This window comes from Rhizomicrobium sp., assembly GCA_037200045.1.
Taxonomy (GTDB): domain Bacteria; phylum Pseudomonadota; class Alphaproteobacteria; order Micropepsales; family Micropepsaceae; genus Rhizomicrobium.
Map to the genome: position 1 here is coordinate 2,038,490 of JBBCHM010000001.1, position 54,971 is coordinate 2,093,460.

59 protein-coding genes and 1 pseudogene (2 of these 60 running past the window's edge) are annotated in these 54,971 nt (G+C 65.2%); 22 read left to right on the top strand and 38 right to left on the bottom strand.

Annotated features, from left to right (window positions below; all coding sequences use genetic code 11):
• Window positions 1-1,885, bottom strand: the 5' end (the start) of a protein-coding gene (locus WDM86_09655; protein MEI9990292.1) for a hypothetical protein. It extends 2,246 nt beyond the left edge of the window; the window shows 1,885 of its 4,131 coding nt (coding positions 1-1,885); its start codon is at window positions 1,883-1,885; its stop codon lies off the left edge, out of view.
• 551 nt (window positions 1,886-2,436) lie between these two features.
• Here WDM86_09655 and WDM86_09660 point away from each other — a divergent pair.
• Window positions 2,437-3,723, top strand: a complete 1,287-nt coding sequence (locus WDM86_09660) for a transposase (GenBank protein ID MEI9990293.1) — start codon at window positions 2,437-2,439, stop codon at window positions 3,721-3,723.
• Between the two features lie 292 nt (window positions 3,724-4,015).
• Here WDM86_09660 and WDM86_09665 read toward each other — a convergent pair whose 3' ends face one another.
• From WDM86_09665 to WDM86_09675, 3 genes are all read right to left on the bottom strand, one after another.
• Entirely contained in the window at window positions 4,016-5,089 is a 1,074-nt protein-coding gene (locus WDM86_09665) for an XRE family transcriptional regulator (GenBank protein MEI9990294.1), read from the bottom strand.
• Between the two features lie 5 nt (window positions 5,090-5,094).
• Window positions 5,095-5,739, bottom strand: coding sequence for a hypothetical protein (locus WDM86_09670; protein MEI9990295.1), 645 nt, complete (start codon window positions 5,737-5,739; stop codon window positions 5,095-5,097).
• 220 nt (window positions 5,740-5,959) lie between these two features.
• Window positions 5,960-6,688 (bottom strand): SprT family zinc-dependent metalloprotease, encoded by a 729-nt coding sequence (locus tag WDM86_09675; protein ID MEI9990296.1) that lies wholly within the window; start codon window positions 6,686-6,688, stop codon window positions 5,960-5,962.
• A 52-nt stretch (window positions 6,689-6,740) separates the two neighbouring features.
• On the opposite strand from WDM86_09675, the gene WDM86_09680 reads away from it, so the two are divergent.
• Genes WDM86_09680 through WDM86_09695 form a run of 4 tightly spaced genes read left to right on the top strand, consistent with a single transcriptional unit; the run spans window position 6,741 to window position 8,837 of the window.
• Entirely contained in the window at window positions 6,741-7,163 is a 423-nt protein-coding gene (locus WDM86_09680; protein ID MEI9990297.1) for a VOC family protein, read from the top strand.
• A gap of 11 nt (window positions 7,164-7,174) precedes the next feature.
• Window positions 7,175-7,657 (top strand): disulfide bond formation protein B, encoded by a 483-nt coding sequence (locus WDM86_09685; protein ID MEI9990298.1) that lies wholly within the window; start codon window positions 7,175-7,177, stop codon window positions 7,655-7,657.
• A complete protein-coding gene (locus WDM86_09690; GenBank protein MEI9990299.1) occupies window positions 7,654-8,208 on the top strand; it encodes a demethoxyubiquinone hydroxylase family protein in 555 nt (184 codons plus the stop codon). The genes WDM86_09685 and WDM86_09690 overlap by 4 nt, the downstream gene beginning before the upstream one ends.
• Entirely contained in the window at window positions 8,205-8,837 is a 633-nt protein-coding gene (locus WDM86_09695; protein ID MEI9990300.1) for a GNAT family N-acetyltransferase, read from the top strand. The genes WDM86_09690 and WDM86_09695 overlap by 4 nt, the downstream gene beginning before the upstream one ends.
• Before the next feature lie 166 nt (window positions 8,838-9,003).
• Here WDM86_09695 and WDM86_09700 read toward each other — a convergent pair whose 3' ends face one another.
• The 3 genes from WDM86_09700 to WDM86_09710 form a co-directional block, all read right to left on the bottom strand.
• The gene (locus tag WDM86_09700; GenBank protein MEI9990301.1) at window positions 9,004-9,561 is read right to left on the bottom strand and encodes an HNH endonuclease; all 558 of its coding nucleotides are present in this window, start codon (window positions 9,559-9,561) and stop codon (window positions 9,004-9,006) included.
• Between the two features lie 116 nt (window positions 9,562-9,677).
• Complete coding sequence (locus WDM86_09705) at window positions 9,678-10,388, bottom strand: phosphatase PAP2 family protein (GenBank protein MEI9990302.1); 711 nt, start codon at window positions 10,386-10,388, stop codon at window positions 9,678-9,680.
• A 57-nt stretch (window positions 10,389-10,445) separates the two neighbouring features.
• A complete protein-coding gene (locus WDM86_09710) occupies window positions 10,446-11,141 on the bottom strand; it encodes a dienelactone hydrolase family protein (GenBank protein MEI9990303.1) in 696 nt (231 codons plus the stop codon).
• A gap of 101 nt (window positions 11,142-11,242) precedes the next feature.
• Between WDM86_09710 and gluQRS the strand changes: the two genes are divergently transcribed.
• Entirely contained in the window at window positions 11,243-12,085 is an 843-nt protein-coding gene (gene gluQRS, locus WDM86_09715; protein MEI9990304.1) for a tRNA glutamyl-Q(34) synthetase GluQRS, read from the top strand.
• Window positions 12,086-12,194: 109 nt separating this feature from the next.
• Here the strand turns inward: gluQRS and WDM86_09720 are convergent, their stop codons facing one another.
• Together WDM86_09720 and WDM86_09725 are read right to left on the bottom strand one after the other, a co-directional pair.
• Window positions 12,195-12,863 (bottom strand): HAD-IA family hydrolase, encoded by a 669-nt coding sequence (locus WDM86_09720; GenBank protein ID MEI9990305.1) that lies wholly within the window; start codon window positions 12,861-12,863, stop codon window positions 12,195-12,197.
• 56 nt (window positions 12,864-12,919) lie between these two features.
• Complete coding sequence (locus WDM86_09725; protein MEI9990306.1) at window positions 12,920-13,564, bottom strand: hemolysin III family protein; 645 nt, start codon at window positions 13,562-13,564, stop codon at window positions 12,920-12,922.
• Window positions 13,565-13,647: 83 nt separating this feature from the next.
• Between WDM86_09725 and WDM86_09730 the strand changes: the two genes are divergently transcribed.
• The 5 genes from WDM86_09730 to WDM86_09750 all read left to right on the top strand — a co-directional run bounded on the left by WDM86_09730 (window position 13,648) and on the right by WDM86_09750 (window position 18,747).
• On the top strand, window positions 13,648-14,415 hold the full coding sequence (locus tag WDM86_09730) for a M15 family metallopeptidase (protein ID MEI9990307.1): 768 nt from the start codon (window positions 13,648-13,650) through the stop codon (window positions 14,413-14,415).
• Window positions 14,416-14,485: 70 nt separating this feature from the next.
• Complete coding sequence (locus WDM86_09735; GenBank protein ID MEI9990308.1) at window positions 14,486-14,650, top strand: hypothetical protein; 165 nt, start codon at window positions 14,486-14,488, stop codon at window positions 14,648-14,650.
• A gap of 92 nt (window positions 14,651-14,742) precedes the next feature.
• Window positions 14,743-15,159, top strand: coding sequence for an MAPEG family protein (locus WDM86_09740; protein MEI9990309.1), 417 nt, complete (start codon window positions 14,743-14,745; stop codon window positions 15,157-15,159).
• A gap of 28 nt (window positions 15,160-15,187) precedes the next feature.
• The gene (locus WDM86_09745) at window positions 15,188-15,832 is read left to right on the top strand and encodes a UdgX family uracil-DNA binding protein (protein ID MEI9990310.1); all 645 of its coding nucleotides are present in this window, start codon (window positions 15,188-15,190) and stop codon (window positions 15,830-15,832) included.
• Window positions 15,833-16,143: 311 nt separating this feature from the next.
• A complete protein-coding gene (locus tag WDM86_09750; GenBank protein ID MEI9990311.1) occupies window positions 16,144-18,747 on the top strand; it encodes a M1 family metallopeptidase in 2,604 nt (867 codons plus the stop codon).
• Window positions 18,748-18,813: 66 nt separating this feature from the next.
• Here WDM86_09750 and WDM86_09755 read toward each other — a convergent pair whose 3' ends face one another.
• From WDM86_09755 to WDM86_09775, 5 genes are all read right to left on the bottom strand, one after another.
• Window positions 18,814-19,098, bottom strand: coding sequence for a DUF2442 domain-containing protein (locus tag WDM86_09755; protein ID MEI9990312.1), 285 nt, complete (start codon window positions 19,096-19,098; stop codon window positions 18,814-18,816).
• Window positions 19,095-19,361, bottom strand: coding sequence for a DUF4160 domain-containing protein (locus WDM86_09760; GenBank protein ID MEI9990313.1), 267 nt, complete (start codon window positions 19,359-19,361; stop codon window positions 19,095-19,097). The genes WDM86_09755 and WDM86_09760 overlap by 4 nt, the downstream gene beginning before the upstream one ends.
• A gap of 4 nt (window positions 19,362-19,365) precedes the next feature.
• Window positions 19,366-21,690 carry an RNA polymerase sigma factor RpoD gene (rpoD, locus tag WDM86_09765; protein MEI9990314.1) on the bottom strand — a complete coding sequence of 775 codons (2,325 nt, stop codon included), beginning with the start codon at window positions 21,688-21,690 and terminating at the stop codon, window positions 19,366-19,368.
• Window positions 21,691-21,767: 77 nt separating this feature from the next.
• Window positions 21,768-23,609 (bottom strand): DNA primase, encoded by a 1,842-nt coding sequence (dnaG, locus tag WDM86_09770; GenBank protein ID MEI9990315.1) that lies wholly within the window; start codon window positions 23,607-23,609, stop codon window positions 21,768-21,770.
• Window positions 23,610-23,843: 234 nt separating this feature from the next.
• Window positions 23,844-24,308 (bottom strand): GatB/YqeY domain-containing protein, encoded by a 465-nt coding sequence (locus tag WDM86_09775; protein MEI9990316.1) that lies wholly within the window; start codon window positions 24,306-24,308, stop codon window positions 23,844-23,846.
• Between the two features lie 302 nt (window positions 24,309-24,610).
• Between WDM86_09775 and carA the strand changes: the two genes are divergently transcribed.
• On the top strand, window positions 24,611-25,768 hold the full coding sequence (gene carA, locus WDM86_09780) for a glutamine-hydrolyzing carbamoyl-phosphate synthase small subunit (protein MEI9990317.1): 1,158 nt from the start codon (window positions 24,611-24,613) through the stop codon (window positions 25,766-25,768).
• A 3-nt stretch (window positions 25,769-25,771) separates the two neighbouring features.
• The gene (locus WDM86_09785) at window positions 25,772-26,104 is read left to right on the top strand and encodes a cupin domain-containing protein (GenBank protein MEI9990318.1); all 333 of its coding nucleotides are present in this window, start codon (window positions 25,772-25,774) and stop codon (window positions 26,102-26,104) included.
• 9 nt (window positions 26,105-26,113) lie between these two features.
• Here the strand turns inward: WDM86_09785 and WDM86_09790 are convergent, their stop codons facing one another.
• The 3 genes from WDM86_09790 to WDM86_09800 are packed head-to-tail and all read right to left on the bottom strand — an operon-like array spanning window position 26,114 to window position 27,196.
• Complete coding sequence (locus WDM86_09790; GenBank protein MEI9990319.1) at window positions 26,114-26,494, bottom strand: VOC family protein; 381 nt, start codon at window positions 26,492-26,494, stop codon at window positions 26,114-26,116.
• Window positions 26,491-26,691: a hypothetical protein gene (locus WDM86_09795; GenBank protein ID MEI9990320.1), complete on the bottom strand. Its 201-nt coding sequence runs from the start codon at window positions 26,689-26,691 to the stop codon at window positions 26,491-26,493. Before WDM86_09795 ends, WDM86_09790 begins: the two co-directional genes overlap by 4 nt.
• Window positions 26,692-26,704: 13 nt before the next feature.
• Entirely contained in the window at window positions 26,705-27,196 is a 492-nt protein-coding gene (locus WDM86_09800) for a methyltransferase domain-containing protein (protein ID MEI9990321.1), read from the bottom strand.
• Window positions 27,197-27,400: 204 nt separating this feature from the next.
• Between WDM86_09800 and WDM86_09805 the strand changes: the two genes are divergently transcribed.
• On the top strand, window positions 27,401-27,658 hold the full coding sequence (locus WDM86_09805) for a hypothetical protein (GenBank protein ID MEI9990322.1): 258 nt from the start codon (window positions 27,401-27,403) through the stop codon (window positions 27,656-27,658).
• A 109-nt stretch (window positions 27,659-27,767) separates the two neighbouring features.
• Here WDM86_09805 and WDM86_09810 read toward each other — a convergent pair whose 3' ends face one another.
• From WDM86_09810 to fabA, 7 genes and pseudogenes are all read right to left on the bottom strand, one after another.
• Window positions 27,768-28,049 (bottom strand): GNAT family N-acetyltransferase, encoded by a 282-nt coding sequence (locus tag WDM86_09810; GenBank protein ID MEI9990323.1) that lies wholly within the window; start codon window positions 28,047-28,049, stop codon window positions 27,768-27,770.
• On the bottom strand, window positions 27,941-28,231 hold the full coding sequence (locus WDM86_09815) for a hypothetical protein (GenBank protein ID MEI9990324.1): 291 nt from the start codon (window positions 28,229-28,231) through the stop codon (window positions 27,941-27,943). The genes WDM86_09810 and WDM86_09815 overlap by 109 nt, the downstream gene beginning before the upstream one ends.
• A gap of 59 nt (window positions 28,232-28,290) precedes the next feature.
• On the bottom strand, window positions 28,291-28,875 hold the full coding sequence (locus tag WDM86_09820; protein MEI9990325.1) for a DUF4893 domain-containing protein: 585 nt from the start codon (window positions 28,873-28,875) through the stop codon (window positions 28,291-28,293).
• A complete protein-coding gene (locus tag WDM86_09825) occupies window positions 28,856-29,446 on the bottom strand; it encodes an SDR family oxidoreductase (protein MEI9990326.1) in 591 nt (196 codons plus the stop codon). The genes WDM86_09820 and WDM86_09825 overlap by 20 nt, the downstream gene beginning before the upstream one ends.
• A gap of 28 nt (window positions 29,447-29,474) precedes the next feature.
• Window positions 29,475-29,711, bottom strand: a pseudogene (locus WDM86_09830) (SDR family oxidoreductase).
• A 75-nt stretch (window positions 29,712-29,786) separates the two neighbouring features.
• On the bottom strand, window positions 29,787-30,770 hold the full coding sequence (locus tag WDM86_09835) for a beta-ketoacyl synthase N-terminal-like domain-containing protein (protein MEI9990327.1): 984 nt from the start codon (window positions 30,768-30,770) through the stop codon (window positions 29,787-29,789).
• A gap of 383 nt (window positions 30,771-31,153) precedes the next feature.
• Window positions 31,154-31,690, bottom strand: a complete 537-nt coding sequence (gene fabA, locus WDM86_09840) for a 3-hydroxyacyl-[acyl-carrier-protein] dehydratase FabA (GenBank protein MEI9990328.1) — start codon at window positions 31,688-31,690, stop codon at window positions 31,154-31,156.
• Window positions 31,691-31,954: 264 nt separating this feature from the next.
• Here fabA and irrA point away from each other — a divergent pair, with 264 nt between their 5' ends.
• From irrA to WDM86_09860, 4 genes are all read left to right on the top strand, one after another.
• Window positions 31,955-32,281, top strand: a complete 327-nt coding sequence (gene irrA / locus WDM86_09845) for an iron response transcriptional regulator IrrA (protein MEI9990329.1) — start codon at window positions 31,955-31,957, stop codon at window positions 32,279-32,281.
• A gap of 106 nt (window positions 32,282-32,387) precedes the next feature.
• Entirely contained in the window at window positions 32,388-32,810 is a 423-nt protein-coding gene (locus WDM86_09850) for a rubrerythrin family protein (GenBank protein MEI9990330.1), read from the top strand.
• Between the two features lie 229 nt (window positions 32,811-33,039).
• A complete protein-coding gene (locus WDM86_09855) occupies window positions 33,040-34,335 on the top strand; it encodes a hypothetical protein (GenBank protein ID MEI9990331.1) in 1,296 nt (431 codons plus the stop codon).
• The gene (locus tag WDM86_09860; GenBank protein MEI9990332.1) at window positions 34,335-34,928 is read left to right on the top strand and encodes a DUF3501 family protein; all 594 of its coding nucleotides are present in this window, start codon (window positions 34,335-34,337) and stop codon (window positions 34,926-34,928) included. The genes WDM86_09855 and WDM86_09860 overlap by 1 nt, the downstream gene beginning before the upstream one ends.
• A 4-nt stretch (window positions 34,929-34,932) precedes the next feature.
• Here the strand turns inward: WDM86_09860 and WDM86_09865 are convergent, their stop codons facing one another.
• The gene (locus tag WDM86_09865) at window positions 34,933-36,069 is read right to left on the bottom strand and encodes a serine hydrolase (GenBank protein MEI9990333.1); all 1,137 of its coding nucleotides are present in this window, start codon (window positions 36,067-36,069) and stop codon (window positions 34,933-34,935) included.
• 19 nt (window positions 36,070-36,088) lie between these two features.
• A complete protein-coding gene (locus tag WDM86_09870; protein ID MEI9990334.1) occupies window positions 36,089-36,601 on the bottom strand; it encodes a DUF1993 domain-containing protein in 513 nt (170 codons plus the stop codon).
• Window positions 36,602-36,706: 105 nt separating this feature from the next.
• Here WDM86_09870 and WDM86_09875 point away from each other — a divergent pair, with 105 nt between their 5' ends.
• Complete coding sequence (locus WDM86_09875) at window positions 36,707-37,450, top strand: glutathione S-transferase N-terminal domain-containing protein (protein MEI9990335.1); 744 nt, start codon at window positions 36,707-36,709, stop codon at window positions 37,448-37,450.
• On the opposite strand, the gene WDM86_09880 is transcribed toward WDM86_09875, so the two are convergent.
• Both WDM86_09880 and WDM86_09885 read right to left on the bottom strand, forming a co-directional pair.
• Window positions 37,410-37,988, bottom strand: coding sequence for a hypothetical protein (locus tag WDM86_09880; protein ID MEI9990336.1), 579 nt, complete (start codon window positions 37,986-37,988; stop codon window positions 37,410-37,412). The genes WDM86_09875 and WDM86_09880 overlap by 41 nt on opposite strands.
• A 44-nt stretch (window positions 37,989-38,032) precedes the next feature.
• Window positions 38,033-38,683 (bottom strand): HAD-IA family hydrolase, encoded by a 651-nt coding sequence (locus WDM86_09885; protein ID MEI9990337.1) that lies wholly within the window; start codon window positions 38,681-38,683, stop codon window positions 38,033-38,035.
• Between the two features lie 96 nt (window positions 38,684-38,779).
• Between WDM86_09885 and WDM86_09890 the strand changes: the two genes are divergently transcribed.
• The gene (locus WDM86_09890) at window positions 38,780-39,733 is read left to right on the top strand and encodes an MBL fold metallo-hydrolase (GenBank protein ID MEI9990338.1); all 954 of its coding nucleotides are present in this window, start codon (window positions 38,780-38,782) and stop codon (window positions 39,731-39,733) included.
• Between the two features lie 84 nt (window positions 39,734-39,817).
• On the opposite strand, the gene WDM86_09895 is transcribed toward WDM86_09890, so the two are convergent.
• On the bottom strand, window positions 39,818-40,303 hold the full coding sequence (locus WDM86_09895; protein ID MEI9990339.1) for a PAS domain-containing protein: 486 nt from the start codon (window positions 40,301-40,303) through the stop codon (window positions 39,818-39,820).
• Window positions 40,304-40,501: 198 nt separating this feature from the next.
• Between WDM86_09895 and WDM86_09900 the strand changes: the two genes are divergently transcribed.
• Window positions 40,502-42,013 (top strand): carboxylesterase/lipase family protein, encoded by a 1,512-nt coding sequence (locus WDM86_09900; GenBank protein MEI9990340.1) that lies wholly within the window; start codon window positions 40,502-40,504, stop codon window positions 42,011-42,013.
• 33 nt (window positions 42,014-42,046) lie between these two features.
• On the opposite strand, the gene WDM86_09905 is transcribed toward WDM86_09900, so the two are convergent.
• The gene (locus WDM86_09905; GenBank protein ID MEI9990341.1) at window positions 42,047-43,315 is read right to left on the bottom strand and encodes an alkyl sulfatase dimerization domain-containing protein; all 1,269 of its coding nucleotides are present in this window, start codon (window positions 43,313-43,315) and stop codon (window positions 42,047-42,049) included.
• Window positions 43,316-43,374: 59 nt separating this feature from the next.
• On the opposite strand from WDM86_09905, the gene WDM86_09910 reads away from it, so the two are divergent.
• Window positions 43,375-44,553: a class I SAM-dependent rRNA methyltransferase gene (locus tag WDM86_09910; GenBank protein MEI9990342.1), complete on the top strand. Its 1,179-nt coding sequence runs from the start codon at window positions 43,375-43,377 to the stop codon at window positions 44,551-44,553.
• On the opposite strand, the gene WDM86_09915 is transcribed toward WDM86_09910, so the two are convergent.
• The 8 genes from WDM86_09915 to WDM86_09950 form a co-directional block, all read right to left on the bottom strand.
• The gene (locus tag WDM86_09915; GenBank protein ID MEI9990343.1) at window positions 44,525-45,982 is read right to left on the bottom strand and encodes a carboxylesterase family protein; all 1,458 of its coding nucleotides are present in this window, start codon (window positions 45,980-45,982) and stop codon (window positions 44,525-44,527) included. The genes WDM86_09910 and WDM86_09915 overlap by 29 nt on opposite strands.
• Before the next feature lie 39 nt (window positions 45,983-46,021).
• Window positions 46,022-47,902, bottom strand: coding sequence for a potassium transporter Kup (locus WDM86_09920; protein ID MEI9990344.1), 1,881 nt, complete (start codon window positions 47,900-47,902; stop codon window positions 46,022-46,024).
• Window position 47,903: 1 nt separating this feature from the next.
• Complete coding sequence (locus tag WDM86_09925; GenBank protein ID MEI9990345.1) at window positions 47,904-49,868, bottom strand: potassium transporter Kup; 1,965 nt, start codon at window positions 49,866-49,868, stop codon at window positions 47,904-47,906.
• Between the two features lie 198 nt (window positions 49,869-50,066).
• Window positions 50,067-50,759 (bottom strand): CHAP domain-containing protein, encoded by a 693-nt coding sequence (locus WDM86_09930; protein ID MEI9990346.1) that lies wholly within the window; start codon window positions 50,757-50,759, stop codon window positions 50,067-50,069.
• A 118-nt stretch (window positions 50,760-50,877) separates the two neighbouring features.
• Window positions 50,878-52,326 (bottom strand): glycosyltransferase family 2 protein, encoded by a 1,449-nt coding sequence (locus tag WDM86_09935; protein ID MEI9990347.1) that lies wholly within the window; start codon window positions 52,324-52,326, stop codon window positions 50,878-50,880.
• A gap of 108 nt (window positions 52,327-52,434) precedes the next feature.
• A complete protein-coding gene (locus WDM86_09940; protein MEI9990348.1) occupies window positions 52,435-53,571 on the bottom strand; it encodes an ABC transporter permease in 1,137 nt (378 codons plus the stop codon).
• A 166-nt stretch (window positions 53,572-53,737) separates the two neighbouring features.
• Window positions 53,738-54,664: an ABC transporter ATP-binding protein gene (locus WDM86_09945; protein MEI9990349.1), complete on the bottom strand. Its 927-nt coding sequence runs from the start codon at window positions 54,662-54,664 to the stop codon at window positions 53,738-53,740.
• Window positions 54,661-54,971 carry the 3' end of an efflux RND transporter periplasmic adaptor subunit gene (locus WDM86_09950; protein MEI9990350.1) on the bottom strand. It continues 517 nt past the right edge of the window, so the window shows 311 of its 828 coding nt (coding positions 518-828); the start codon falls outside the window, past its right edge; it ends in the stop codon at window positions 54,661-54,663. Before WDM86_09950 ends, WDM86_09945 begins: the two co-directional genes overlap by 4 nt.

The window sequence follows — 54,971 nt, forward strand, 5'->3', positions numbered from 1 at the left end:
GGTGATGGTCGAGAAACGACAGAGGCGCGCCCACGGTAAACGTATGTAGCCAAAGAGAGACCTTCGCCAGTTCAACCGCCATTGGATTTTTATCGACGCCGTAAACTGCGCGCTTCAAGACCATGCGCCTGACGATCATGCGATCTTCAAGCTGATCAGCGCGTACGTTCCAATTGTTTGCCTCTGCTTCCTTCAAAATTCTTGTGCGAATGACATCTATGCGGTCCGCCACAGAGGACGCATACTCGCCCCAGCTAACAAACTTGGGCGCGTCCGCTAACGCCTCTATCGCTTTGTCGGCCAGATAATCGACAAGATGAACGAGAAAATGGCCGCTGCCCATCGCCGGATCACATACCTTTAGTTCGAGCAACGTGGTCGCGATATCGGCCTTTTGTAGTTCGGCAAGGCGCTCTGCGACGGGTCGTTTGCCCGCCTTCAAGGCGTCGGCCTTGGCTCGGAAGGCGTTACGGTGTTCGCTCACCAGCGGGCCGACTGTTTGGTCGATAATTAGCGCGACCAGTTCGTCGGGGGTGTAGTAGCTCCCGGAGCCTTTTCGAGCGAACGGATTGAGTCGAACTTCAATGCCACCGCCCTCGGCGTGAACCGGTTCGTATTCGAGCAGCCGTTCGTAGATGGAGCCAAGCTGCTGGACCGAGAGGTCGCGATAGTTGATAAGCTTTTTCTCGGCCTCGTGTGTGCGCGAAAGCATGTCCGCGAGCGGAGCGAATATCGCATCGGGTATCTCGATACTATCGAGAAGAACATGATCAGTCCGGTCGAATAACCCTCCATTGTAAGGAGGAAGACCAATTGCTGCGTCGCCCTCGTCGATGATGTGGAAGAGCGTGCGAGCATGGCTCCAATAATGCGCAGCCTTGGTACTAAAGGTATCGCTGTCATCGATACGTTGCGCCACTTCCAGCCTGACGCGTTTGAACAGGCCGTATTCGGCATACCGCTTGTCGCGCTTAGGCAGCAGATCGCGATCTTCGGCATATAAGATAAATAGCAACCGGTAGAGAAGTGTGAGTGCGGCCTGTCGTACGTCCGTCAACGCCGATGTCGGAGAAGCCGCAGCAATAGCCTTGATGAACCCCGGATATACGTCTTGAAAGACAAGATCACTAAGACTCTTTGCTACCCGGGCTTCCCACAGCCGCCCCTCTTCCAACGCAACATCGTGAAACGTTCGGCCTTTATCGCGCGTGGGAAGAAACGCATCGCGGCGGAACATGACAATGAACGCCGAAAGGAGATGGTCCGCCTCTGTCGCACTCGGTGCAAACAGATCGGGGTCATGCCCCACAATTCCGAGAAGCATCCCCAAATCGAACTCAACGAATTGTTCGGATCGAGATTTCGCCCGCTGCCAGTAGAGCCGCCAAACGCGCCCGTTGGTGAGGACGCCCCAAAGAATCCGACCCTCCGACATGACATCGGCACGGGTAAGATAGCGAAGCATCTGAGTGGACGGGACAATGTCGCCCTTGCCCTGATCGAGGGGCATTTCCCACTTCTTTGCCTCGCAAACCACAACGCCATGACGGAATTTTTCCGCCGCCTGCTTAGCCTTGTCTGCGAGCGTGAGCGCATCTCCGTTGGGAAGGAGAAGCGCGTCGGGAATATCGTCATGACCCTTCTTCGCCATTGTATTTTTGCGAAGAATGAGTCCTTGCCAGCCCAAAGCACTCAGGACTGGATAGATTATCCGCTCTTCGGTATCTGCCTCGTTGTGCGTCGCTCCAGAATGGAAGGGGAGAACGATTTTCTTTAGCTCGGCTTTGATCGTATCAAATTCCGACTTTGAAAATTGCTGCCAATCCGGCGTTTGCAGAATACCTTCCCGTAGGAAGTCATCCGTAAATAGTGTTCCGTTTTGCATATGCGAAGATTTGCCGGGTTAGATTCGCTGAACGCACGGTAACAGAAGGATTCGGGCTAGCGGCGATATCCGGGGCCTACCGGACGATTCCACGATTTAAGGCGTTGTCAAGAATTGCGTCGCGCGAGCCGTTGTACGGAATTCTTGACGACGCGATTTTGCTGCATATTGTGCCTGTTGCCTCGACTGTTCTCGTCGAGGCACGAAAGTATGGACGCCGGTACGCAGGGTCTATCCCACGCCCGCGCCTTCCAAATTTCGGACAATTTAGGAATGGCTCTTCTTCGCGTGCTCTTTGCGCGGGGGACGAATCTGTCTGGGTTTATCCCAGTAAGGACTTTTGCAATGCGGACATACCTTTGGCTCTTGGTCTTTTTCGCGCGGGACCCACTCGTGCCCGCAGCGCTCGCACCGATAACCCCAAATCTGGACTTTAGGCATGTCGACCGATCAGCAGCAGGAAGCCCCCTACTAATAATATACCCTAAGGTATTGACTCAACTATACCTATTAGGTATATACCTATAAGGTAATGTTGGGCAGTCACTTTCATGGATTTTCGGAAGGAAAAGGGCCGGGAAATCGCACTCTTGGGGCGCATCTCCAAGAAGGGCAATGTTTGGCTTGTTCCTTCGCAAACTCGGCCCGGCGTGAAATACAAAGTGACTATCGACTACGAAAAACCGACCTGCGAGTGCGCAGACTTCGCGACGAACAGCGGAAAGTGCAAACACATTCACGCGGCTATCCACCGGAGCGAATACCCGCAAACAATTCTGATCGATCCGCCGACTGCGCCTATCGAGAAAAAGAGAAAGACTTATCCGCAGGACTGGCCGAACTACAATCGCGGGCAGACGCAAGAAAAGGACTTGCTCATGCGCCTGCTCGGCCGGCTCTGTCAGACAATCACTGCCGAGGAGCCTAAACGGCCCGGACGGCCTCGCATCCCTCTTGCCGATGCTGCTTTCTTGGCATGCTACAAGGTGTACGAGCGTTCTTCCGCTCGGCGCTTCATGTCCGATGTCGGCATCGCGCGCCGCTCAGGGCTGATCACCTGTGAGCCGCATTTCAATTCCGTCCTCAATGCGATGAACGACTCGCGGATGACGCAGGTTTTGTTGGATTTTATCGAAATCACCAGTTCTCCACTTCGCGGGTTCGAGCAAACCTTTGCTGCGGACTCGTCGGGCTTCACGAGCTCCAAGTATGATCGCTGGATTGACATCAAAAGTCCGGCGCTCCGCGAGGAACATACGTGGACTAAGGTTCATGTAATGTGCGGCACCTATACACACGTCGTCACGGCCGTTGTGATCAAGGACAAGCACGCGAGTGATCCTAAGCAATTTCCCGCGCTGTTGAAAACGACCGCCGCGAACTTCGATATGCGCGAGGTTTATGCCGACAAGGCATACGCGTCGATTGATAATTACCAGATGTGCGCCGATCACGATGTCGCGCCATATATCGCATTCAAGTCAAATCACTCTGGCTCCGGTAAGGGTCGGTCGGGGAAGAGGCAAGCGAGCGAAGGCGGCAAACTGTGGGCGAAAATGTTTCACGCATTTCAATTCCACCGGGAAGAATTTCTGGCTCACTATCACCAGCGCAGCAATGTCGAAACGGTCTTTTCGATGATCAAGGCAAAGTTCGGTGGCGAAGTCCGCAGCCGAACTGAGATCGCTGCGCTTAATGAGGTTTTGTGCAAGATCGTCTGTCACAACATCTGCTGTCTCATTTCAGCAATGTTCGAACTTGGCCTCGATCTGGACGACCTCATTGCGCCAAAGGCGCGCAGGCCGAGCTTGCAGGTGATCCAAGGAGGCATTCAATGAAGTATCGCGCAGGACATATCGCGACGAATTTGTCTAACGTCGGAGGTTGCGCCCCTTCAAACACAAGCGGTCGGCATCACCTGAGAAGTCCGCTTGGCTTCGAAGAGACCGAAATTCTTCATTTTATGCGCGGCGCCCACCGATTTGAGATTCACAGGTGGGAGACAGAGAGCGGCGTCGGTTATGTTGGCTTTTATGATGGTAAGCCATCGGTGGCTGCGCGTGAACGCCACGTCGTTGCAAAGCTATTGTTGTCGAGACATTCGCGTTAGCGTTGTAGAGATCGACTGTTTCACTTCGTAACCAGCTTCAGATTGGAGCCACTATCGAAGCTCGCGAGCGTGACGGACTGCGAATTCGCCAAACCAAAGAGTAGGTTCTCAATTTCATGAACTGGCATATGGAGGTCGTCCGCTATATGAGACTTGGTCTTTCTTTCCGCCCATAGCGTCGTCAAGACTTTCTGCCATATGGCGGACTGCTCGCGCATCATTCCATTCGGTTCCTTATCACGGCCTAGTTCAGATAGTCGGATGCAGAACGTTCGATACTGCCAATCCGTGATCGACCCGAGTTTGTGCAAGCGATAAGTCATCGCTAGAGCGGAAACGCCCCATCGTGTCTTTAATTGGATGACTTGATTTATGGTGTGAACGCGGGGCGCTACCGCCTTAACGTCGGCAGACGGCATAAGAAACGATGATGCGAACCGGTCAGCTTGTTCCTCAGCGAGGCGTCCTTGCGGGCCTCCATGGTGATGCAACACAAGGTGTGCGAGTTCGTGCGCTGCGTCGAACCTACTGCGCTCGGCACTCTTGAGGGTGTTAAGAAAGACAAACGGTTGCTCGCCACGCCAAAGTGAAAATGCATCGACTGTTCGCGTGTTTTCTGTCAACGCGAACACGCGGACGCCCTTTGCTTCCAGTAGATGAACCATATTCTTAATCGGCCGCTCGCCAAGCCCCCAGAACTGACGAAGCGAGCGAGCGGCGATTTCGGGTTGTTCTTCCGGAAACAATTCCAATTGAGGCGCAGGTAGATCAAATTCGCGCTCAATCCAATCGCTGAAGATGAACGCCAGTGAGCCCGCCGCAAGGGCGGCATCTCGCTGACGAGCGGTCATCGCAGCCATGCTGCGAAAACTGGCGGCTTCTTCGTGGATTTCGTCCACGTCGTCGCCAGAGAAAAACTCCACATCAAAATCTAATGCGCAGGCAATTTTCTGAAGCACGTCACCTGACGGCTCCATCTCTCCGCTTTCATATCGAAGAACTGTATGGGGCGTCACGCCGATTGCCTCGGCGAGTCCCTTTTTTGTTAGTCCCCGCCGTTTTCTAGCGAGGCTAAGCCGCGAAGCCGTGAACATGACAGTTACTTGCGACGGACAGTGGGCTCGAACGCCTCGCCTTCGTCGGGGCGTGTAATGCCGATTTTCTTCCACTCACCCGGATCAATCAAAAATATGCGCTCGGAGAATTTGAGAAAATGGCCGCTAGCGAACAACACTGGGCAGGACAACTCGGCGAGAACATCGTCGCCGTTGTCGTAGGTGCAAAGTTCCCACGTTTGATAATCATCTTTGGACGCGGCCGGCGGCGGCGGAAAGAAACCGTATTGGGCATTGAGGTCGATCACCTTCTCCGTCGCAGGTCCCTTCGGCGTCCGATTGCGCGGTGAAATCGCGGGATCGCAGGTGCCCTCATCGGTGCTAGCCGCCAACACCTTGAGTTTGAGTTTCGGGTTGATGACGCCTTCAACTCCGTTCTCCTCGAATTTTTCCCATCCGTTGTGCCCGCGATATATCTCGCGCAGCCGGCGCGTTGGGTAGTTCCAGGCATTGATGCCGCCAATGAAGCGCGCGTCATTATCGGTGGCATCAGCTCTACCGGCGACGGCGGCGCTGACCGCCTCGATCAACCCCCACCGGGGCTCAGGGAAGGTCGGAAGCACAAGGCCAAGCTCGCGCAAGCGCTTATTGCGATCCCATTCCTCCGAACGAATGACTGTTGGGGTCATGGGGTGCCTCGTAACTTTTTGCAGCCTCATTTGTGAGCCCAAAAAGTTACGAGGTCAAGCGGTGATTTTGCGGGAATAGCCGGTGCAAACTTCGCCCGTTTGTGCACCGTGGGCAAACGCGTCGGTCGCAAATCTTCTGCACAAATATTCAAGTGGCTGCACAAAAACTTCCGCCAATTTCGGAATACTGTGCAAAGCCCCACAAGGGGGAGGTGATTTCTCACTTTACCCCGTATCGGTGCAGCCCCGCGCCGTTCTTGCGCAGCCAGGCTTGCGGGGTTTCGATGTCGGGGACGAGGCCCTTCACCACGCGCCAGAAGCGCGGGCTGTGGTTCATCTCGCGCAAGTGTCCCACCTCGTGCGCCACCACATAATCGAGCACGAATTCGGGCGCCAGGATCAGGCGCCAGGAATAGGAGATGCACCGGCTGGTCGAGCAGGAGCCCCAGCGGCTGGAGGTGTCGCGCACCGTCACGCGCCGCACGCGGGCATCGATCCTTGCGGCGTATTCGCGGGTGCGCGCTTCGAGCACCCGGCGCGCCTCGCGCTTGAGGAAATCGGCGAGGCGGCGCGGCGCGTAGACATCCTGGCCGCCGACGCGGATGGCGGCGCGGTCCGGATCGAGCACCGCGGGACCGTTCCGGTCGCACTTCACGATCTCGTGCTCGCGGCCGCGAAAGGGGATGCGCGCGCCGGGGACGAGCGCGATCGGCTTGGGCACGCGGGCAAGCTGGCGCGCGATCCAGGGCGTTTCGCCGCGCGCGAAATCGAGAGCGCGGTCCAGCGCGCGCTGCGACGGCGCCACCACGGTGACCTCGCCGGTCGAGGGATTGACCTTGACGATCAGCTTTCGCGCGCGCGGATTGAGGCGCATCGTCACCTCCACCGCCCGTCCGTCGATCTTCAGCAATTCCCGCCGGTGACCGCGGGTTGCCAGAGGCTTACGCATACGCTTCCCTGTGTTCTGCAATTTCGTCCTGTCCGCTCAACGAGATCTGACCATGAACTCTCGCCCGCGCTTCCATCTGGCATTTCCCGTTCGCTCGCTTGGCGAGGCGCGTGCCTTCTATGGAAGCCTGCTCGGTTGTCCCGAAGGACGCTCGAGCGACGATTGGGTGGACTTCGATTTCTTCGGCCACCAAATCGTCGCGCATTTAAGCGCGGATGAGGGCGGCGCGAAAGCGCATAATGAGGTTGACGGCGAGCAAGTGCCGGTGCGGCATTTCGGCGTGATCCTGACGATGGCGCAGTGGCGCGCGCTTTCGGATAAACTGTCACGCGAAAAAGTTCCCTTCGTCATCGCGCCCGACATAAGATTCGAAGGCCAGCCCGGCGAGCAGGCGACGTTCTTCATCCGCGACCCGAGCGGCAATGCGCTGGAGTTCAAGGCGTTCGACGACGAGAGCCGTATATTCGCGCGTTAGTTGGAGCATGCATGCGCATGACGAAAGCGACACAAATCGCATGGTTCGAAGGCGCCGTCGGATTGGCGATGATCCTGGGCGCGCTCGGCTTTCAGTACATCGGCCATTATCCGCCGTGCGAGATGTGCCATTGGCAGCGCTGGCCGCATATCGCCGCGGCGGTGATCGGATTGGGCGGCATGATCCTGGTCCGCGCCGGCGTGCTGCCGGCGCGCGCGGCGTTCGTCCTTGCCGCGCTGGCGACGCTGTGCATCGCGATCACCGGCGGGCTCGGCGTCTTCCATGCCGGCGTCGAATGGCATTTGTGGCAGGGCCCGACGGCGTGCACCACGGGCTTCCGGTTCACCGGCGGGCCGCTCGACCTGAACGCGCCGGTGCCGCAATGCGACCACGCGGCGTGGCGGATGTTCGGGATTTCGATGGCGGGTTACAACGCCGTCATCTCGCTGGGCGCCGCGGCGATCGGCGCGTTCTTCCTGGCGCGCAAGCCATGAGCCGCAAGGCGCGGCCGGCCTCGCCCGGCACCAGGACCAGCGACGAGATCGCGGCGATGATCCGCGTCGACCATGCCGGCGAATACGGCGCGGTGCGCATCTATGAAGGCCAGCTCGCGGTGCTGGGCGGGCGCGGCTCCAAGACGGCGGACGCGATTCGCCACATGGCGGAGCAGGAACAGGTGCATCTGAAGACGTTCGACGCGCTGATCAACGAGCGCCGCGTGCGGCCGACGGCGCTGGAGCCGGTGTGGCGCGTCGCGGGCTTCGCGCTCGGCGCCGCGACCGCGCTGATGGGCGAGAAGGCGGCGATGGCCTGCACCGCGGCGGTGGAAGAGGTGATCGACCATCACTATGCCGCGCAGGTGACCAAGCTGGGCGATGCCGATCCCAAGCTGAAGAAAACGGTCGAGGATTTCCGCGCCGAGGAGATCGCGCATCGCGACCTCGCCCTGGAGCATGGCGCGGAACAGGCGCCGGGCTATCGGCTGCTGAGCGCGGCGATCAAGGCGGGCTGCCGGATCGCGATCCGGCTGTCCGAGAAGATATGAGCGAGGATCGTCACGCGCTTCTGGCGGCGGCGGCCAAGCCGCGCCGCGCCACGATCGACGACGCGGGCACGCTGTCGCGGCTGTTCGCCGCCGCCTTCACCCATGATCCGGTGATGGACTGGATCGCGCGGCCGGCGCCGATGCGGGCCCGGGCGCTGGAACAGTTCTTCTTCTGGCTGCTGCGGGTGCGCGCGATTCCGTATGGCGAGGTGTGGATGAGCGCGGAGGCGAGCGTCTGCGCCGCCTGGCTGCCGCCCGGCGCCGATGCCAGCCCCGGCGGCTTGTTCGAGCAGATGAAGCTGATGCCGTTGTTCGTGCGGCTGTGCGGCTTTCCGCGCCTGTTGCGCGGCTCGGCGATGGCGGAGGCGATGGAGAAGAACCATCCGGCGGAAAAGCATTTCTATCTCGCCTTCATCGCGGTGGCGCCGCGGCTGCAGGGGCTGGGGCTGGGCGGCGCGATGCTGGAGGCGACGGTGAAGCGCGCCGACGAGACCGGCGTGCCGGCCTATCTGGAGAACTCCAATCCGAAGAACACGCGGCTGTACGAGCGCGCGGGGTTCGTGGCGGGCAGGAACATCGCGCCGAAGAACGCGCCGCCGCTGCTCGGGATGTGGCGGGAGAGACGGTGACTACCTCTCCCGCGAAGCGGGAGAGGTCAAAATTTGCGGAGCAAATTTTGGGTGAGGGCCTGCGCGAAGCGGCGGTCCCCCTCACCAGCAAAAGCTAAGCACTTAGCTCCGCAAGTGCTCCGCTAAGTGCAAGCTTTTGCGTCCTCTCCCGCACGCGGGAGAGGAATCATGGCTCCAACTCGGAATCCCAGTACAGATAATCCGCCCAGCTATCGTGCAGATAGTTCGGCGGGAATTTGCGGCCGTTGGCGCGAAGCTCGTTGATCGTCGGACGGTGCGGGCGGTGCTTGGGATGCATGCCGATGTGCTGCGGCAGCCGGCCACCCTTCAGCAGATTGCACGGCGCGCAGGCCGTCACCACGTTCTCCCAGGTCGTGCGGCCGCCCCGGGAGCGCGGGATGACGTGATCGAAGGTCAGATCCTCGGTGTCGCCGCAATACTGGCACTCGAAGCGGTCGCGCAGGAACAGGTTGAACCGCGTGAAGGCGGGATTGCGCGCCGGCCGAATGTAAGTCTTCAGCGAAACGACCGAGGGGAGCTTCATCTCGAAGGAGGGCGAGCGCACGACGCGGTCGTATTCCTCGAGGATGTTCACGCGCTCAAGGAAGACCGCCTTGATGGCGTCCTGCCAGGACCACAGAGACAGCGGGAAATAGCTGAGCGGCCGGTAGTCTGCATTCAGCACCAGCGCCGGGCAGTTATCGGGAACGCGCGCGGCTAACACGGAAAGGTCCCTTTGGCGAATACTCCTCGTTGCGCAGGCTGAACCATAAGGGCAAGCGCGTGCCCTGCCAAGTTCGCCGAAATACTACGCGATTCGGCGTGACAGAAAGGTAACGGTCAGGGCACGGATCGAAGATGGGCGGCGGCGAGTTCGGCCGCCGCCGCATCGTATTCCTTGCGGAAATCGGGGTTCTGCAAGAGATCGAGCGCGATCGCGGTGCCAAGCGCCTCGCCGGCCACGATGTCGCTGCGGAAATGCATGCCGCAGACCAGCCGCCGTTCGGCATAAAGCTCGGCGCGGGCCAGGATCGCCTGGGCCTTGTCGGGCACGAGCCGCGCCAAGGTCACGCCCATGGCGAAGGCGATGGTGGAATGGCCGCTGGGATAGGAGGTGGGCGCCGGGCCGGGCTTGACCGGCGTGCAGGTCTGAAGGTTGGGGATCACGATCCAGGGCCGGTCGCGGTGGAAATATTTCTTGGCACCCTCGGCGACGACGCCCTCCGTATCGCCGATATCGGCGAGCAAATGCCGCGTCGCCGGCAGCTTGGCGAGATCGAAGCCGGGGCCGATGGCGGAGGCGAACCAGTCGCCCGTCGAGTCCTTGGCGTCGGCCGTCGCGGCATCCCATTCGGCGGGCGTACGATGGGCGGCGATCGCCTTCAGCTCGGCGATCTCGGCGGCTTCGCGCGGCGAATCATTGGCCGGCGGCGGCGGCAGGAGCAGGCTGGCATCGACCTGCTCCACCGTCAGCAAGGCGGTCGCGGCGGCGGGCGCGGCGAGGCCAGAGGCCAGCGCGGCGACAAGCAGGAGACGGGACACGATCTTCATGGCGACCTCACATGCGGACTTGATAGACGGGTTCTGTTTCAGGACTGCGAAGGCCTGTCACAGAAGGCAGCTTATCTCCGCCTCGCGGCGGCGCAGCAGGCCGCGAAACGCGGCGGAGAGAAACGCGCCGCCCATGTCCAGGCCCACCGGATCGATGCCGTGGCCGACACCCGGCGCGATGTGCCATTGCACGCAGGCGCCGGCCGCGCCCAGCATCATCGCGGAGGCGAGCATCGCCTCGGCCGGGATCATCTGGTCGGCGTCGCCATGGATCATGAGGATCGGCGGCGTGTCGGACGGCAGCGGCTCCAACTCCGCGCTCCGCGCCAGGAGGCCGGAGAAGCCGATAATGGCGGCGGGCTTCACCGCGCGGCGCAGGCCGACCTGCAGCGCCATCATCGTGCCCTGGCTGAAGCCGACCAGCGCGAGGCGATCGCCCGGCAGGTCGAGGCGCGCCAGCTCCGCATCGAGGAAAGCATTGAGCGTGCCCGCGGCGGATTCGACGCCGCGCTGCATCTCGTCCGGATCGAGCCTGGTGATGGGAAACCACTGATAGCCCGTCGGCGCGCCGGCGCAGCGCTCGGGCCCGTTGGGTGCGGCGAAAGCGACGGTCGGCAGCAGCTTTTGCCAATGCGGCGCCAGGCCGATCAGGTCCTTGCCGTCGGCGCCATAGCCGTGACAGAGCACGACCAGATGGGTGGCGGCGCCGCGCGCGGGCGGCAGACGCGGACCGGAGAGGGAACCGAGAGCCATCGCCTATCTAAACCGCGCCTGCCGCCGGAAAGCCATAGGCGATCTCAGGCAAACGCGCGCCGGGAATGATCGCGGCGACGGGCTCGTATAGGCTCCGGCGCATGATCGTCACGCGTTTCGCGCCGAGTCCAACGGGGCTGCTGCATCTCGGCCACGCTTTCGCCGCGCTGACGGCGGCGCGGGCGGGAGAACGGTTTCTATTACGCATCGAAGATATCGACGCGTCGCGCTGCCGCGCGGAGTTCGTGGACGCGATCTTCGCGGATTTGCATTGGCTGGGGCTTGCCTGGGAAGAACCGGTGTTGCGCCAGTCGGCGCGGGGCGCGGCCTATCGCGCGGCGCTGGATGTGCTGGAGCGGCGGGGCCTGCTCTATCCCTGTTTCTGCACCCGCAGGGAGATCGCCGAGGAGATCGCGCATGCCGCGGAAGCGCCGCATGGGCCCGATGGGCCGATCTATCCGGGGACTTGCCGGCTTTTGTCCGAGCAGGAACGCGCGGCGCGGATCGCGACCGGCGTGCCCTATGCGTTGCGGCTTGATGCGGCGAAGGCGGCGGCGCTGGCGGGGGCGTTGACCTTCGAAGAACGCGGTGCCGGACCGAAGGGCGAGCTTGGCGTCATTGCCGTGGCGCCGGGGCTGTTCGGCGATGTGGTGCTGGCGCGCAAGGACATGCCGGCGGCGTATCATCTGGCGGTGGTGGTGGACGATGCGTATCAGGGCGTGACGCTGGTGACGCGCGGCAACGACCTGTTCGCGGCGACGCATGTGCAGCGGTTGCTGCAGGCGCTGCTCGGATTGCCGGCGCCGGCTTACGCGCATCACCGGCTGATCCTGGACGCGAACGGCAGGAAATTCTCCAAGCGCGACCGCGCGGTGACGCTGAAGAGTTTGCGGGAGGATGGCGTGACGGCGGAAGAGGTCGTGCAGCGGATTGGGTTGGCATAACAGTTGTCATCCCGGGCGAGCGCAGCGAGACCCGGGATCCATCAAGCAAGCCGGGTCCCCGCTCTGCGCGCTGCTGACGCAGCGCTTGGCCGGGATGACAATCGTGTTTTTACATCGCCGCGAACAATGTTTCGGCTTCTTTCCAATTGGCCAGGACGCGTTCGGCGCCGGCTTCGGTGAGGCGGGCGCTCAGCCGATCCGTCATGTGGCCGCCGCCGGCGAAGCCCCAGACGCGCATGCCGGCCGCGATGCCGGCGGTCACGCCGTTCACGCTGTCCTCGATCACCAGGCACTCCGCCGGTGCAACATCCAGCGCCTTCGCCGCCAGGAGGAACAAATCGGGCGCCGGCTTGGAATGGGTCACGTGCTCGGCCGAATAGATGTGGGGCGCGAAATGCTCCCAATGGCCGACCCTCTTGAGCTTGAGATCGAGGCCGCGCACCGAGCTGGAACTGGCAACCGCCTTGGGCAGGCGGCAGGCCCCGATCGCGGCCAGAGCGCCCTCGACCTCGGTCAGCCGCGATGCGATCTCCTTGGCGTAGCGTTCCCTGATCGGGCCGCGGATCTCGTCCGCGATGGGGCGGCCAAGGCGGGCGCGGCCGTCTTCGTCGAGCATCTCGTAGAAGGTCTTGCTGCTGCGGCCCATGAAGCGGGCGATGAAATCGTGGCTGTCGTAAGTGAGGCCGATCTCGGCGAGGACGGCGATCTCCACCGCGTGGGCGATGACCTCGCTGTCGACCAGGACGCCGTCGCAATCGAAGATCACCGCCGAGATCATGGGCGTGGGCGTAGGCGATCGCCGGCCGCTTCGCCACACACGAAAGGTTTCCGAATCTAACGCGTGAATTCCATCGCCACGGCGGCGAAATGCATCGTGGCGGCGACCAGCACGAAAGCGTGCCAGATCGCCTTGTGATAGGGAATGCGCTCGATCACATAGAAGGCGACGCCGACCGAATAGACGATGCCGCCCGCCATCAGCAGCCAGAAGTCGGTCGCCGACATCGCGGCATGCAGCGGCTGGATCACGAAGACGATCAGCCAGCCCATGGCGAGATAGAGCCCCAGGCTCAGCCATTCGTAGCGGCGCGGGAACAGGACCTTCATCGTCACGCCGAAGCTGGCGCTGAGCCAGATCGCGGCCAGGATGATGGTGCCGTAGGGCGCGGCGAGCCGGTTGGCGGCGAAGGGCGTGTAGGTCGCGGCGATCATGATGAAGATCGCGGCATGGTCGAGCCGGCGCAGGAACTGCCTGGAAGGGCCGTATGGCGCCAGATTGTAGGCGGCGGAGAACGAGATCATCGCCAAAAGGCCGGCGCAGTAGACCAGCACGCTGATGGCCACCGACATGCCGGTGACGTGCCACAACAGCCACAGGCTGGCGTTGATCGCGAACAGGATGCCGAGCACATGGATCACCGCGTCGGCGCGGTGCTCGAATTCCGAATAAATCCGCTCGGCTTTCCCGATAATGGTCATGTTCAGTTCCAACGCGTGGCCCTAGGATGATGTTCCCGGGCGTTTTGTCCATTCGAAAAATGTTCGCAGGGTTAAATGCCGAGATGAGGGGCCCGCTCGCGATCCTGACCTGGCTTGCCGCGCTCGGCGCCGCGGCGGGCTTCGGCGCGGCGCCGGCCGGCCTAAACACCAAACTGGACCGGCTGGTCGCGGCCTATCCCGATTTTCTGCGCGGCCATGACGGCGCCTGGCTGCGGCTGAAGGACGGGCGGCGCCTGCCGATCTCCGACGGGCGCACGGACAAATCCTTCGACGCCATGATCGAGCATCCCGACATCGACGACATGTTCTTCGCCGATTATCCGGCGGGCGCCGATGCCACCGCGCCGCCGGAGAATTTCGACCCCGGCCGGGTGCGCTATGCGCCGCTGTTCGACGCGATGTATGGCGATTGCCGGACCGGCGCGGTGGCGGCGAAGCTGCGCCGCGTCGCCTGGCTGCCCCGCCACCGAGGCGGCGATGTCGAGATCACGACCGTCAACGGCGTGGACCGGCAACTGCAAGCCGTCATCGCGGAACTCGATGCCCTGCCCGAGCGCGACATGGTGTATCTGATCCCAAGTTCCGGCTCCTATAATTGCCGCGCCGTGGCGGGCTCGGCCGCGCCCTCCGCCCATGGCTGGGGCATCGCCATCGACCTCAACAGCGCCGCGGCTGAGTATTGGCGCTGGTCGGGCGCGGGCTGGCACACCCGGGTTCCGGTCGAGATCGCGCGCATCTTCGAGCGGCACGGCTTCATCTGGGGCGGGCGCTGGCGTCACTACGACACCATGCATTTTGAATATCGCCCCGAATTGATCGCACCGCGTTGACGTAGATCATGGATTTCCGCCCCGGAATGGCGCTTTATACTGCAGCTTCTTTAGAGATCGACCGACCGCCATGAACCAAGACGATGTTCCGCCCAAGCCGATGCAGAACGAGGACGGCTTTGCCGGCGAACTCGGCGGTATGGTCGGCACGCTGGTCTGGATCGGCGGCTTCCTGCTGGTGGCGGGCGTGGCGCTGTTCTTCGTCATGCGCTGGAGCGGCCATAGCCCCTGGTAGCCGCAAGTGCCGCGTCGCGGCACCGGTTTCGCATTGGTGCCTAGCCCCCTACGCGATTAGCATGCCCGCCGACTCACCGCCGGGAGGGGCGCATGACTTCACAGGCATTCGGTTCGGTCGAAATGCAGATGCTGTGGCTCAGCATCGTGCTGGGCTTGGTGCAGCTTGTGCTCGCCACGCTGTTCAGCGTGAGCACGCGCGGGCTGCCCTGGGGCGTGGGGCCGCGCGACGAGCCGGCGCCGCCGATGGGCAAGTTCGGCGGCCGCGTCGAGCGCGCCTTCAAGAATTTCCTCGAGACCTTCGTGTTCTTCCTCGGCGCCGTGCTGGTGGCGCAGGCGCTGAACAAGCACACCGCGTCGAGCGCGCTGGGGGCGCAGATCTATTTCTGGTCGCGGCTCGCCTATCTGCCGGTCTACGCGTTCGGCCTTCCGTTCCTGCGCACGCTGCTGTGGGTCGCCTCGCTTATCGGCGTCGGCATGGTGATGCGCGGCATCTGGCCGGGGATGTAGAAGCACCAATCACGGCCTCGGGCGTTGGATGAGCATGGCAAGACGCGGCAAGACGAGACCCGACGAGCCGGACCTGTTTTCCGAGCCCGCGCCGTCGCTCGCGGCGCTGCGCGGCGAGGCGGCGCATTGCACGCGCTGCGATCTCTATCGTCACGCGACCCAGACCGTGTTCGGCGAGGGCCCGGCGCAGGCGCGGATCGTGCTCGTCGGCGAGCAGCCGGGCGACGCCGAGGATCTGGCCGGCAAGCCCTTTGTCGGGCCGGCGGGCAAGCTGCTCGACCACGCCTTGGACGAGGCCGGGATCGAGCGCGACAAGGTCTATGTCACCAACGCGGTCAAGCATTTCAAGTTCGAGCTGCGCGGCAAGCGGCGCATCCATTCCAAGCCGAACGCGGGCGAGATCAAGGCGTGCAAATGGTGGCTGGAGCGCGAGTTCGCGGCGCTATCGCCCAAGATCGTGGTGGCGCTGGGCGCCACGGCGGCGCAAGCCCTGCTCGGGCGCGCGGTGTCGGTGATGCGCGAACGCGGGCGTGAAACGGAGCTGATGGGACACCCGGGGCTGATCACCGTGCATCCGTCCTATCTGCTGCGCATTCCGGACGAGGACGCGAAGGCGGCGGAGTACGTCAAGTTCGTCGCCGATCTGAGGCGCGCCGCGGCATTGGCGGGCTAAGCCGTCGATCTCGGCGAGAATTCCGAAGAGCTGATCAATCAGGCGGTGAGGCAACCCGAGCGCGCCGCACGCCGGTTCGTCGAAGAGGCCGCGCCGTTCGGCGCATGCGTTGTATTTTGCGGGACGCGATTTTGACTCGCGCGGAGGCGCGGAGAACGCGGAGTTGCGCGACGTCCTCCGCGTTCTCCGCGCCTCCGCGTGAGTCCTTGGCCGCGTCTGTTTGAATGAACCCTCGGCTATCCTGGCCGGACCGCGCTTTGCCGGGCACGCCGGTCATGGCAGTCTGCAACCTGTCCCCGGGGGGTGCCACCATGATCCGATCTGTCGTCGCGACTCTGGCCATAGTCTCGATAGTCTCGATATGCCTGCCGCTTTCGCGCGGCGCGTCGGCGGCGGACCGCATCGTGCTGCCGGCGGAGGTGGTGCCGCTGCACTATGACCTCGCGATCGCGGCCGATCCGGCGCGCGCGGCATTCGACGGCAATGTCCAGATCCTGGTCGATGTCGCGCGGCCCACCGCCGTCGTGACGCTGAACGCCGCCGACATCGCGATCACGCGCTGGACGATGTCGGGCGGGGTGCCCGCCAAGCCGCCGGTGTTCGATACGCAGCGGGAGACCGTGACCTTCGCGTTCCGCAAGCCGCTCGCCGCCGGCCACCACGTCCTGGCCATCGCCTATAGCGGCAAGGTCAATGTGAACGCCGCCGGGCTGTTCGGGCTGGAATACGACACGGCCGAGGGCAAGGCGCGGGCGCTGTTCACGCAGTTCGAGAATTCCGACGCGCGGCGCTTCATGCCCTGCTGGGACGAGCCCAACCGCAAAGCCACCTTCACGCTCACCGTCACGGTGCCGCAAAACCTGATGGCGGTGTCGAACATGCCGGTGGCCGAGGCCGCACCGCTCGGGAACGGGCTGAAGCGCGTGCGCTTCGCGCCGTCGCCCAGGATGTCGTCCTATTTGCTGTTCTTCGGGCTGGGCGATTTCGAGCGCGTGTCGCAGAACGTGAACGGCGTCGATGTCGGCGTGATCTATAAGCGCGGCGACGCGGCCAAGACCGCTTTCGCGCTCGATGCGGCGACGCATATCCTGTCCTACTACGAGGATTATTTCGGGACGAAATTTCCGTTGCCGAAGCTCGACCTCGTCGCGGCCCCCGGCCAGAGCCAGTTCTTCGGCGCCATGGAGAACTGGGGCGCGATCTTCTATTTCGAGCGCGCCGTGCTGATCGATCCCAAGATCTCCACCGAGAGCGACAAGCGCGGCGTCTATGTGAGCATCGCGCACGAGACGGCGCATCAATGGTTCGGCGACCTGGTGACGATGGATTGGTGGGACGATCTGTGGCTCAACGAAGGCTTCGCCGAATGGATGGAGACCAAGGCCGCGGACCATTTCCATCCCGAATGGCATATGTGGCTGGATTCGCTGGCGCTGAAGGAGCAGGGCCTGCGCATCGACGCGCGCGCCGGAACGCATCCCATCGTCCAGCCCATCGCCGACGTGCTGCAGGCCGACCAGGCCTTCGACGACATCACCTACGATAAGGGCCAGGCCGTCATTCGCATGTTGGAGGCGTTCGACGGCGCCGACAATTTCCGGGGCGGCGTCCGGCTCTATATCGCGAAACACGCCTATGGCAACGCCGTCACCGACGATCTGTGGCGGGAGCTCGACAAGAAAGCGCCGCAGGCCATCACCGGCGTGGCGCATGATTTCACGCTGCAGGCCGGCGTGCCGCTGATCCGCGTGACGCGGACCGCGACCGGCATCCACCTGACGCAGGACCGCTTTGCCGCCGACGAATCCGGCGCGGCGCCGCAGACCTGGCATGTGCCGGTGATCGCAAGGACGCTGGGCGGCGCGGAATGGAAAGGCATCGTCTCCGCCGACCAGCCCGCGGACCTCGCCGCCGCGCCCGATGCGGCGACGGTGGTCAATGCCGGGCAGGCGGGCTATTTCCGCACGCTCTACGCGCCCGAGGCGCTGGCGCCCATCGCCGCGAATTTCTCCAGGCTCGATGCCGCCGACCAGATCGGCCTTCTCAACGACACAAGCGCGCTGGGCTATTCCGGCTATGAGAAGTTGAGCGATTTCCTGGGCCTGGCCCGGAACGCCTCGCCCGCTTTGGATCCATCGGTCTTGAGCGTGCTGGCGGCGCGGGTGGAGGGCATCGGCCAGCTCTATCGCGGCCTGCCCGGCGAAGCGGCTTACCGGACATTCGCGCAGCGCCTGCTCGAACCGCTGCTGGCGGCGGTGGGCTGGGACGGCAAGCCGGGCGAAAGCCAGAACGTCACGCTGGCGCGCAACGATCTGATCGCGGCGCTGAGCGACCTTGGGGACGCCGCCGCCATCGCCGAGGCGAAGGCGCGCTTCGAAGGCTTCGTCAAGAATCCCGAAAGCCTTTCGGGCGACCTGCGGCGCAACGTGCTCCGGACCGTGGCCATGAACGCCGACGCCGCGATCTGGGAGGAACTCCACACGCTGGCCCGCACGACGAAGGACTCCCTGGCGAAAAGGGAATACTACACGTTGCTCGGACTGGCGCGCGATCCGGCGCTGGCCAAGCGCGCTCTCGACCTGGTGCTGACCGACGAGGCGCCCGTGACCGTGCGCCCGACGCTCGTGGCGGGGGCGTCAGTCTACAATCCCGAGATGGCGTTCGACTTCCTGGCCGCGCATGCCGACGCGATCAACGCGATGCTGGAGCCCGACAGCCGCGGCTCCTTCGCGCCGCGCATCGCCGGCGAATCTTACGATCCGGCGACCATCGCGAAGCTGAACGCCTATGCGCAGGCGCATATCCCGGAGAACGCGCGCCAGGATGTGACCAAGGCGGCTGCGGCCATCGTGTACTACGCCGGCATCCGCAAGGACCGCCTGCCCGAGGTCGATGCGTGGCTGAAGGGGAAGTAGCGGGGCGCGGTCCGTTATCGAGGAAATTACGCAGCTTGCGCGAGCGCCGCCGATGCGCGTCTACTACTACTCCGCTGCGGGCTGTGTCAGCGCATGCAACTCGCCGGCGGATTTCATGTCCATGTGCAGCGCAATGGCATCAATGTCGAAGCCGTTCGGCCAAGTCGGCACGCCATATTCGATATGAGCCTTGGCGAAGAAAGCTTGATCCTTGAGAGGCGCGACCATCTCTCCCCCTTCGGCCACCATGCTCGCGAAGTCATGCACGCCTTCACTGCCATCGGAAAACCGCAAGCGCAGGCGCCACGGGCCGACGGGCTCGATTTCCACGATTTTGACAATCTCGATCATTCGACGTCGGCTCCCGGTACGGTAAGGAACGGAACCTTCATTTTCCCACGCTCCCAGTTCGCCAGCAACTCCACGCGATGGCTGTTCACCCATTCACGCATCAGACGTCGCGCGCCGCGCGGAAGCTCTCCGACGATGATATCGCCGGTCTCGATGGCGATGAGGGCCTCAAGCCCCTGATAATAGACGTGGACATGCGGCGGCGGATGATCGTTCCAGTACATTTGCACGACGAACCCGAAAAATATGGAGATCGTCGGCATCGTCTCAGTTATCCAAGAAACTCCGCAGTTTCCGGCTGCGGCTCGGATGCTTCAGCTTGCGCAGCGCCTTCGCCTCGATCTGCCGAATGCGTTCGCGGGTGACACTGAACTGCTGGCCGACTTCTTCGAGCGTGTGATCGGTGTTCATGCCGATGCCGAAGCGCATGCGCAGGACGCGCTCCTCGCGCGGCGTCAGCGTCGCCAACACGCGCGTCGTCGTCTCGCGCAGATTGGCCTGGATCGCGGCGTCGATGGGGAGGATCGCGTTCTTGTCCTCGATGAAGTCGCCGAGATGGCTGTCTTCCTCGTCGCCGATGGGCGTCTCCAGGGAGATCGGCTCCTTGGCGATCTTCAGGACTTTGCGGACCTTCTCCAGCGGCATGGCGAGGCGCTCGGCCAGCTCTTCCGGCGTCGGCTCGCGGCCGATCTCGTGCAGCATCTGGCGCGAGGTACGCACCAGCTTGTTGATCGTCTCGATCATGTGCACGGGAATACGGATCGTGCGCGCCTGGTCGGCGATGGAGCGGGTAATCGCCTGGCGAATCCACCACGTTGCATAGGTCGAGAACTTGTAGCCGCGGCGGTATTCGAACTTATCGACCGCCTTCATCAACCCGATATTGCCTTCCTGGATCAGGTCCAGGAACTGCAGGCCGCGATTGGTGTATTTCTTGGCGATGGAGATCACCAGGCGCAGATTGGCCTCGATCATCTCCTTCTTGGCGACGCCGCTCTCGCGCTCGCCCTTCTGCACCGTCTGCACGTTGCGGCGGAATTCACTGACCGACTGGCGCGTCTCCTGCGCCAGGGCCTGCATGTCGTCGCGCAACTGGTTGATCTTGTCGCGCTCGTCCTGGACGAAATCCTTCCAGCCGGTGCGGGAGAGACGGCCGACGCGGCGCGCCCAGTGCGGGTCGAGCTCGTTGCCGAAATGCTCCTTGAGGAAATCCTCGCGCGCCACGCCATGCGCCTCGGCGAGGCGCAAGAGACGGCCCTCCAGCGACACCAGCCGCTTGTTGATGCCGTACATCTGGTCGACGAGGGCTTCGATGCGGTTGTTGTTGAGCTTGAGGCCCTTGACGAGATCCATCGTCTCGTTGCGCAGCTTCTTGAAGCGGCGTTCCTGGCCGGTCGACAATTCGTCGCTCGCCAGCGCGGCTTCCACCGACGCGTCCTGCAGGCGGCCGAGCTTCTTGTAGAGCGCGGCGATGTTGTCGAGCGCTTCGAGCACCTGCGGCTTGAGCGAGGCTTCCATCGCGCTGAGCGGCAGATTGCCCTCGTCGTCGAAGCCGTCATCGTCCTGGGCGCTGTCGGCCGCGGCGGCGGCTTCGGCGGGATCGGGTTCCTCGCCGTCGGCGCGCGGTGCGGGGGCGGGCTTGGGCGGAGCGGGCGGTGCCGGCGGCTTGGGCGGCGGCGGCTGGCCGTTGATCGCCGCGACATGGGCGGCGGAGGCGGCGGCTTGCGCCGCGGCCTGGGCCTGGCCCTCGGGCCCGACGGCGTACATCGCTTCCAGATCGATGATGTCGCGCAAGAGGACCTTGCCCTCGTTCAGCTCGTCGCGCCACACGGTGAGCGCTTCGAAGGTGAGCGGGCTCTCGCACAAGGCGCCGATCATCAGCTCGCGGCCGGCCTCGATGCGCTTGGCGATGGCGATTTCGCCCTCGCGGGACAGCAGCTCGACGCTGCCCATCTCGCGCAGATACATGCGCACCGGATCGTCGGTGCGGTCGTATTGTTCGGCGGCGGTGCCGGTCTTGGTGGTGACTTCCTTGCCGCCCTCGGGGACGGCGGGGAGGTTCTCGTCGCCGCCCTCTTCCTGTTCCTCGGACTCGATGACGTTGATGCCCATCTCGTTGAGCATCGACATCGTGTCTTCGATCTGCTCCGACGAAACCTTATCGGAGGGCAGGACCTTGTTCAGCTCGTCATAGGTGACGTAGCCGCGGGTCTTCGCCTTGGCGATCATCTTGCGGACGCCGACGTCCGACATGTCGAGCAGGGGCGAATCCGCGTCGCCGGGGGTCTCTTCGCCCGGCTTGCCGGCCTTGGCGGCGGCCTTCACCGGGACCTTGGCATTGGCCTTGGCGGTCGGCTGCACCGCCGGCGCGGCGCCCGGCTTGGCGCCGGTCTTGGGCGCGACGGGCTTGGCCACGGCCTTGGGATCGAGCTTCTTGGCGCCGGGGGCGGGCGATTTCGCGGCCGGCTTGGCCGCGGCCGCGGTCTTGGCGGCGGCGGGCTTGGCGGAGGTCTTGGCCGGCGGCTTCTTGGCCGCGGCGTGCTTCGCCGGGAGAGGCTTCTTGGCTTGTTTCGCCGATTTCTTGTTTGCCACGCTCATACCGTCCGCAAAGGGCCTCTATATTAGAGGCGGATGAATCCACTTTTGGCGAGTGTGCGTATTGCTGCGCCTCAATCGCCGTGCCGGTTCATAAGGCGCTCCGCCTCGATCCAGCTTTCCTCCGTGCCCTCGGCCTTGAAACGCTCCATGGCACGAGCCCGTTCAGGGGCCCGCTCGGCCATTTCGCGAAGATCGCTGGCAGCCTTGAGAAAGCGGGCGTCCGAGCCCTCGATTTCGGCAGGATCGCCGGCCGTGCCGGGCGTCCGCGCGCTCAATCGGGCGACGAGATCGTCCATTCCCAGACGGCTCAAATGGTGCTGAAACCCCTGTTTTTCAAGGATGGAGCCGGAGGCCGCGAGGTTTAAGAGCACGTGGCGGAGCCTGTCAAGCGAGGGGTCGGAGAACGGCAGCTCGGCCAGGAGCTCGGCATGGTGAACGCCCAGCTCGGGTTCCGCGAGTAGGAGGCCGCCCAGCTCGGCTTCTTTCATCCGCCGCGCCCCCGTCCGGCCCGAGCGGGCAAGCTGGCTGGCCTTCACCGCCGAGGACACCGTTTCGCCGGAACCGAGCGGAGCGCGGGGCCGCTCGCCGCGGCGGTTGTTCCAGCGCTGGGCGGGCTGCCAGTCGCGTTTCGGGGCGGCCGGGCGGCGTTTGAAAGCCTCGAACACCTTCTGATCGAAGTCGCGGCGGTAGTAGTCCGCGATCTTGCTGTCGCCGATGGCAGCGACCACATCGGCCAGCGCCCGCTCCAGCCCGGCGCGGCGCTCGGGGGTGGAGAAATCCTTGCCCTCGGTCTCCACCTTCCACAGGACCTGGGAGAGCGGCAGCGCCTCGTCGAGGAGCTTCTTCATCGCGGCGGGGCCGTTGGCGCGCAGGAAGGAATCGGGGTCCTCGCCCGAGGGCAGGAAGGCGAAGCGCAGGGAATAGCCGGCCTTCAGATGCGGCAGCGCCAGCCGCGCGGCGCGGTGCGCCGCCTTGAGGCCGGCCTCGTCGCCGTCGAACGCCAGGATCGGCTCGGGCGCGGTGCGCCACAGGATGTGGAGCTGGTCCTCGGTCAGCGCTGTGCCGAGCGGCGCCACGGCATGGTCGAAGCCGGCGCGCACCAGCGCGATCACGTCCATATAGCCTTCGGCGACGACGATGCTCTGCGCCTTGATCGCGGGCGCGCGGGCGGCGGCGAAATTGTAGAGCTGCTGGCCCTTGGAGAAGAGCGCGGTCTCGCCGGTGTTGATGTATTTCGGCTTGGCGTCGGGGGAGAGGCCCCGTCCGCCGAAGGCGACGATGCGGCCGCGGGCATCGGCGATCGGGAACATCAGCCGGTCGTAGAAGAAATCGCGCGGGGACCGATCCTCCGAGGCCGGGCGGACGAGGCCGGCCTCGACCATGTCGTCGATGGTGACGTTCTTGCCGGTCAGGTGCTCGCGCAGCGCATTGTTGGAATGGGGCGCGTAGCCGAGGCGGAATTTCTTCGCCACCTCGCCGGTCAGGCCGCGCGTCTTCAGATAATCCCGCGCCTCGGTGCCCGCCGGCGCGCGCAACTGATCCTCGAAGAAGGCGCCGGCCAACTCGATGATGTCGTAGAGCGACTTCTTCTTTTCCTCGCGGGCCTCTTCCTCGGGCGTCCATTTGGGCAGCTCGACGCCGGCCTCGCCGGCCAGCCGCTCGACGGCTTCGGGGAAGGAGAGGCCTTCGGTCTCGACCAGCCAGCGGAAGGCGTCGCCGCCCTTGCCGCAGCCGAAGCATTTGTAGGTGCGCCGCGCGTTCTCGACCTTGAAGGAAGGCGATTTCTCGTTGTGGAAGGGGCAGCAGCCCCAATAGGCCTGGCCCTTGCGGGTCAGCTTCACGCGCCGGCCGACAAGCTGGACGATATCCGTCCGCCGGAGGATTTCGTCGAGGAGGTGGGGACCGAAACGCATGGAGGCAATGTAGGCCTTGGCAGGGCGGCTGTCTCACCGGGCAAAACAAACGCCTGTGAATCTGTGTCGGAGACGCTCTGGGTTTTCCTCCCCCGCGTTGGCGGGGGAGGTGGCACGGCAAAGCGCAGCGAAGCCGTGACGGAGGGGGCCTGCCGACTGGGCGCCGTTCAGCGGCGCTAGGCCCCCTCCGCCTCGCTTCGCTCGGCACCTTCCCCGCAACAGCGGGGAGGAAAGTTATTTCGCCGTCAGCGCCTCTTTCACCGCGCCGCTGGCCTTGCCGAAGTCCATCTGGCCGGCATGGCGCTCCTTCAGCGCGGCCATCACCTTGCCCATGTCCTTGATCGAGGACGCGCCGACATCGGCGATCACCGCGGCGATGGCGATCTTGGCCTCCTCGGCCGTCATCTGCTTGGGCATGAAGTCGCGGATCACGGCGATCTCGTCGCGCTCGGCGGCGGCGAGTTCCGGACGGTTGCCGGCCTCGTAGGCGGCGATCGAATCCTCGCGCTGCTTGATCATCTTGGCGAGCAGCGAGAGGATCTCGTCGTCGCCCAGAAGATCGCGGCTGGTCTCGGTGCGCGCGGCGATATCCCGGTCCTTCAGCGCGGCGTTGACCAGGCGCAGCGTGGAGACGCGGCGCTGGTCCTTGGCCTTCATCGCCTCTTTCAGCGAATCGTTGATCTGCTCGCGCAAGCCCATGTGGTTCGTCCCGATGTGAAGACGCACAATCTAATGCAGGGACACTGAACTTCACACCGCTCGATGTCATCCGCCGCGAGTTCGTAGCGACAGCGTGCGAACGGCGGACCCAGATGAAATTTGCGCCGCCCGCCAGCAAGTCACCTGGGTGCCCCGCATTCGCGGGGCATGACATCTTTTATTTATTCCCTCGAATCGCGGCACTTTGCCAACCGGTTGAAACTGTTCGGAAAAATAGGCGTCGCAACCGCTTGACCCTGCCGGACACGCTCCCTATTTTCCGCCCAATCCGAGGATCGCCCATGTCCGCTGCACCGACCGCCCATGCCGCCGCGACGGATATCGCGCGCGGAAGGCTCGTGCTGGCCGACGGAACCGTGTTCGAAGGCCAGGCGTTCGGCGCGGCCGGCGACGGCGTCGGCGAGGTCTGCTTCAACACCGCGATGACGGGCTATGAGGAGATCCTCACCGATCCCTCCTATGCCGGGCAGATCGTGTGCTTCACCTTTCCCCATATCGGCATCGTCGGCACCAATCTGGAAGACATCGAGTCGCTTAACCCCGTCGTGCGCGGCGTGATTGTGCGCGCGGACGCGGAGCATCCGTCGAACTATCGTGCGCTGTCCGCGCTCGATGGCTGGCTCAAGAAGCACAACATTCCCGGCCTTTCCGGCATCGATACGCGGGCGCTGACCAACCGCATCCGCGAGAAGGGCATGCCGCATGGCGCGATCACGCGCGGGGCGCCCGATGACGGGCTCGCGGCGGCGCGGGCGTTTCCCGGGCTGGTGGGGCTGGACCTCGCCAAGGACGTATCGTCGCGCCAGACCTATGCCTGGCGCGAGATGCCCTGGGCCTGGGGCAAGGGCTATGCCGACCTGCCGGCGCCGAGCTGGCGCGCCACCGTGGTCGATTTCGGCGTCAAGCGGAACATGCTGCGCATCCTGGCGGGGCTCGGCGCCGACATCACCGTGGTTCCGGCGCAATCGACCTTCGAAGACGTCATGCGGCACAAGCCGGACGGCGTCTTGCTCTCCAACGGGCCAGGCGATCCGGCGGCGACCGGTGTGTACGCGATCCCGACCATCAAGGGGCTGGTGGATTCGGACGTGCCGGTGTTCGGCATCTGCCTCGGGCACCAGATGCTCGGCCTCGCGCTCGGCGGCGAGACGCGCAAGATGGCCCAGGGCCATCACGGCGCCAACCATCCGGTGAAGGATCTGGAGACCGGCAAGGTCGAGATCGTGTCGATGAACCACGGCTTCACGGTGGACCGCGACAGCCTGCCGGCCGGCGTTAAGGAAACGCATGTTTCGCTGTTCGACGGCAGCAATTGCGGGATTAGGGTCGAGGGCAGACACGTGTTCGGCGTGCAGTATCATCCCGAGGCGTCGCCGGGTCCGATGGACAGCCATTATCTGTTCGACCGTTTCGCGCGCGCCGCGAGGAGAGAAAACTAGGCCATGGCCAATCCGCCGCTGAAGATCGATTTCATCGCCTCGGCCGCCAAGCTGGCGGCGTCGGGCCAGGCGTCGGTGTCGCTGTTCCAGCACGGCGACACCAATCTGCTGCTGTTCGTGCCGGCCGACCAGGACACCCAGCAGGCGCACAAGCGCGACGAGATCTATGTCATCCAGGCCGGCCACGGCATCTTCAAGCGCGGCGGCGAGACGGTGCGGTTCGATGCCGGCGACGTATTGTTCGTTCCCGCGGGTGTCCCCCACCGCTTCGCGAGCTTCTCCGCCGAGTTCAAGGCCTGGGTGATGTTCTTCGGGCCGGAAGGCGGAACGAAGTAGCGCCGCGCCTCAATCCTTTACCCGCCACGGCGGATAGCGGCGGTTTTCGCCGGCTTTGTACAGGCAGAGCTTCACCCCGGCCGGATCGGTCAGCCAGGCCTCGCGCCATAGCCAGCTTTGATCGGTGGGTTCCGTATCGAACACGATACCCTTGGCCTTGAGCGCGGCGACGCGGGCGTCCAGGTCATCGCATTCGAAATAGATGCCCGAGCCTTCCGCGGCGCGGCCGGCATCGGCGGTCAGATGGATCGAGAAGGTCGCTTCGCCCTCGGGCAATTCGAAGCGGGCGTAATGCGGCGACTGCACGATGAGGCGCAGGCCCAGCGTACTGTAGAAGGCGATGGAGCGCGCGACGTCGAGCGCCGGGACCGTGACCTGGTTGAGCCTCATTCCGTCGTCTCCAATGCGTTGCCGGACACCCAGTCCGCGCCGCCGCGCCGCGCCACGACACGGGCGAAACCGAACAGCTTTTCGGTGTCGGCTTCAAGCATGGCGATGCCGTCGGCCGAGGACTTCGCATGGAAACCGGCCAGGAGCGGCAGCACGGCGCGGTACCAGTCGAGCCAGAGCGCATGGCCGTCGTCCATCCAATCGGCGGTCTCAACCGCGGCGAGGCCGGTCTTCCGCCAATGGCGGTGCCACCAATCGGGGGAATGGAAGCAGCAGAAATCCCATTCCCACCAGGGCTTGAGACGATCGGGGACCGCGTCGATCTCGTGCGCGAGGGCCCGGGACGACGATGCCAAGATGGCCGCCGGGCTTCAGGAATTTCGCGATGTATCCCAGATAGAGATCGTCGGTGCCGAAATACTGATAGGCGTCGAGGCTGACGATGGCGTCGAAGGCGCGTTCCGCGAATGGCAGCGCGTGCGCCTCGGCAAGGATAGGCGTCACGCGATCCGCGAGGCCGGCGGCGTCGATGCGGCGCTGGTTCTCGTGCGGCTTGATCCACAGATCGGCGGCCGTGACGTGGACGCCGAATTCCCGCGCGAAGAAGATCGACGAGACCGCCTTGCCGCAGCCCAGGTCGAGGATGCGCATGCCGGGTTTCAGGTCCATCGCCTCGCTCAGATATTCGGCGAGCCACAGCAACGTTCGGGCCCATCAGATTGTCCACGATCCAGCGCCCGTCATAGCGCGAGGCGCGGGGAAAGCGCGGCTTGACCAGCCGCGCATTGAGTTCTTCGTTCGTCATCCTTCTGTCCTTTCTGTTCGGGTTAGCGGTTGTCCAATTGCGCGCGCACGCTGGCGAGGCCCCGCCGCGAGATGCGGTAGGGCGCGCCACCACTGGACTCGATGAGCCCGCGCTTCTTCAGGTTTCTTGAAAAGGCCAATCGTGCAATCGGCGAGGCGGTGGCCGTCGCGGTTGTAGCAATCGACCTCGACGATGCGGCCGTCGGCCCGGATATGTTGAATGCGGCCGCCCTGCGCCAGGCAGTGCAGCACGCGCTGCTCCAGTTTCGAAATGTTCAAGGATGTCGTCTTTCATCGCACCGAATTCCGCGCGACGCGACGAGCAAGCAACAGCCTGCGCGCGCGCGAGCGCGTGTCTAGGCCCGCGACGAACGCAGGCAAGGCAATCAGCGGATGGCGACAATCTCTGACATGGAACCTCGGATGGAGGCAGGGAGACGCCGGGATTTAAGCAGGACCGGTACCGCTGTCAACGCGCGATCCAGTCGCTTTTCGGGAGCATCCAGGCCAATTCGTCCGGTTCGCATGCCGAATTGTCTTCGACAAAGCCGAGCGACCGATAGACGTGTTGTGCCCTTGTGTTGATCTTGCGGACATGGAGCGTGACGCGTTCGGCGGCGGTGGCGGCGAACACCCAATCGATCAAGGCCGACAGCAGGCGCCGACCGAAGCCGGCACCCGCCTGGGCGACCGCGACGCGGCGCAGATACCGGACGGCGGGATCGCGCTTGACGTCCTGAAAATCGCAAATCCCCGCGGCACGCCGGCGCCATCGAGGCCGATGACGTACAGCCAATTGTCGTCGGCCAGGTGCGCGCGATGCTCGTCTTCCGCAAAGCGGCCGACCAGCGGCTCGTAGCCCGGGCCGCGCTCGGTCGCCATGATGAAGGCGATGTCGCCGGATGTCGCGACGCGCAGAGTGATGTTGCTCATATCCGCATCGTACAACGCGGCGCGACCGATGATGTCAGCAGCTCAGCGCTTCAGCTCGATCACGTCGAGCGTCGATTCCTGGACCGGAAGGGCATTTCCAGGCGGGCGTGGCCGGCGCCGATCACCGTCAGGATGCCGATCTGGTCGTCCGGCGTCGCGGCGGCGCCGGCGCTGGCGCCGTTGCCCGAATAGGCGTGCGGCGGCTCGCCGGTCACCGACGAGGCGCCGAGATAAACAAGCCCGCCATCGGCCGGATAAAGGAAACCGGCGGTGTGCTGGCTGCCGCTGGTCTTCTCGAAGAACAATCCGCCGCCGCGATTGGAGATGCGGCAGTTGAACCAGGAATAGACGACATAGGGCGTGATGCCGCCGAGCTTGATGGTGCGGCAGCGCCAAGAGCCGACAAGCTCGCCGCCCGAGGGCGCGTGGCTGGCCGGGCCGAGCGCGGCGTCGATCGCCGAGGCATCGCCCGAACCTGTGCCGGCATGGGCTTCGGCGAGAGCCTTTTCCTTGGCTTCGCCCAGGCGCGCGAGGCGCTGCTGGTCGTATTGCGAGGCGACGTCCTGCCAGCCGGCGGCGGCCGCGGTCGCGGACAACGCCAGAACGGCGGCGGCGAGAAGGAGTTTAGACAGGTTCGCGGACATTCGCTTTGGTCCCTTCGGTCGCGTCGGTCTCGGGCGCGACCCAGCCCTTGAGATCGGCCGTCGGCGGCATGCCGACGACGTTGAATCCGGCATCGACGAAATGCACCTCGCCCGTCACGCCGCCCGACAATTCGCTGAGCAGATAAAGCGCGGCGCCGCCGACATGATCGAGCTCGACGCTCCGCTTCAGCGGCGCGTGGCTCTTGTTCCACTTGAACACCATGCGCGCATCGCCGACGGCCGAGCCGGCCAGGGTGCGCATCGGGCCGGCGCTGATCGCGTTGACGCGCACGCCGTCGCGGCCGAGATCGGCGGCGAGATAGCGCACCGAAGCTTCCAGCGCGGCCTTCGCCACGCCCATGACGTTATAGTTCGGCATGACGCGGCTGGCGCCGAGATAGGTCAGCGTCACCAGCGCGCCGCCGTCGCTCATCAGGGCGGCGGCGCGCTGCGCCACGGCGGTGAAGGAATAGCAGGAGACCGACAGCGTCTTGCAGAAATTGGCGCGGGTGGTGTCGACATAGCGGCCCTTCAGCTCGTCGCGATCCGAGAACGCGATGGCATGGACCAGGAAACTTGCCCCAACGGGTCTTCAGCCGGTCGAACACCGCGTCGAGTTCGGCGTCGTTCTCGACATCGGCCGGCAGCACGATCTGCGAGCCGATGGATTGCGCCAGCGGCTTCAGCCGCTTGGCCTGGGCGTCGCCCTGATAGGTGAAGGCGATCTCCGCGCCCTGGGCGGAGAGCACGCGCGCGATGCCCCAGGCGATGGAATGGTCGTTGGCGACCCCCATCACCAGGCCCCGCTTGCCCTGCATCAACTTGCCGTCCGCCATGTCCAACCTCGCCCGTGTCTGGGTCTGTACCGTTTTGGGACAACCGACACAGGGCCGAATTGTCCGATGCAAGTTCTATGCGGCGCGCTGGAACACCAGCGAGGCATTGGTGCCGCCGAAGCCGAAGGAGTTCGACAGCGCGGTCTCGATCCTGGCGTTGTCGATGCGCTTGCGCACGATGTTCGCCGAGGCGACCGCGGGATCGATCTCCTCGATATTGGCGCTTTCGCAGACGAAGCCCGACTGCATCATCAGCAGCGTGTAGATCGCCTCGTGCACGCCGGCGGCGCCCTGGCTGTGGCCGGTCAAGGACTTGGTCGCGCTGATCGGCGGCATGTTGTCCCCGAAGACTTCACGTATGGCGTTGATCTCCGGGATGTCGCCGACCGGGGTCGAGGTGGCGTGCGGATTGATGTAGTCGATCGGGGCCTTCACCTTCTCGATCGCCATGCGCATGCAGCGCACCGCGCCCTCGCCCGACGGCGCGACCATGTCGGCGCCGTCCGCCGTCGCGCCATAGCCGACCATCTCGGCATAGATCTTCGCACCGCGCGCTTTCGCGTGTTCGTACTCTTCGAGGATCAGGATGCCGCCGCCGCCGGATATCACGAAGCCGTCGCGGTTCTTGTCATAGGCACGGGAGGCTTTTTCCGGCGTGGCGTTGAACTTGGACGACATCGCGCCCATCGCGTCGAACAATTCGCTGAGCGTCCAGTCGAGCTCTTCGCCGCCGCCGGCGAACATCACGTCCTGCTTGCCCCATTGGATCATCTCATAGGCGTTGCCGATGCAGTTCGCCGAGGTCGAGCAGGCCGAGGAGATCGAGTAGTTCACGCCCTTGGTCTTGAACCAGGTCGAGAGATTGGCCGAGGCGGTGGACGACATCGCCTTGGGCACCGCGAAGGGGCCGATGCGCTTGGGGCTGTGGTTGGTGCGGGTAATGTCCGCCGCCGCGACGATGGCCTTGGTGGACGGCCCGCCGGTGCCGACGATGAGGCCGGTGCGCGGATTGGAGATGTCGTGCGGCTCCAGCCCCGCATCGGCGATGGCCTGGGTCATCGCCACCCAGCAATAGCCGGGCGCCGTCGCCCTGGAAGCGCCGCGCCCGGCGGTCGACCACCGCGTCGAGATCGAGCTTCAGGCTGCCATGGACCTGGGAGCGGAAGCCGTATTTCACATAGTCCTTCCGCCGTCACGATGCCGGACTTGGCCTCGCGCAGGCTGGCCACCACTTCCTGGGTGTTGTTGCCGATGGATGAGACGATGCCCATTCCGGTGACCACCACGCGTCTCATGGAAGAAAATTCCTTTTGTGCCGGGTCATCATCTTCGTTGTCATCGCCCGCGAATGCGGGCGACCCAGGTGACACCGATCCGAGTGTCGTCAACTGGGTGGCCCGCATTCGCGGGCCATGACACCGGTAAAAGTGTAGGCGATTTTCTCAAACCGTGACCGGCTGCGCGCCCGCGTTCTTGAGCGCTTCGACCGCGTCGCTGAAGAGGCCGACCTTCATGTCCTTCACTTCGTAGACCACCTTGCCGTCCACCTTCATGATGCCGTCGGCCACGCCCATCACCAGCCGGCGCATGATCACGCGCTTGAGCTCCACATAATAGGTGATCTTCTTGGCGGTCGGCAGCACCATGCCGGAGAACTTCACCTCGCCGACGCCCAGCGCGCGGCCCTTGCCCAGCCCGCCCATCCAGCCCAGGAAAAAACCGACCATCTGCCACAAGGCATCCAGGCCCAGGCAGCCCGGCATCACCGGATCGTCCTGGAAATGGCACTTGAAGAACCAGAGATTCGGATTGACGTCGAGCTCGGCCTCGACCGAGCCCTTGCCGGCCGATCCGCCATTGTCGGTGATCTTGGTGATGCGGTCGAACATCAGCATCGGCGGCAGCGGCAGGCGGGCATTGCCGGGGCCGAACAGCTCCCCGCGGGCGCAGGCGAGCAGGCCGGCATGTCGAAGGAGGATTTGCGTGCGGGGTTGGGCTTGTCCACGTCCAGGTCCTTTGCGGCCGGCCCTTGACAGACAAGGGCTTTGAGCCGATTTGTATGTTAGAAACGTTCTAACGAATATGCTTCGGGCAGGATAGCAAAGTTACGGCCCGAGTGTCAGCGGTCTGGATCAGGTAACCCGTGATGGCCAAGAAGGTTCGCGAAGCCGGAACCGACGCGGTGGAGCGCCTGCGCGAAGCGGGCCTGCGCCCGACGCGGCAGCGCGTGGAACTGGCCGGATTTGCTGTTCGCGGAAGGCCACCGGCACATGACGGCCGAATCGCTGCACGGCGATGCCCAGACGGCGGGCGTCAAGGTTTCCCTGGCGACGGTCTACAACACGCTGCACCAGTTCACCGCCGCCGGCATCCTGCGCGAGGTGGTGGTCGATGCCGCGCGCTCCTATTTCGACACCAATACCGGCGATCACCAGCATTTCTTCGTCGAGGATGACGGGCTTCTGATCGACATTCCGGGCGAGCACATCGAAGTCGCCGGCGTGCCCGAACCGCCCGACGGCATGGCGGTGGACCGGATCGATGTCGTCGTACGCGTGAAGCGGTTCTGAGAACGACTCTCAACTTCTTTAGAAATGTTCTAAACTGTTGACACGCGGTCCGCCGCGGAGTTTTCTTCTGCGCGGAAAGTGATTTTCCAGCCCCTAGGAGAAGACGATGACGGACCTCAAAGGCTCCAAGACTGCCCAGAATTTGAAGGACGCGTTTGCCGGCGAGAGCCAGGCCAATCGCCGCTATCTCTATTTCGCACAGAAGGCCGACGTCGAAGGCTATAACGACGTGTCCGCCGTGTTCCGCTCGACCGCGGAAGGCGAGACCGGCCACGCCCATGGCCATCTCGAATATCTCGAGGCGGTCGGCGACCCGGCGACCGGCGAGCCGATCGGCGACACGACGCTGAACCTCAAGGCTTCGATCGCGGGCGAGACCCACGAATACACCGACATGTATCCCGGCATGGCGAAGACCGCGCGCGGCGAAGGCTTCGACGAGATCGCCGACTGGTTCGAGACGCTGGCCAAGGCGGAGAAGAGCCACGCCGGACGCTTCCAGAAGGCGCTCGATACGCTGGGGAAGTAAGATGAATACCTCTCCCGCACTTCGCGGGAGAGGTCGAAATTTGCGAAGCAAATTTCGGGTGAGGGGACGTGCTTCGGCCCCTCACCCGGCTCGCTACGCTCGCCGACCTCTCCCGCAAGCGGGAGAGGTTGTCCGCGCACGATCTTTGAGATTTTTCCCATGTCCCGCGAAGGCTCCCTCGAAGCGCCGACTCGCCATCCGATCGCCTGGCGCGACGAGGCCTTTTACGATGCCGGCGCGCTCGACAAGGAGCTGCGGCGGGGTGTTCGACATCTGCCATGGCTGCCGGCGCTGCTTCAATCTGTGCGATTCCTTCCCGCGCCTGTTCGACCTGATCGACAACAGCGCGGACGAAACCATCGAGGCGGTGAAATCGGAAGACTTCGTCGGCGTCGTCGAGGCCTGCACGCTGTGCGACATGTGCTTCATGACCAAGTGCCCTTACGTGCCGCCGCATCAATTCCAGCTCGACTTTCCGCACCTGATCCTGCGCGCCCGCGCCGTGGAGGCCAAACAGGGCAAGACCGATTTCACCCAGCGCCAATTGGCCGAGATGGACCGTAACGGAACGCTGGCCCGCGTCGCCTCGCCGGTGATCAACTGGGCGTCCTCCACCGCGAACAAGCCGATGCGGGCGCTGATGGAGAACGTCGCGCATATCGACCGCACGGCGGAGCTGCCGAAATTCCATACGCGGACCTTCGTGTCGGCCGACAAGGGCGATCCGATCCACGCGAACGCGGCGGCGCCGGCCTTCGGCAAGCGCAAGGCGGCGCTTTATGCCACCTGCTTCGTCAACTACAACAAGCCGGCGACGGGGCTGGCGGCGCGCGCGGTGCTCAATCACATCGGGGTCGAGACCAAGGTCACCTATCCCGGCTGCTGCGGCATGCCGTTCCTGGAACAGGCCGAGCTCGACCGCGTTGCCAAGAACGCGGCGAAGGTCTCGAAGGAATTGGTCAAGCTGATCGATGACGGCTACGACATCGTGGCGCTGACCGCGTCTTGCGGGCTGATGCTGAAATTCGAATGGCCGCTGATCGTGCCACAGAACGAAGACGTCAAGCGCGTCGCCAAAGCCACCTTCGACATCGACGAATATGTCGTCGATGTCGCCAAGAAAGAGGGCCTGCCGGCCGGCCTCAATCCGCTCCCCGAAGGCGTCACGGTGCACCTGGCCTGCCACGCGCGGGCCCAGAACATGGGACCGAAGGCGGCGGAGATGCTGCGGCTGATCCCGGGCACGCCGGTCGACGTGATCGAGCGCTGCTCCGGCCATGGCGGGACGTTCGGGGTGGTCAAGCCGACGCACGATCTTGCGGTGAAGGTCGGGCGGCCGGTGTTCCGCACCGCCAAGCAACAGGGGCGCGGGCACATCGTCAGCGATTGTCCGCTGGCGGCGCAGCACATCGTGCAGAACGTGAAAGAGCTGGCGGGGAAGGACGGAAGCAAAGCTGCGGCGCGCGAGCCCGAGCATCCGATTCAGATCATGGCGCGCGCCTATGGATTGGTGGAACCCGCATGATGTCCCTCAGCGAACGCAGGATCACGCCAGCCGACATCCTTCCCGACGCCGAATACAACGCGCGGCGCGGCGAATTGCGCGCCAACGCCATCGCCGAGAAGAAGAACCGGCGCATGGAGGTCGGGCCCTATGCCACGTTCTATTTCGAGAACTATCAGTCGATGTGGCTCCAGGTGCAGGAGATGCTGCGCATCGAGAAGGGCGGTGCCGAGCAGGTCGCCGGCGAGCTCGAAGCCTACAATCCGCTGATCCCGCAAGGCTCCGAGCTGATCGCGACCGTGATGATCGAGATCGAGGATGCCGCGCGGCGCGACCGCGAATTGCGCCGCCTCGGCCATGTCGAGGACTCAGCCTTCCTGGAGATCGGCAAGGACCGCATCAAGGGCACGCCGACCGATTACGAGGACCGCACCACGCCGGAGGGCAAGACCTCGTCGGTGCATTGGCTGCGCTTCGTCTTCACGCCGGCGCGGATCGCGGCGTTCCGCGCGGGGAGCGAGCCCGTGGTGCTCGGCTTCACCCATCCCAATTACGGCCACATGGCGGTGATGCCGGCGGCGACCCGCGCCGCGCTGGCGGGCGATTTCGCCTGATCGGTCAGGCGCGCGCCGCGATGGCGCGGAACAGCGCGATCTGGTCGGCGGTGCGGTAATGTTCGGGCCTGGCGCTGCGGCCGTAGTCGCGGAAGGCGGAGGTCTTGGCGATCACCACGCGCGCGGCGGGATCGACATAGATGAATTGGCCATAGATGCCGATCGCGGTGTAGGCGCCGCCGTCGTCCGGCACCCACCATTGATAGCCATAGCCCCAGGGCAGCGCCGCCGAGTCTCGCAGGCCGGGCCGCACATGCGGCGCGTCGGGCGTCGTTGAATCGCGCACCCAAGCCGCCGGCACGATCTGGACCCCGTTGAAGACCCCGCCGTTCAGATAGAGAAGGCCGAGCTTGGCGTAGTCCCTGAGCACCGCGTTCAGGCCGCCGCCAGCGAACTCGGCGCCCTTGGTATCGACGATCCAGAAGGCGTCGGCCTCCATGCCGAGTGGTTCCCAGAGCTTGTCCCGCAGATACTCCGTCAGCGGCCGGCCCGTCGCGTTGCGCACCACCATGCCCAGGACATGGGTGTCGGTCGTGTTGTAGCGGTTGAACGTGCCGGGCGGACGCTCGCGCACGCAACTCGCCGCGAAATCGTCGAACGAGGTGCCGTCCACCAGCAGGCGGCCGAAGCGGTTGATGTCCGAATCGGGATCGCTGTAGTCCTCGTTCCAGCGCGCGCCGGACGACATCTGCAAGACGTCCTTGAGCCGCACGCCGTCATAGGCGCTGCCGGCGAGTTCGGGCGCGTAGCGCGTGACCGGATCCTCGACCGAACCGATGGCGCCCTCGCCGATGGCGATCCCCACCAGGGCCGAGACGAAGGACTTGCAGACCGACCAGGAGATCGACTGCGTGGAGGCGTCGTTGCCGAGCCGGTAGTCCTCGAACACCAGACGGTCGTCTTTCAGGACGAGCAGGCCGGTGGTTTCGACCTTCGTCAGAAGGTCCGAGGTGTTTTGCGATTTCCCGTCGAATTCGAACGTCTCCGGCAGGACGAGGGTTTCGCCCCGCGCGAAGGCGACCGGTTTCGACGCGCGCCGGATCACCCGGACGGGGTAGATCGAACTCATCGCGCGGAAATTCGCGGCCTGCTCCGCGCCGGAAAACAGCCTCGTGTTCCTGGTTGTCCAGCGCGCCGCCATTGTGCTCTCCATGCTTCCGCTAGGACGCGGGCGACCCCATGAAATCGCGCTTGCCGACTTCGACGCCGACGCTGCGCAGGATGTTGTAGGCCGTGGTGGTGTGGAAGAAGAAGTTCGGCAGGGCGAAGCCGGTCAGGAACGGCAGGGCCTTGAACGGCGCCTCGCGCGTGCCGAACTTGACGACGATGTCGCTGTCCTCCTTGCCGTCGATCTGCGCCGCCGTCGCGGCCTTCACGAAATCGATCGTGCGGCTTACGCGGTCCTTCAGGCCCGCGAGGGTGGTCTCCGCCGGGCCGAAATCGGGCTGCTCCACCCCGGCCAGCAGCGCCGTAGCGCGCAGGGCATGGATCGAAACCTGCTGCACCTGGGCGTTCAGCGGATACATGTCGGGATAAAGGCGCGTCGCCAGCAGCACCGCCTGATCGAACTTCTTGGCCTCGGCGAAGGCCGCCGCCTTGTCGAGCACGCCGTTCAGCGCGTTCAGATGGCGCAGGAAGACGGGCACGGAAATCTGGAACAAGGAAATAGTCATACGGTCCCTCCGGTTATCGTTGCCTTCAGTCTAGCGATGGGACGGATGCGCGCAACGCGGGGCCGCTGGTGCTAAAGTGCGGCCAGGCAACATGGGAGACGCGAGATGCTCGAACTCTATTACTGGCCGACGCCGAACGGGAAGAAGGTCACGATCCTGCTGGAAGAGCTGGGCGTGCCTTACGAGATCAAGCCGGTCAATATCGGGCGCGGCGACCAGTTCGATCCCGATTTCCTGAAGTTCTCGCCCAACAACCGCATGCCGGCGCTGATCGACACCACGCCCAGGGACGGCGGCGCGCCGATCCATGTCTTCGAATCGGGCGCGATCATGATGTACATCGCCGAGCGCGAAGGCCGCTTTTTGCCGCACGACCTCGCGAAGAAATACGACGTCATCCAATGGGTGATGTGGCAGATGGGCAATCAGGGACCGAAATTCGGCGAGTGGGGTCATTTCTCCCGCGCGTCGCAGAACGCGGCGAATGGCGATCTGGCCTATGCCGTGACGCGCTTCTCCGACGAGGTGCACCGGCTCTATGGCGTGATGAATCTGGGCCTGCACAAGAAGGACTGGCTGGCGGCGGGCGACTACAGCATCGCCGACATGATCTGCTACCCCTGGGCGAGCGGCTACAAGCTGCGCAAGATCGACATCGAGGAATTCCCCAACGTGAAACGCTGGATCGAGCGCCTCGAAGCGCGGCCGGCGGTCAAGAAGGCAATGGAGGCGGCGCCGCCGTCCGAGGCGGTCGAGGATCCCAATGCGATCTCCGACGAGGAGAAGGCGCGGCGCGCCAAGATTCTGCTCAACCAGCGGGCGACGCGGATTCCGCAGGAATGGGCCTGAGGCGCGCGCCGGCGTCGGGCGCGCTCCAGTCGCGCAGGGGATCGTAGCAGCCATAGGTCAGGACGAAGCGCGGCTGGCCGGCCTCGTCGCACAGCGGCAGGCAGACCATCTCGCCGGTCACGTCGTTCTTCGTCCGCATGAAGAAGCGCAACGGCCGGCGCGCGCCGAGCGCGAGCAGCGCGGACTGGGTCCAGCGCGCGGTCTGTTGCGGCGTCGCGCCGGGATCGTCGAAGAACGTGCCGGTGCGCTCGCTGAGCGTGTTGGCGACCAGGGTCCCGACCAGGCGAAAGCGCAGGCGGGGCGGCGCCGCCTGGACCAGCTCGACCAGGACGAGGCGCGGCAGATAGGGCTTGAGCCTGCGCGCGGTCATCGCGCCCCGGCCCGGCAGGCCGCCGGCGGGCGCCGCGGCGGTCCACATCGCGGAGACCTCCCCGCATTCCGGCATCAGGAAGGCGTTGGCGGGATCGCAGAACTGGCCCCAGCCGTGCCGCGCCGCCTCGGCGTTGAATCGCGCCGCCGCCTGTTCGATATCGCCCATGGCGCTTTTCTAGCAAGCGGCTGGTCAACGCCGCGTTAACCGCGTCAGGCGAGCGTCAGGCCGGTCGCGGCTTCGAGCTCGGCGATGGCCTGGGCGGCGGTCTCGACCTTGATGGTCGTCATGCCCAGCGCGCGGGCCGGCTTCAGATTGCCGCCGAGGTCGTCGAGGAAGACGCAAGCCGCCGGCGCCACGCCGAGCCGCTCGCACATCAGCGTGTAGATGCGCGGATCGGGCTTGCGGATGCCGAGCTTGGCGGATTCGATGACATGGTCGAACAGCTCCATGATCTCGCGGGCATAGAGCGAGCGGCCGGCCACCGTTCCCCCGTCTTTTGGGCCGCCCGCCGCATTGTGCGGCATGTTGTTGGTGATGCAGCCGGTCTTGAACCTGGTCTTCACGCGGCGCAACGCCTCAATCATCTCGGGCCGGAAATCGCCGGCGAGCAGGGGCAGCACGTCGCGGCCCGGGATCGCGTGGCCGAGTGCTGCCGCTTCCTCGGCGAACAGGCGGTCGAAGCCGTCGATATCGACCTTGGACTGCTCGAACTGCGCCCAGGCATTGGTTTCGTGATTGGCCGAGTTGATCCTGCGGATGGTGCCGACGGGGATGCCGCGCTCGGCTTCGTAGCGCGCGAAGGCCTCGAAGGGCGAGGTCGTGAACACGCCGCCGAAATCCCAAATCACCGCTTCGATCATGGCCGTCCTCAATTTCCTTGCGTCAGGAAGCAGGCCGCGCCCTAATCGGTCAAGATGCGGCGACGAGACCGCGACAAACGGGGTGACGGGATGGGCTTGAGCTTCCGCAAGGCATCGTATGAACCCGGCGTGGTCGATTTCGGGACCGGCGCCTTCGCCTATCTGCAGCCCGACGGCGGCTGGGGTTTCTCCAATGCCGGGCTGGTGACGGATGGCGGCGAGGCGCTCTTGGTCGATACCATGTTCGACACGGCGCACACCCGCGCGATGCTGGACGGCTTCGCCAAGGCGAGCGGCGCCCGGATCGGCACGCTGGTCAACACCCATCACAATGGCGATCACTGCTACGGCAATGGCTGCGTCGAGGGCTGCGAGATCATCGCGACCGCGGGCGCTGCAGAGGCGATGAAGCACGAGACGCCGATGGGCCTGGCGCAGTTCATGAAGGCGGCGCCGGGGCTGGGCCTGACCGGCGACTATCTTGTCCATTGCTTCGGCGATTTCGATTTCGAGCAGTGCTCGCCGCGCGCCCCCGACACCACTTTCACCGGCCGGGCCTCGCGCATGGTGGGCGCCAAGCGCGTCGATCTGATCGAGGTCGGGCCGGCCCATACCGGCGGCGACGCGCTGGTCCATGTGCCGGCCGACAAGGCGCTGTTCACCGGCGACATCCTGTTCATCGATGGCCACCCCATCATGTGGGCGGGGCCGGTGGCGAACTGGATCGAAGCCTGCGAGGCCATCGCGGCGATGGACGTGGAGACCATCGTGCCGGGGCACGGGCCGGTGACGGACAAGAGAGGCGTGGCGCGGGTGAAGGACTATCTCGTTTATGTCCGCGACGCGGCGCGGGCGCGCTACGACGCCGGCCTGGGCGCGCTGGAAGCGGCGCGATCGATCGCGCTCGACGATTTCGCCGGCTGGGGCGATGCCGAACGCATCGCGGTCAACACCGCGTCGCTCTATCGCGAATTCGGAGCGAAGGACGTGCCGTCCGATCCCGCGACGCTGTTCGGCTGGATGGCACAATTGTGGAAGGACAGGAGATGATCTCGGCCCGGGCGGCGGGTCGTGGTGCGCGGGATTCGCGGTGATGGCGGGGCGATAACCTCTCCCGCTTGCGGGAGAGGACATCTAAGCGCTTTCCGCCCGCGACAGCGCCTTGGGCGTGAAATAGGTGCAGGCGAGGATCGTGGTCGGCTTCTTGCCGCCGTTCGATAGCGGCGCCGAAAAGCTCTCGCCGTTCAGATAGGACACCCGCGGAATTTCGAAATAGCTCAGAAAGCGCATCGGCACGCCGCCTTCCAGCACCGCGTCATAGCCGGCGATCCAGCGCTTCAGCCGGTCCGGCGGGATCGACATCTCGACGAACTGGCCGGTCTGCTCGCCGAAGCGCTGCGCCAGCGCGCTGCCATAGAAACGGAAGCGGTAGCTGGGGTGGCCGGAGGGATGCGCCGCGCGCTCCACGATGGAGACGTTGCGCAGGAACGGCTTGAGCGTGCGGGCGTCGAAATCGGCGCGCGACGGCAGGCCGTCAGCGGCCTTGGCCTTCTCGTTCCAGACATCGCGCAGCGCGTTGAGCTCGGGGCAATCGAATTTCAGGGTCGTGTCCGCGCGCATGGACCAACCTTCCTTCTGCGACAGGGCGTTCAACCGTTCGGCCGGATCTGCCATTCGCGCAGGGTGTGCCCAATCCGTAGCCAAAGTCTTAATACCGTCGTTCGAATTTTCAATTCCATAGGCATCTCCGGGGCTTGCGCGGCGCGACCGGCGACGGGATCATGGCCGCAACAGCGGAAAAACAGGACGGGGACCGGGATGGATCAGGCCATAGGCGCGAGCGTCGAGATCGCCTCGGGCAAGTTGCAAGGCGTGGCGCGCGACGGCGTGCTGCGCTTCAACGGAGTTCCCTACGCCAAGCCGCCGGTGGGGCCCTTGCGCTGGCGCCTGCCGGAGCCGGTGGAGCCCTGGGCCGGCGTGCGCGACGCCTCGCGCTTCGGCAATATCGCGCCGCAGGTGGCGAGCGCCAGCGGCGCCGTGCTGGGCGGCACGCCGGGCACGCGGTCGGAGGATTGCCTTTATCTCAACGTCCAGACGCCGGGCTGCGACGATGCCAGGCGGCCGGTGATGGTGTGGATCCATGGCGGCGCGTTCAATACCGGCGCCGGCAGCGTCGGCACCTATAACGGCAAGTTCCTCGTGCCGCGCGGCGATGTCGTTCTGGTGACGATCAATTACCGGCTGGGCGCCTTCGGCTTCCTCAACCTCGCCGACGCGACGGACGGCAGGCTGCCGGGCACGGGCGCGGAAGGTCTCGCCGACCAGATCGCGGCGCTGGGATGGGTGAAGGACAACATCGCCGCGTTCGGCGGCGATCCGGACAACGTCACGATCTTCGGTGAGAGCGCCGGCGGGATGAGCGTGGGCGCGATTCTCGCGTCTCCGAAAGCTTCGGGCCTCTATCACAAGGCGATCCCGCAATCGGGCGCGAGCGATATCGGCTATGCGCGCGAGGTGTCGGCACGCGTGGCGCGGCTGGTGCTGGACAAGCTCGGCACGACCGACCCGCGCGACCTTTCCTGGGAAGCGATCCTGGAGGTGCAGAAGACGCTGCTGGACGCGCCGCGCGAGATCGGCCTCGGCATGCCTTTCGCGCCGACCATCGACGGGACGATCCTGCCCAGGCGCGCAATCGAATGCGTGGCGGAAGGATCGGCCAAGGGCGTCGCGGTGATGACGGGCACGACGCGCGACGAGTGGAAGCTGTTCACCGTCGCCGCCGGCAATCTCAAGACCATGGACGAGGCCGGCTTACGCAAGATGACGGCGCGGCTGGCAGGCGAGGAGCACGCCGACGCCATCCTGGCGGCGACCGCGAAGGGCACGCCGTTCGACCGCTGGAACGACATCATGACCGATCACAGCTTCTTCGTGCCGGCGACGCGTCTGCTCGACGCGCAGGCGCAATATGCGCCGACCTATGCCTATCGCTTCGACTGGCCTTCGCCGTTCCTGGACGGCGCGCTGGGGGCGTGCCACGCGCTGGAGCTGGGCTTTACGTTCGGCACCTTCCGCCTCAAGGGCGCGGCGCCATTTTTCGGCGAGGGTCCGAAGGCCGATGCCCTGGCGGCGGAGATGATGGACTCCTGGGTCGCCTTCGCGCGCGACGGCAATCCTTCGAACGATACCTCCGGCGCCTGGATGCGCTACGACAAGACCAGGCGCGCCACCACGATCTTCGGCGACGGCCCACCGCATGTGACGAGCGCCCCGAACGAGGCACGGCGCAAGGCCTGGGAGACGGTGGCGGCCGACCGCATCGGGCCGTGAATCCCAACTTCTCCCGCAAGCGGGAGAGGAGATTCACGCATAGGGCTTGCCAGCCCTCGCGTAAGCCGCCGCCGAATTGAAGATGTTGATCGTCATGAGGCTGGTCTCGGTGTCGGCGCGTTTCTCGTAGATCGCGGCGACTCTGGCTTGGACGTCCTCATCCTTCGGCGCGGCTTCCAGCGCATAGTCGGCCAGATGGCACGCCAGACGGAAATCGCCCGACGCGGCCAGCGCTTCGGCACGCTCCGCCAGCGTGCGCGCGCCGCCGGCCAGCGCCGCGATCTCGCTCGCCAGTTTCGCGCGCGGCGCGGGCTTGAGCTCGCTGGGCCGTCCGCTCCACCAGCCGCCATAGAAGCGGATCACGTTGCGCACCAAAAATTCGGTGTCGTCATAGACCGGCTGCAGCCAGGGCGAATCCGATTTGGGCAACTCGATGCCAGTGACGATGTCGACATGCGGCGGCGAGCCGTTCTCCATCGCCGCCAGCGTGCGCGACACGACGGTCTCCAGGAACGCCGCCGTCTCGGTCAGCATGCGCGCGATCTTCTCCGGATCGTTCACCACCGGGCCGCCGTGGCCGGGACAGAACGAGGCCGGGGCCTTGGCCGCCATTTCGCGCAGGCCCTTGGCCCGCTCCCAGGGATAGCGCTGGACCTTCTGCGGATTGCCGTCGTTCGGCACCGCCCAGATGAAGAGATCGCCGGGGCACAGCACGCGCCGCGCCGGCGCGAACACCCACGTGTGATCGTCGGTCTCGCCCTTGCAGTGATGCAACTCGAAGCTCTCGCCGCCGACGGTGATGGTCATGCGGTCTTCGTAGAGCGTGTCGGGCGGGATCGGCGGCTGGCCGAAGGCGGCATAGGCGTCGGCCGATTGCGCCTCCACCGTGCCGCCGAACTGGCGCGCATTGAGCGCCGCATTGTGCCGCGCCGTCGCCTGATAGCGCGCGAACCGCGCCGGCATGGCGGCATGGGCGATGACGCGCGGCTTCTTCTGGCCAGGGAGGAGGAACTGGTCCAGGCCATAGGCATGGTCGACATGGCCATGGGTGTAGATCGCGGTGTGCACCGGCGCCTGCGTCTTCTGCCGCAGCATGGCGGCGAGCATCGGCGCGAACTGTTTGGTTCCGGTGTCGACCAGGACGAGGCCCTCGTCGGTCTCGAAGGCGGTGCAGCCGGAGAATTGCGAGGCGAACCAGGTGCGCGGCGCGATATCGATGGGCCCGCCGGTCCAGAAGAACTTCGCCTCTTCGGGGCTCTTGCCCCGCATCGTGCCGAATTTCGCGGCCGGATTGACTGCCATGTTTCGCCCCTGACGATTGTGTTCGTGCTTTTGGCCCAGGGTTCATGCTAACGCGGGCCATGACAAGCCATAAAACGATCAAGCTGAAGCCCAAGGAAGGCCGCCGGGCGCGCGCCGGCGCGCCGTGGATCTTCTCCAATGAAATCCAGATGGACGCAGCGGCGAGGGCGCTGGCGCCGGGCAGCGTCGTCAACATCCTGTTCGACGACGGCCAGCCGCTGGGCACCGGCTATTTCAATCCCAAAAGCCTGATCGGGCTGCGCGTGCTGGACAAGGCGGTCGATACCGTCATCGGCACCGGCTTCTTCGTGCGCCGGCTGGAGCGTGCGCTAAAATTGCGCGCGGCGATCTATGCCAAACCGTTCTATCGGCTGGTGCATGCCGAAGGCGACGGGCTGCCGGGACTGACCATCGACCGGTTCGGCGACAGCCTGGTGGCGCAGATCACCACGGCGGGGATGGAGGCGCTGACCGAGCCGCTGCTGAAAGCGCTCGACAAGGTGGTGGAGCCGGCGAACGTGATCCTGCGCAACGATGCGCCGTCGCGGGTTCTGGAAGGACTCGATGAGTATGTCCGCGCCGGCAAGGGCGAGGCGGGGCGCATCGCGGTCGAGGAGAACGGCGCGCGCTATTTCGCCGATCTCGGCGCCGGACAGAAGACCGGCTGGTATTACGACCAGCGCGACAACCGCGCCTTCATCGCGTCGCTGGCGAAGGGCAAGACGGTGCTCGACGCCTATAGCTATACCGGCGGCTTCGGCATCGCGGCGGCCAAGGCGGGCGCGACGGAAGTGATCTGCCTCGATTCCTCGGCACCGGCGCTGGCGCTGGCGGAAGACTCCGCGGCGGCGAACGGCGTGCGGGTGAAAGGCGTCAAGGCCGATGTGTTCGAGGAGCTCGAACGGCTGGCGGCCGCGAAGGAGACGTTCGATATCGTGATCGCCGATCCGCCGCCCTTCGTGCGCGCGAAGAAGGATTTGGAGCCCGGCGCCAAGGCCTATCGCAAGCTGGCCAAGCTCGCGGCCGAAGTGACGGCGCCGAACGGTTTCCTGGTGCTGGCCTCATGCTCGCACAACATTCCGGTGGAACGCTTCGCGAGCGAATGCGCCGCCGGCCTCGCGCGCGCCGGGCGGCGCGCCGCGCTGATCCGCCAGGCCGGCGCTGGGCCGGATCATCCGGTGCATCCGATGCTGCCGGAGACGGCGTATCTCAAGGCGCTGGTGTACGCGCTGGATTGACCGCCTCGAACTGCGCCTTGCGGAAATCGGGCACGGCGTGCGGCTGGTCGTCGATGACCAGCGTCGGCGGCGCGGCGCCTTCGAATTTCGGCCAGGGCGGAAGGCCCGCGCCGTTGGGATCGCCGGTCCTGGCGAAGTTCGTCCAGTAAGACTGCATTGTTTGGCTTATCGCGGTGTCTTGCGGCGGGGCGAAGACGGCCAGGGGACCGAAGCCGAAGACGAAGATCATCTCGCCGCCATGCGGCACGCCGGTCAGGCCGCGGCGCCGCGCCAGATCGGCCAGGAAGGCGAAGCGGTAGACATAAGCGGGCGCGCCGGCGCGCGAGACGGCACCGGCGGCAAGCGCGGCGGGGCCGGCCATGAAGCGGTCGCTGAAGATCTGGCGGTGAAATTCGCCGTCGTCGAGCTTGCCGTCTTTCTCATAGAGCGCGCGCACCGCCGCGAGCCGGTCGCCGAAAGGCTGCGTCAGCCAATCGGCGGGGCCGTCGCCGATCTGGTTGCCCTCGTTGCTGTTGCTGCCCGCGAGATAGGGAATCTTCGCCATATGGCCGGCGGCGAAGGCGTCGACAATCTCCTCGGTGAGAACATGTCCGTCGAGGATCGGGCCGGATTCGTCGTCGCTCACGATCCGGTCGGCGCCGAGGGCGCGCAAGGTCGTCAGCGCATCGGGGCCGGTGGCGTTCAGCTTGGCGGCGAAGGCCTGCGCGCTGGCACGGGCTTCGGCCAGAGTGTCGGTCTTGAACAGGCCGCCCGATTCGCTGATCGCCTTGGCGAACAGGCCCCTGGCGAGCGGCGAGACCATCAGCGCATCGACGCTGGCGCCGCCGGCGGATTCGCCGAACACGGTGACGTTGGCGGGATCGCCGCCGAACGCCGCGATGTTGCGCTCGACCCATTGCAGCGCCGCGATCTGGTCGAGCAGGCCGAAATTCACCTCTTCGAGCCCCGGATAAGCGAAGAAGCCGAGACGGCCGAGGCGGTAGTTGATAGTCACCAGCACGACACCGTGCCGGGCGAGCGCCGCGCCGTCGAAGCGCGGCACCGACGCGGCGCCTTCGGTGAAGCCGCCGCCATGGATCCACAGCATGACGGGAAGCTTTGCGCCGCGCGGCTCGGGCGTCCACACGTTCAGGGTGAGGCAATCCTCGCTCTGCGGAAGATTGGCGCGGATCAGGAGAGCCTCGGTCGGATGTTGCGGGCAGGCGGGACCGAAGACGGTCGCATCGCGGGTGCTCGTCCAATGCGGCGCGGGCCGCGGCGCCCGCCAGCGCAGATCGCCGGTCGGCGGCGCGGCGTAGGGGACCGCCTTGTAGATGTCGATGCCGTTATCCGAGACGCCGGCGAGCGTGCCCTGGTCGATGGCGACCGTCGGCGCGGCGAGGGCGGGCGCCGCCGACAGCAGCATGACGAGGACGATCAGCGCGCGCATGTCGTGTCCTTCAACGCCGGCCCGGCTCCGCGCCGTCGTTCAAATCGTGATCTGCGTTCCCAATTCCACCACGCGGTTGGGCGGGAGCTGGAAGAAGCGGGCGGGGGACAAGGCGTTGGTCGCCAGCCAGGTGTAGAGCGCGATGCGCCAGCTCTTGAGGTCGGGATGCTCGCCGGCGACCAGCGTCTCGCGGCCGAGAAAGAAGGTGCAGGTGTCCGGCTCCAGCGGCAGGCCGTAGGCGCGGCAACGCTCCAGCGCCAAGGGCACGTTGGGAAATTCGAAGAAGCCGAAACGAATTTTCACCTCGAAGAATCCCTTGCCGAGCTTTTTCACCTCGACCCGGCGGCCCAGGGCGACGAAGGGTACATCGTCGAAGGTGATCGAACACAGGATCACGCGCTCGTGCAGCACGTGATAGTGCTTGAGGCTGTGCAGCATCGGGCCCGGCGTCACGTCGGTGCGGGCGGCAAGGAAGATCGCGGTGCCGGCGACGCGCTCGGCCGGCGCGCGGGCGAGGAAGAGGTCGATCGGCAGGGTGCCGTCGCGCTGGTGCTCCAGATGCACGCGGCGGCCGATGCGCCAGGTGTCGATCAGCACGAACACCGCCGCCGCCATGGCGAGCGGCAGCCAGCCGCCCTGAACGACTTTCAGCGTGTTGGCCGACAGGAAGGCGAGATCGACGAAGCCGAGGACGCCGAACACCGCGATCACCACCGGCAGGCGCCAGCGCCAGCGCCTGACCGCCACCACCGCGACCAGGAAGGTCGAGATCACCATGACGCCGGTCACCGCGATGCCATAGGCCGCGGCCAGCGCGTCGGAGGTCTTGAAGATCAGCACGATCAGCACGACGCCGACCGCCAGCATCGTGTTGATGCGCGGCACGTAGATCTGGCCCTGCTCGGTCGCCGAGGTATGGCGGATCTCCATGCGCGGCACCTGACCCAGTTGCACCGCCTGGCGGGTGATGGAGAAGACGCCGGAAATCACCGCCTGGCTGGCGATCACCGTGGCCATGGTGGCGAGGGCCACGACCGGGTAATGCGCCCAATGCGGCGCCAGGGCGTAGAAGGTGTTGGCGGTCGCGTGCGGATCGGAGAGCACGATCGCGCCCTGGCCGAAATAGTTGAGCAACAGCGCGGGAAACGCGAAATAGAGCCAGGCGGTGCGGATCGGCTGGCGCCCGAAATGGCCCATGTCGGCGTAGAGCGCCTCGCAGCCCGTGACCGCCAACACCACCGATCCGAGCGCGACGAAGGCGGTCCAAGGCTCGCGCGCGAACAGCGCATAGCCGTAATAGGGATTGACGCATTCGAGGATCACCGGATTGTGCGCGATGGCCGCCGCGCCCAGCGCCGCCATCACCACGAACCACACGACCATGACGGGGCCGAACATCTTGCCGATGCGCTCGGTGCCGAAACGCTGCAGCACGAAGAGGCCGATCAGGATGGCCAATGTCAGCGGCAGGATCAGCTGCTTCAGGCTGGCGCTTTCGACGCCGAGACCCTCGACGGCGGAAAGGACCGAGATCGCCGGCGTCAGCATGCCGTCGCCGTAGAACAGCGCGAGGCCGGCGAGCGAGACCAGCGCGATGGCGGTCTTGAGGCCGCGGCCCAGGCCCGTCGAGCGGTGTGCCAGCGCGGCCAGCGCCATCACGCCGCCCTCGCCATTGTTGTCGGCGCGCATGATGAAGACGACATATTTGACGGTCACCACGATCACCAGCGACCAGAAGATCATCGACAGGGCGCCGAGCACGGCGAAGGGCGCGGGCGAAAGGCCGCCGGCCGCGATCACCGACTGCTTCACCGCGTAGAGCGGGCTGGTGCCGATGTCGCCGAACACCACGCCCAGCGCGCCGAGCGTCAGGCCCGCCTCGCGCCGCCAACCCACCGGTGCAATCGCCGCCGCTGTCATCTCAGATCGTGACCTGGGTGCCGAGCTCGACCACGCGGTTGGGCGGCAGATGGTAGAACCGCGCCGGCGACAATGCGTTGGAGGCAAGCAGCATATAGAGCCAGGTGCGCCAGCGCCCGAGCACCGGATGCTCGGCGGGCACCAGCGTCTCATGGCCGATGAAGAAGGTCGCGGTCTCCACGTCGACCACGATGCCGAAGGGCCGCGCTTCGGACAAGGCGCGCGGCACGTCCGGCGTCTCGAAGAAGCCGTGATGGATTTTCACCGAATAGAACCCCTTGCCGAGCTTCACGACTTCGAGCCGTTTTTCCGGCGGCACCAGCGGCTGGTCCTCGACCACCACGTTGCAGAGGATGACCCGCTCGTGCAGCACCTTGTTGTGCTTGAGGTTGTGCAGCAGGGCGCCCGGCATCACGTCGTTGCGCGAGCTCATGAACACGGCGGTGCCGGCGACGCGGGTGGTGAACTTGTCGGCGCGGTCGAGGAACAGGCTGAGCGGCATGGAATCGTTGCGGATGCGGTCCTGATGGGCGCGCCGCCCGATGCGCCAGGTCTCCATTACCAGGAACACGCCGGTGGCGATCGCGAGCGGCAGCCAGCCGCCCTGCGGTATCTTAAGCAGGTTGGAGAGCAGCATGGTGACGTCGATCAGCGCCAGCAGGCCGAACACGGCGAAGGCGAGCTTGAGGCCCCAATGCCATTGCCGCGCCGCCACCAGGCTGACATGGAAGGTGTCGATCACCATCACGCCGGTCACCGCGATGCCATAGGCGGCGGCGAGGTTCGACGAGTTGCGGAACACCAGCACGATCAGCACGACGCCGATCAGCAAAAGCGCGTTCATGCGCGGCACGTAGATCTGGCCGTAATCGGTCATCGAGGTGTGGCGGATCTCCATGCGCGGGAGTTGGCCGAGTTGCACCGCCTGGCGGGTGATCGAGAACACGCCGGAGATCACCGCCTGGCTCGCGATGATGGTCGCCAGCGTCGCCAGCGCCACCAGCGGAAAATGCGCCCAGGGCGGCGCCATGGAATAGAAAGCGGTACTGGCGTGGTTCGGATTGGCCAGCAACGACGCGCCCTGGCCGAAATAGTTCAGCACCAGTGCCGGCAGCGCGACGATGAACCAGGCGGCGCGGATCGGGCGGCGGCCGAAATGGCCCATGTCGGCGTAGAGCGCCTCGCACCCCGTCACCGCCAGCACGACGGAACCGAGCGCGACGAAAGCCGTCCACGGTTCGCGCACGAACAGCATGATGCCGTAATAGGGATTGAGCGCGGTCAGGATGACGGGCGCGCGGATGATCCAGCTCACGCCGAGGATCGCCAGGACCGCGAACCACACCACCATGACGGGTCCGAACAGCCTTCCGATGCGCGCCGTGCCGCGGCTCTGGATGAGGAACATCCCGATCAGGATGGCGAGGGTGAGCGGCAGCACCAGCGGCTCCAGCGAATGGCGCCCGACCGTCAGGCCTTCGACCGCCGACAGCACCGAGATCGCCGGTGTCAGCATGCCGTCGCCGTAGAACAGCGCCAGGCCCAGGATGGCGCCGAAGCCGATCATCGCCTTGACCCGGCGGCCGAGCCGGGCCGAGCGGTGCGCCAGCGTCGCCAGCGCCAGGACGCCGCCCTCGCCATTGTTGTCGGCGCGCATGATGAGGACGACGTATTTCAGCGTCACGATGATGACGAGCGCCCACAGGATGAGGGACAGCGCGCCGAAGATCGCAAGCTGGGCCGGCATCGCGCCGACCTTGGTGGCGAGCACCGTCTCGCGCATCGCGTAGAGCGGGCTGGTGCCGATGTCGCCGAACACCACGCCGAGCGCGCCCAGCGTCAGCATCGCGTCGCGCTTGAACGAGCGCGGCGCCTCGGCGACCGGCGGCGCGTGCACGGCGGGCACGTCGACGCCGGCGAGCGGATCGTTCGCCGAGACGGAGGCGAGGCGTTCTGGCTGGCTCACGGCGTTGGCTTGGGGCTCATCCGGTGGGGCGGTAACGCGAAGCTGGCCTTCAAGGTTTGCAACGCTCTCGCCCTTTTCGGGCGGGACTCGGAGCAAAGGTTCCGTGCCGCGAGGGCGGGGAAAATAAGCTTCTAACCCCACGCCGCAAAGAGGGGCGAGGCGGAATAGCGCAGAATTCCGCTAAGCGGCTGAAAGTGCTCAGCGATCGCCGTCGGACGCATCGGCATCCGCATCCGTGGCGGCGATCTGGCGGGCGATCGGGTCGTCCGCCAGGGATCTTCCGTTCGCGGCGACCAGCGGATTGCCGGCCGGACCGGGCCCGATGAAGCCCTGCACGCGGTAGACCCTGGTGCCCCAGGAACCGCTGCGGATGTTCCACACCTTCACCTGGGTCCAGTCATTGTCGGCGCTGACATCGACCACCGGGTCGTTGACGTAGACCGCGCCGTCGTCGAGCCAGTTGGCGTGGTCGATGCGGATCTCGCGCGGCGAGACGATCCGGCGGACCACCGCGACATGGGCGCGGTGACGCGAATAGCCGTTGAGGACCAGGACCGCGCCGGGGATGGGCGAAGCGCCGCGGGCGTAGACGCCGGCCGCCTTGTCCCACCAGGCCGTGGCGTTGCCGAACAGGTTCACGCCGGAATGTTCGCGCGCATAGGGCACGCATTGCAGATGAGTGCCCTCGACGGTTGTCGGCGCGGTATCGGCGTCGTCGTCGGGGTAGAGGGTCGGATCGACCAGCGGCGACGCGGGCGTGGTGCCCCGCACGACGGGGGCGTAGGCAAGGTCGGCGGCGGTCGGGCCGGTGCCGGCCATCGAACCGCATCCGCCCAACAGGGCGCAGACGGCAACAACGGAGGCGATCCGGACCAGTGATCCAGCGTTCATGCGATTTGCCCCTCCAAAGCCCGGTGCGGCGACCGAATGGCCACGCTACCGGATCGGGTTCAAATCGCAGTTAGAGAAACCCGCCGCATTTGAAAAGATCAAAATTTACTTGCTTTTTTTACCGTTCTTCGGACCGGATTCCGCGGCGGGGCACCGAACTGCCCGATCCCGTTAACCCCATGGCCCCGATCGAGACCAGTCCGGTGACGGCGAAGAAGAAGAAAAGGGCACTCCAGGACTGCTCGGTGAAGGCGAAAATCGGCAGCAAAAGACCGATCACCAGCTCCGGCCCGCCGCGCCAGCCGCCGGCATAGCGCTCCCCCGGCCTGAGCGTCCGGTGGAAGGTCATTTCCGAGCTGAAGAACGCCTCCAGCGTGGCGCGGGTGTTGGCCAGGATCAGCCCGGAAGGGAAAACGACGGCCAGCGCGAGCGAGCGGGCGATGCAGGGCAGCTTCTCGCGCCCCAGCAGGACCTGGCCCAGATAGAGATAGGCGGTGGAGGCGACCAGGCCCAGGGCCGAGACCGACAGGCCCAGGAGCGAGACGCTGAAAAGATAGACCACGTCCATATACATCAGCGTCAGGCTGATGGCGGCGCTGGCGAAGGCCAGGGCGAAGAACGCGAACTGCCCCATCTGCAGCGTCATCGCCGCTTTCTTCCACAGCGGCATGGAGCTGGCCCAGATCAGCGGCATGAGCTTCACGGCGGTCTGGGCATGGCCCTTGTTCCAGCGCGCCTGCTGCGCGCGCCAGGCGGCGGCGGTCTCGGGCAATTCGCCGGGCACTTCGATGTCCGACAGCATCGCCGAGCGCCAGCCCTGCATGACGCAGCGCATGGAGAGGTCGAGGTCCTCGGTCAGCGTGTCGCCGGTCCAGCCGCCGCCGTGATCGATCGCGGCGCGGTTCCACACCCCGGCGGTGCCGTTGAACGACATCGGCAGGCCGGCACGGAAGCGGCCTTCCTGCTCGACCGCAAAATGCGCGTCGAGCAGCATGCCTTGGGCGCGCGTCAGCCAGTTCTTGGTGCGGTTGGCGTGGCCCCAGCGCGCCTGGACGAAGGCAAGGCCCTGGTCGGCGACGAGCGCCGGCACGGTGCGGCGCAGGAAATCGGTCGGCGGCACGAAATCGGCGTCGAAGATCGCGACATAGGGTGCGTCGGAATGACTGAGCCCGAAGGCGAGGTTGCCGGCCTTGAAGCCGCTGCGCTCGTTGCGGCGAAGCACGCTGAGGTTAATGCCTTCCGGCACGACACGCATGATGTTGCGGACGAGCTCGCCGGGATCGCCGACGCGGCCGTCGTCGAGCACCTGGATCTCCAGCTTGTCGGCCGGCCAGTCGAGCCGCGACGCCGCCGCGGCGACGCGCACCGCGAGCGGGCCTTCGTCGCACACCGGAAGCTGTACCAGCACGCGCGGCAGGGCCTCGTCCGGCAAGAGCGGCATGCGGACCCGCGGCTTTTCGCGGAAGAGGCGGAAATAGCTCAGCACCACGAGCTGGATCGACAGCGCCGCGATGATGCAGAGCACACCCGCCAGGGCACATTGCAGTACGAGAGACAAGCCGGTCATGCGAAGCGTTCGGTCCCCATTCGAATTCGAAGGTAAACGCCCCGTCGGCCGGGGAGGCCGTCGGATTTGTAACGGCCCGGTTAGCTTTAGCAAGGCCGGGGGGCCGGCTCAATCGAGGGTGCGGCGGAAGCGCAGCAGGGCGATGGTGCCGACGGCGAACAGAAAGAGAATGAGCGGCCAGACATCGGGCCAGATCTCGGCCGGGCCGTTGCCCTTGAGCAGGATGCCGCGCACCACCCGCAGGAAATGTGTCACAGGCATTGCCTCGCCGATCCATTGCGCCCAGACCGGCATGCCCCGAAACGGGAACGCGAAACCGGACAAAAGGATGGCGGGCAGAAGGAAGAACACCATCATCTGCATCGCCTGAAGCTGGCTCTGCGCGATGGTGGAGAAGGTGTAGCCGACAGCGAGGTTGGCGGCGATGAAGAGCACCGATACCACGAACAGAAGGCCGAGCGAGCCGAGCATCGGCACGCCGAAGACGAAGCGCGCCGCGACGAGCACCAGCGCGGCCTGCACCAGGCCGACCAGGATGTTCGGCGCGATCTTGCCGATCATGATCTCCACCGGCCGCGCCGGCATGGCGAGGAGATTCTCGTAGGTGCCGCGTTCGCGCTCGCGCGTCAGCGCCATCGAGGTCATCAGCACCATGGTCATGGTCAGGATGATGCCGAGCAGGCCCGGCACGATATTGTACTGGGTGACGATCTCCGGATTGTAGAGACGGTGGATCACCGCGGTGAAGGCCGGCGTCGGCGGCGCGCGGATCGCCAAGGGTCCGGTCAGGTCGTCGCGCAAGGCGTCGCTCGCGATCTCGCCCAAGGCGCCCACCGCGTTGGACGCGGAGGACGGATCGGTGGCGTCGGCCTCGATCAGGAGTTCGGGCTGGGCGCCGCGCACCAGGTCGCGGCTGAAATTCGTCGGGATCTCGACGACGAAAGACACTTTGTCCTCGGCAAGAAGCCGGCGCGCGGCGTTCGGATCGTTGGTCGCCCTGACGACCTCGAAATAGCCGGAGTTGCGAAGCGCCGCGACGATGGAATTGGCGAAGGTGCCGGGATCCAGGATCGAGACCGCGGTCGGCAGATGGCGCGGATCGTTGTTGATCGCGAAGCCGAACAGCAGGAGCTGCATCAGCGGCACGCCGAAGATCATGGCGAAGGTCAGCCGGTCGCGGCGAAGCTGGATGAACTCCTTGATCAAGACGGCGTTGACACGGCGCAGGGAGAAGGTCGCGCTCATGACGTCCCTCCGGTGTCATGGCCCGCGAATGCGGGCCACCCAGTTGGGCACAAGCCTATCTGTCGGGAATTTCGTTCGCTTTCATTTGAGGCGTTCGTGCCGGATGTCACCTGGGTGGCCCGCATTCGCGGGCCATGACAATTTGTTTTTCGGCGGGGCGATAACCTCACGCGTAGTCCCCCGTGCCTTGTTCCTGGAGCTGGATGAAGACGTCTTCCAGGCTGGGCGGGGCTTCGTGGATCGCCAGGCCAGGCTTGTCGCGGAACGGCGCGAGCGCCTGTTCCAGCGCGGCGCGGTCCTTGCCGCTGACATGCAGCGCGGCGCCGAAGAAGGCGACGAATTCGACGCCGGGCTTGCCGCGCAATTCGCCCGCCAGCGCCCTTGCGCCCTCGCCTTCGACGACGAAGGTGAACAGTCCCGACTTCGCCACGACCTCGGCCACCGTGCCGCGCGCCATGACGTTGCCGAGATTGATGTAGACGATGCGGTCGCAGCGCTCCGCCTCATCCATGTAATGCGTGCTGACGAGAACGGTCAGGCCTTCGCCGGAGAGCCGGTGGATCTCGTCCCAGAAATCGCGCCGCGCCTTGGGATCGACGCCGGCGGTCGGCTCGTCGAGCAACAGCATCTTGGGCGCATGCAGCATGCAGGCGGCGAGCGCGAGGCGCTGCTTCCAGCCGCCGGAGAGATCACCGGCCAGTTGCTCCTGGCGCTTGACGAGGCCGAGGCGCTCCAGCGTCTGCGTCACGGCGGCGCGGGCGTTGGGCAGTTCGTAGACACGGGCGACGAAATCCAGGTTCTCGCGGATCGACAGATCCTCCCAGAAGCTGAACTTCTGGGTCATGTAGCCGACCTCGCGCTTGATCTGTTCGGACTGGGTGCGGAAGTCGTGACCGAGCACCGTGCCGTCGCCTTCGGTGGCGCGCAGCAGGCCGCACAGCATGCGGATCGTCGTGGTCTTGCCCGAGCCATTGGGACCGAGAAAGCCCCAGACCTGTCCCGCCGGCACGGCGATGTCGATGCGGTTGACCGCGACCTTGGAGCCGAAGCGCTTGGTCAGGCCGTGCACGTCGATGGCGAGTTCGGTGGTCACAGCGGCCTGACGTCGACCGGCTGGCCGGGGTTGAGCCTGATGCCGCCGGGGACGCGCGCCTCCAGCTTGAACACCAGCTTCTCGCGGCTGCCGACGGAGAAGATCACCGGCGGGGTGAACTCTTCCTGCTGCGCGATGAAGGTGATCGTCGCGGCGATGCTCCGCGCGCAGCCGTCGCACGAGATCGCGACACGCTGGCCGAGCTTGACATGCGCCAGCTGGCCCTCCGGCACGAAGAAGCGGACGAAGACGTTCTGCGGCGGCAGCACCGAGACGACCGGCGTCATCGCCGGGGCGTATTCGCCGG

Bases quoted from the DNA above. Each gene is read 5' to 3' on its own strand.
- WDM86_09720 (MEI9990305.1), bottom strand. From the start codon at position 12,863: ATGATCTCGGCGGTGATCTTCGATTGCGACGGCGTCCTGGTCGACAGC.
- WDM86_09850 (MEI9990330.1), top strand. From the start codon at position 32,388: ATGACGGACCTCAAAGGCTCCAAGACTGCCCAGAATTTGAAGGACGCG.
- WDM86_09865 (MEI9990333.1), bottom strand. From the start codon at position 36,069: ATGGCGGCGCGCTGGACAACCAGGAACACGAGGCTGTTTTCCGGCGCG.
- WDM86_09785 (MEI9990318.1), top strand. From the start codon at position 25,772: ATGGCCAATCCGCCGCTGAAGATCGATTTCATCGCCTCGGCCGCCAAG.
- carA (MEI9990317.1), top strand. From the start codon at position 24,611: ATGTCCGCTGCACCGACCGCCCATGCCGCCGCGACGGATATCGCGCGC.
- WDM86_09935 (MEI9990347.1), bottom strand. From the start codon at position 52,326: ATGACCGGCTTGTCTCTCGTACTGCAATGTGCCCTGGCGGGTGTGCTC.
- WDM86_09860 (MEI9990332.1), top strand. From the start codon at position 34,335: ATGTCCCTCAGCGAACGCAGGATCACGCCAGCCGACATCCTTCCCGAC.
- WDM86_09820 (MEI9990325.1), bottom strand. From the start codon at position 28,875: ATGTCCGCGAACCTGTCTAAACTCCTTCTCGCCGCCGCCGTTCTGGCG.
- WDM86_09660 (MEI9990293.1), top strand. From the start codon at position 2,437: ATGGATTTTCGGAAGGAAAAGGGCCGGGAAATCGCACTCTTGGGGCGC.
- WDM86_09750 (MEI9990311.1), top strand. From the start codon at position 16,144: ATGATCCGATCTGTCGTCGCGACTCTGGCCATAGTCTCGATAGTCTCG.
- WDM86_09835 (MEI9990327.1), bottom strand. From the start codon at position 30,770: ATGACCCAGGCCATCGCCGATGCGGGGCTGGAGCCGCACGACATCTCC.
- WDM86_09705 (MEI9990302.1), bottom strand. From the start codon at position 10,388: ATGAAGATCGTGTCCCGTCTCCTGCTTGTCGCCGCGCTGGCCTCTGGC.
- WDM86_09875 (MEI9990335.1), top strand. From the start codon at position 36,707: ATGCTCGAACTCTATTACTGGCCGACGCCGAACGGGAAGAAGGTCACG.
- WDM86_09665 (MEI9990294.1), bottom strand. From the start codon at position 5,089: ATGTTCACGGCTTCGCGGCTTAGCCTCGCTAGAAAACGGCGGGGACTA.
- WDM86_09745 (MEI9990310.1), top strand. From the start codon at position 15,188: ATGAGCATGGCAAGACGCGGCAAGACGAGACCCGACGAGCCGGACCTG.
- WDM86_09760 (MEI9990313.1), bottom strand. From the start codon at position 19,361: ATGCCGACGATCTCCATATTTTTCGGGTTCGTCGTGCAAATGTACTGG.
- WDM86_09905 (MEI9990341.1), bottom strand. From the start codon at position 43,315: ATGGCAGTCAATCCGGCCGCGAAATTCGGCACGATGCGGGGCAAGAGC.
- WDM86_09690 (MEI9990299.1), top strand. From the start codon at position 7,654: ATGAGCCGCAAGGCGCGGCCGGCCTCGCCCGGCACCAGGACCAGCGAC.
- WDM86_09930 (MEI9990346.1), bottom strand. From the start codon at position 50,759: ATGAACGCTGGATCACTGGTCCGGATCGCCTCCGTTGTTGCCGTCTGC.
- WDM86_09920 (MEI9990344.1), bottom strand. From the start codon at position 47,902: ATGACAGCGGCGGCGATTGCACCGGTGGGTTGGCGGCGCGAGGCGGGC.
- WDM86_09755 (MEI9990312.1), bottom strand. From the start codon at position 19,098: ATGATCGAGATTGTCAAAATCGTGGAAATCGAGCCCGTCGGCCCGTGG.
- WDM86_09870 (MEI9990334.1), bottom strand. From the start codon at position 36,601: ATGACTATTTCCTTGTTCCAGATTTCCGTGCCCGTCTTCCTGCGCCAT.
- dnaG (MEI9990315.1), bottom strand. From the start codon at position 23,609: ATGCGTTTCGGTCCCCACCTCCTCGACGAAATCCTCCGGCGGACGGAT.
- WDM86_09915 (MEI9990343.1), bottom strand. From the start codon at position 45,982: ATGCGCGCGCTGATCGTCCTCGTCATGCTGCTGTCGGCGGCGCCCGCC.
- WDM86_09855 (MEI9990331.1), top strand. From the start codon at position 33,040: ATGCCGGCGCGCTCGACAAGGAGCTGCGGCGGGGTGTTCGACATCTGC.
- WDM86_09675 (MEI9990296.1), bottom strand. From the start codon at position 6,688: ATGCGTAAGCCTCTGGCAACCCGCGGTCACCGGCGGGAATTGCTGAAG.
- WDM86_09805 (MEI9990322.1), top strand. From the start codon at position 27,401: ATGAGCCCGCGCTTCTTCAGGTTTCTTGAAAAGGCCAATCGTGCAATC.
- WDM86_09670 (MEI9990295.1), bottom strand. From the start codon at position 5,739: ATGACCCCAACAGTCATTCGTTCGGAGGAATGGGATCGCAATAAGCGC.
- WDM86_09710 (MEI9990303.1), bottom strand. From the start codon at position 11,141: ATGGCTCTCGGTTCCCTCTCCGGTCCGCGTCTGCCGCCCGCGCGCGGC.
- WDM86_09695 (MEI9990300.1), top strand. From the start codon at position 8,205: ATGAGCGAGGATCGTCACGCGCTTCTGGCGGCGGCGGCCAAGCCGCGC.
- WDM86_09790 (MEI9990319.1), bottom strand. From the start codon at position 26,494: ATGAGGCTCAACCAGGTCACGGTCCCGGCGCTCGACGTCGCGCGCTCC.
- WDM86_09725 (MEI9990306.1), bottom strand. From the start codon at position 13,564: ATGACCATTATCGGGAAAGCCGAGCGGATTTATTCGGAATTCGAGCAC.
- WDM86_09815 (MEI9990324.1), bottom strand. From the start codon at position 28,231: ATGAGCAACATCACTCTGCGCGTCGCGACATCCGGCGACATCGCCTTC.
- WDM86_09740 (MEI9990309.1), top strand. From the start codon at position 14,743: ATGACTTCACAGGCATTCGGTTCGGTCGAAATGCAGATGCTGTGGCTC.
- WDM86_09730 (MEI9990307.1), top strand. From the start codon at position 13,648: ATGAGGGGCCCGCTCGCGATCCTGACCTGGCTTGCCGCGCTCGGCGCC.
- WDM86_09735 (MEI9990308.1), top strand. From the start codon at position 14,486: ATGAACCAAGACGATGTTCCGCCCAAGCCGATGCAGAACGAGGACGGC.
- WDM86_09910 (MEI9990342.1), top strand. From the start codon at position 43,375: ATGACAAGCCATAAAACGATCAAGCTGAAGCCCAAGGAAGGCCGCCGG.
- WDM86_09880 (MEI9990336.1), bottom strand. From the start codon at position 37,988: ATGGGCGATATCGAACAGGCGGCGGCGCGATTCAACGCCGAGGCGGCG.
- WDM86_09900 (MEI9990340.1), top strand. From the start codon at position 40,502: ATGGATCAGGCCATAGGCGCGAGCGTCGAGATCGCCTCGGGCAAGTTG.
- WDM86_09885 (MEI9990337.1), bottom strand. From the start codon at position 38,683: ATGATCGAAGCGGTGATTTGGGATTTCGGCGGCGTGTTCACGACCTCG.
- gluQRS (MEI9990304.1), top strand. From the start codon at position 11,243: ATGATCGTCACGCGTTTCGCGCCGAGTCCAACGGGGCTGCTGCATCTC.
- WDM86_09795 (MEI9990320.1), bottom strand. From the start codon at position 26,691: ATGGACGACGGCCATGCGCTCTGGCTCGACTGGTACCGCGCCGTGCTG.
- WDM86_09680 (MEI9990297.1), top strand. From the start codon at position 6,741: ATGAACTCTCGCCCGCGCTTCCATCTGGCATTTCCCGTTCGCTCGCTT.
- WDM86_09940 (MEI9990348.1), bottom strand. From the start codon at position 53,571: ATGAGCGCGACCTTCTCCCTGCGCCGTGTCAACGCCGTCTTGATCAAG.
- WDM86_09895 (MEI9990339.1), bottom strand. From the start codon at position 40,303: ATGCGCGCGGACACGACCCTGAAATTCGATTGCCCCGAGCTCAACGCG.
- WDM86_09775 (MEI9990316.1), bottom strand. From the start codon at position 24,308: ATGGGCTTGCGCGAGCAGATCAACGATTCGCTGAAAGAGGCGATGAAG.
- WDM86_09685 (MEI9990298.1), top strand. From the start codon at position 7,175: ATGCGCATGACGAAAGCGACACAAATCGCATGGTTCGAAGGCGCCGTC.